At 54.2% G+C, this 57,118-nt stretch carries 50 protein-coding genes and 5 pseudogenes (1 of these 55 cut by a window edge); 20 read left to right on the plus strand and 35 right to left on the minus strand.

The features are described 5' to 3' along the window. Nucleotides 1–167: 167 nt before the first annotated feature. Nucleotides 168–799, plus strand: a pseudogene (locus tag Q1B46_RS12740) (tyrosine-type recombinase/integrase). A 123-nt stretch (nucleotides 800–922) separates the two neighbouring features. On the opposite strand, the gene Q1B46_RS12745 reads toward Q1B46_RS12740, so the two are convergent. Together Q1B46_RS12745 and nhaC are read right to left on the minus strand one after the other, a co-directional pair. After that, the gene (locus tag Q1B46_RS12745; protein WP_299948514.1) at nucleotides 923–1,939 is read right to left on the minus strand and encodes a GlxA family transcriptional regulator; all 1,017 of its coding nucleotides are present in this window, start codon (nucleotides 1,937–1,939) and stop codon (nucleotides 923–925) included. A gap of 72 nt (nucleotides 1,940–2,011) precedes the next feature. Then, a pseudogene (gene nhaC, locus Q1B46_RS12750) lies at nucleotides 2,012–3,446 on the minus strand (Na+/H+ antiporter NhaC). Between the two features lie 390 nt (nucleotides 3,447–3,836). Here nhaC and Q1B46_RS12755 point away from each other — a divergent pair. Then, nucleotides 3,837–4,856, plus strand: a pseudogene (locus Q1B46_RS12755) (IS110 family transposase). Between the two features lie 372 nt (nucleotides 4,857–5,228). On the opposite strand, the gene Q1B46_RS12760 reads toward Q1B46_RS12755, so the two are convergent. Both Q1B46_RS12760 and Q1B46_RS12765 read right to left on the minus strand, forming a co-directional pair. Continuing rightward, a complete protein-coding gene (locus Q1B46_RS12760) occupies nucleotides 5,229–5,897 on the minus strand; it encodes a hypothetical protein (RefSeq protein ID WP_299948516.1) in 669 nt (222 codons plus the stop codon). Nucleotides 5,898–5,900: 3 nt separating this feature from the next. Further along, complete coding sequence (locus Q1B46_RS12765; protein WP_299666626.1) at nucleotides 5,901–7,301, minus strand: selenium-binding protein SBP56-related protein; 1,401 nt, start codon at nucleotides 7,299–7,301, stop codon at nucleotides 5,901–5,903. A gap of 541 nt (nucleotides 7,302–7,842) precedes the next feature. On the opposite strand from Q1B46_RS12765, the gene Q1B46_RS12770 reads away from it, so the two are divergent. The 7 genes from Q1B46_RS12770 (at nucleotide 7,843) to Q1B46_RS12800 (ending at nucleotide 15,593) form a co-directional block, all read left to right on the plus strand. Further along, nucleotides 7,843–8,751 (plus strand): LysR family transcriptional regulator, encoded by a 909-nt coding sequence (locus tag Q1B46_RS12770; protein ID WP_299948913.1) that lies wholly within the window; start codon nucleotides 7,843–7,845, stop codon nucleotides 8,749–8,751. Nucleotides 8,752–8,865: 114 nt separating this feature from the next. Further along, a complete protein-coding gene (locus tag Q1B46_RS12775; protein ID WP_299948519.1) occupies nucleotides 8,866–9,942 on the plus strand; it encodes a P1 family peptidase in 1,077 nt (358 codons plus the stop codon). 16 nt (nucleotides 9,943–9,958) lie between these two features. After that, nucleotides 9,959–10,954 (plus strand): amino acid ABC transporter substrate-binding protein, encoded by a 996-nt coding sequence (locus Q1B46_RS12780; RefSeq protein ID WP_299948521.1) that lies wholly within the window; start codon nucleotides 9,959–9,961, stop codon nucleotides 10,952–10,954. Between the two features lie 59 nt (nucleotides 10,955–11,013). Next, the gene (locus Q1B46_RS12785; protein ID WP_299948523.1) at nucleotides 11,014–12,201 is read left to right on the plus strand and encodes an ABC transporter permease subunit; all 1,188 of its coding nucleotides are present in this window, start codon (nucleotides 11,014–11,016) and stop codon (nucleotides 12,199–12,201) included. Between the two features lie 3 nt (nucleotides 12,202–12,204). After that, nucleotides 12,205–13,314 (plus strand): amino acid ABC transporter permease, encoded by a 1,110-nt coding sequence (locus tag Q1B46_RS12790; protein WP_299948525.1) that lies wholly within the window; start codon nucleotides 12,205–12,207, stop codon nucleotides 13,312–13,314. Between the two features lie 7 nt (nucleotides 13,315–13,321). Further along, the gene (locus Q1B46_RS12795; RefSeq protein WP_299948527.1) at nucleotides 13,322–14,809 is read left to right on the plus strand and encodes an amino acid racemase; all 1,488 of its coding nucleotides are present in this window, start codon (nucleotides 13,322–13,324) and stop codon (nucleotides 14,807–14,809) included. Then, entirely contained in the window at nucleotides 14,802–15,593 is a 792-nt protein-coding gene (locus tag Q1B46_RS12800; RefSeq protein ID WP_299948529.1) for an amino acid ABC transporter ATP-binding protein, read from the plus strand. The genes Q1B46_RS12795 and Q1B46_RS12800 overlap by 8 nt, the downstream gene beginning before the upstream one ends. Nucleotides 15,594–15,797: 204 nt before the next feature. Here the strand turns inward: Q1B46_RS12800 and Q1B46_RS12805 are convergent. The 6 genes and pseudogenes from Q1B46_RS12805 to Q1B46_RS12830 all read right to left on the minus strand — a co-directional run. Next, nucleotides 15,798–16,211: pseudogene (locus Q1B46_RS12805) on the minus strand (IS6 family transposase); the annotation flags it as partial. 138 nt (nucleotides 16,212–16,349) lie between these two features. Next, nucleotides 16,350–16,631, minus strand: a complete 282-nt coding sequence (locus Q1B46_RS12810) for a hypothetical protein (protein ID WP_299948531.1) — start codon at nucleotides 16,629–16,631, stop codon at nucleotides 16,350–16,352. A 118-nt stretch (nucleotides 16,632–16,749) separates the two neighbouring features. Beyond that, nucleotides 16,750–16,962, minus strand: coding sequence for a hypothetical protein (locus Q1B46_RS12815; protein WP_299948533.1), 213 nt, complete (start codon nucleotides 16,960–16,962; stop codon nucleotides 16,750–16,752). Nucleotides 16,963–17,011: 49 nt separating this feature from the next. Next, nucleotides 17,012–18,133 carry an alanine/ornithine racemase family PLP-dependent enzyme gene (locus Q1B46_RS12820; protein WP_299948535.1) on the minus strand — a complete coding sequence of 374 codons (1,122 nt, stop codon included), beginning with the start codon at nucleotides 18,131–18,133 and terminating at the stop codon, nucleotides 17,012–17,014. Next, a complete protein-coding gene (locus Q1B46_RS12825; RefSeq protein WP_299948537.1) occupies nucleotides 18,130–19,329 on the minus strand; it encodes a DUF1611 domain-containing protein in 1,200 nt (399 codons plus the stop codon). Before Q1B46_RS12825 ends, Q1B46_RS12820 begins: the two co-directional genes overlap by 4 nt. Before the next feature lie 912 nt (nucleotides 19,330–20,241). Continuing rightward, a complete protein-coding gene (locus tag Q1B46_RS12830) occupies nucleotides 20,242–20,595 on the minus strand; it encodes a hypothetical protein (protein ID WP_299948539.1) in 354 nt (117 codons plus the stop codon). 721 nt (nucleotides 20,596–21,316) lie between these two features. Here Q1B46_RS12830 and Q1B46_RS12835 point away from each other — a divergent pair. Next, nucleotides 21,317–21,589, plus strand: a pseudogene (locus tag Q1B46_RS12835) (tyrosine-type recombinase/integrase); the annotation flags it as partial. Nucleotides 21,590–21,747: 158 nt separating this feature from the next. Here the strand turns inward: Q1B46_RS12835 and Q1B46_RS12840 are convergent. Continuing rightward, a complete protein-coding gene (locus Q1B46_RS12840) occupies nucleotides 21,748–22,542 on the minus strand; it encodes a carbon-nitrogen hydrolase family protein (protein WP_299948541.1) in 795 nt (264 codons plus the stop codon). A gap of 2 nt (nucleotides 22,543–22,544) precedes the next feature. Beyond that, the gene (locus Q1B46_RS12845) at nucleotides 22,545–23,702 is read right to left on the minus strand and encodes a Xaa-Pro peptidase family protein (RefSeq protein ID WP_299948543.1); all 1,158 of its coding nucleotides are present in this window, start codon (nucleotides 23,700–23,702) and stop codon (nucleotides 22,545–22,547) included. Nucleotides 23,703–23,842: 140 nt separating this feature from the next. Between Q1B46_RS12845 and Q1B46_RS12850 the strand changes: the two genes are divergently transcribed. Further along, a complete protein-coding gene (locus Q1B46_RS12850; RefSeq protein WP_299948545.1) occupies nucleotides 23,843–24,529 on the plus strand; it encodes a GntR family transcriptional regulator in 687 nt (228 codons plus the stop codon). Nucleotides 24,530–24,735: 206 nt separating this feature from the next. Here Q1B46_RS12850 and Q1B46_RS12855 read toward each other — a convergent pair whose 3' ends face one another. Continuing rightward, nucleotides 24,736–25,497: an IclR family transcriptional regulator gene (locus Q1B46_RS12855; protein ID WP_299948546.1), complete on the minus strand. Its 762-nt coding sequence runs from the start codon at nucleotides 25,495–25,497 to the stop codon at nucleotides 24,736–24,738. Between the two features lie 108 nt (nucleotides 25,498–25,605). Between Q1B46_RS12855 and Q1B46_RS12860 the strand changes: the two genes are divergently transcribed. Genes Q1B46_RS12860 through Q1B46_RS12870 form a run of 3 tightly spaced genes read left to right on the plus strand, consistent with a single transcriptional unit; the run spans nucleotide 25,606 to nucleotide 27,326 of the window. Beyond that, a complete protein-coding gene (locus Q1B46_RS12860) occupies nucleotides 25,606–26,136 on the plus strand; it encodes a 2,4'-dihydroxyacetophenone dioxygenase family protein (RefSeq protein WP_299948549.1) in 531 nt (176 codons plus the stop codon). A 6-nt stretch (nucleotides 26,137–26,142) separates the two neighbouring features. Further along, on the plus strand, nucleotides 26,143–26,877 hold the full coding sequence (locus tag Q1B46_RS12865; RefSeq protein ID WP_299948551.1) for an SDR family NAD(P)-dependent oxidoreductase: 735 nt from the start codon (nucleotides 26,143–26,145) through the stop codon (nucleotides 26,875–26,877). A 38-nt stretch (nucleotides 26,878–26,915) separates the two neighbouring features. Continuing rightward, complete coding sequence (locus Q1B46_RS12870; RefSeq protein ID WP_299948553.1) at nucleotides 26,916–27,326, plus strand: hypothetical protein; 411 nt, start codon at nucleotides 26,916–26,918, stop codon at nucleotides 27,324–27,326. A 591-nt stretch (nucleotides 27,327–27,917) separates the two neighbouring features. Here the strand turns inward: Q1B46_RS12870 and Q1B46_RS12875 are convergent. The 12 genes from Q1B46_RS12875 to Q1B46_RS12930 form a co-directional block, all read right to left on the minus strand. Further along, nucleotides 27,918–29,699: a thiamine pyrophosphate-binding protein gene (locus tag Q1B46_RS12875; RefSeq protein ID WP_299948555.1), complete on the minus strand. Its 1,782-nt coding sequence runs from the start codon at nucleotides 29,697–29,699 to the stop codon at nucleotides 27,918–27,920. Next, the gene (locus Q1B46_RS12880) at nucleotides 29,699–31,108 is read right to left on the minus strand and encodes an aldehyde dehydrogenase family protein (RefSeq protein ID WP_299948557.1); all 1,410 of its coding nucleotides are present in this window, start codon (nucleotides 31,106–31,108) and stop codon (nucleotides 29,699–29,701) included. Before Q1B46_RS12880 ends, Q1B46_RS12875 begins: the two co-directional genes overlap by 1 nt. Beyond that, complete coding sequence (locus Q1B46_RS12885; protein WP_299948559.1) at nucleotides 31,089–32,003, minus strand: sugar phosphate isomerase/epimerase; 915 nt, start codon at nucleotides 32,001–32,003, stop codon at nucleotides 31,089–31,091. The genes Q1B46_RS12880 and Q1B46_RS12885 overlap by 20 nt, the downstream gene beginning before the upstream one ends. Nucleotides 32,004–32,154: 151 nt before the next feature. Further along, nucleotides 32,155–33,345: a Gfo/Idh/MocA family oxidoreductase gene (locus tag Q1B46_RS12890; RefSeq protein ID WP_299948561.1), complete on the minus strand. Its 1,191-nt coding sequence runs from the start codon at nucleotides 33,343–33,345 to the stop codon at nucleotides 32,155–32,157. Continuing rightward, complete coding sequence (locus tag Q1B46_RS12895) at nucleotides 33,338–34,012, minus strand: hypothetical protein (protein ID WP_299948563.1); 675 nt, start codon at nucleotides 34,010–34,012, stop codon at nucleotides 33,338–33,340. Before Q1B46_RS12895 ends, Q1B46_RS12890 begins: the two co-directional genes overlap by 8 nt. Then, nucleotides 34,002–35,189 carry a Gfo/Idh/MocA family oxidoreductase gene (locus tag Q1B46_RS12900; protein ID WP_299948565.1) on the minus strand — a complete coding sequence of 396 codons (1,188 nt, stop codon included), beginning with the start codon at nucleotides 35,187–35,189 and terminating at the stop codon, nucleotides 34,002–34,004. The genes Q1B46_RS12895 and Q1B46_RS12900 overlap by 11 nt, the downstream gene beginning before the upstream one ends. Next, the gene (locus Q1B46_RS12905) at nucleotides 35,179–36,006 is read right to left on the minus strand and encodes a citryl-CoA lyase (protein WP_299948567.1); all 828 of its coding nucleotides are present in this window, start codon (nucleotides 36,004–36,006) and stop codon (nucleotides 35,179–35,181) included. The genes Q1B46_RS12900 and Q1B46_RS12905 overlap by 11 nt, the downstream gene beginning before the upstream one ends. Then, nucleotides 36,003–37,895, minus strand: a complete 1,893-nt coding sequence (locus Q1B46_RS12910; protein ID WP_299948569.1) for a sugar phosphate isomerase/epimerase and 4-hydroxyphenylpyruvate domain-containing protein — start codon at nucleotides 37,893–37,895, stop codon at nucleotides 36,003–36,005. Before Q1B46_RS12910 ends, Q1B46_RS12905 begins: the two co-directional genes overlap by 4 nt. After that, the gene (locus Q1B46_RS12915) at nucleotides 37,895–39,190 is read right to left on the minus strand and encodes a TRAP transporter large permease (protein ID WP_170328647.1); all 1,296 of its coding nucleotides are present in this window, start codon (nucleotides 39,188–39,190) and stop codon (nucleotides 37,895–37,897) included. The genes Q1B46_RS12910 and Q1B46_RS12915 overlap by 1 nt, the downstream gene beginning before the upstream one ends. After that, nucleotides 39,187–39,762 carry a TRAP transporter small permease subunit gene (locus Q1B46_RS12920; protein WP_299948574.1) on the minus strand — a complete coding sequence of 192 codons (576 nt, stop codon included), beginning with the start codon at nucleotides 39,760–39,762 and terminating at the stop codon, nucleotides 39,187–39,189. The genes Q1B46_RS12915 and Q1B46_RS12920 overlap by 4 nt, the downstream gene beginning before the upstream one ends. A gap of 30 nt (nucleotides 39,763–39,792) precedes the next feature. Then, nucleotides 39,793–40,803 (minus strand): TRAP transporter substrate-binding protein DctP, encoded by a 1,011-nt coding sequence (gene dctP, locus Q1B46_RS12925; protein ID WP_299948576.1) that lies wholly within the window; start codon nucleotides 40,801–40,803, stop codon nucleotides 39,793–39,795. A gap of 100 nt (nucleotides 40,804–40,903) precedes the next feature. Then, on the minus strand, nucleotides 40,904–41,986 hold the full coding sequence (locus Q1B46_RS12930; protein WP_299948578.1) for a Gfo/Idh/MocA family oxidoreductase: 1,083 nt from the start codon (nucleotides 41,984–41,986) through the stop codon (nucleotides 40,904–40,906). A gap of 209 nt (nucleotides 41,987–42,195) precedes the next feature. Here Q1B46_RS12930 and Q1B46_RS12935 point away from each other — a divergent pair, with 209 nt between their 5' ends. Next, nucleotides 42,196–42,849 carry a GntR family transcriptional regulator gene (locus Q1B46_RS12935; protein WP_299666491.1) on the plus strand — a complete coding sequence of 218 codons (654 nt, stop codon included), beginning with the start codon at nucleotides 42,196–42,198 and terminating at the stop codon, nucleotides 42,847–42,849. A 912-nt stretch (nucleotides 42,850–43,761) separates the two neighbouring features. Here Q1B46_RS12935 and Q1B46_RS12940 read toward each other — a convergent pair. From Q1B46_RS12940 to Q1B46_RS12970, 7 genes are read right to left on the minus strand one after another with little or no spacing between them, the layout of a single operon-like run. Then, nucleotides 43,762–44,628 carry a dioxygenase gene (locus Q1B46_RS12940; RefSeq protein WP_299948580.1) on the minus strand — a complete coding sequence of 289 codons (867 nt, stop codon included), beginning with the start codon at nucleotides 44,626–44,628 and terminating at the stop codon, nucleotides 43,762–43,764. 10 nt (nucleotides 44,629–44,638) lie between these two features. Further along, entirely contained in the window at nucleotides 44,639–45,943 is a 1,305-nt protein-coding gene (locus Q1B46_RS12945; protein WP_299948583.1) for a TRAP transporter large permease subunit, read from the minus strand. Further along, nucleotides 45,940–46,491, minus strand: coding sequence for a TRAP transporter small permease (locus tag Q1B46_RS12950; RefSeq protein WP_299948585.1), 552 nt, complete (start codon nucleotides 46,489–46,491; stop codon nucleotides 45,940–45,942). The genes Q1B46_RS12945 and Q1B46_RS12950 overlap by 4 nt, the downstream gene beginning before the upstream one ends. Before the next feature lie 30 nt (nucleotides 46,492–46,521). Then, the gene (locus Q1B46_RS12955; RefSeq protein ID WP_299948587.1) at nucleotides 46,522–47,595 is read right to left on the minus strand and encodes a C4-dicarboxylate TRAP transporter substrate-binding protein; all 1,074 of its coding nucleotides are present in this window, start codon (nucleotides 47,593–47,595) and stop codon (nucleotides 46,522–46,524) included. Between the two features lie 33 nt (nucleotides 47,596–47,628). Next, a complete protein-coding gene (locus Q1B46_RS12960) occupies nucleotides 47,629–48,084 on the minus strand; it encodes an OsmC family protein (RefSeq protein WP_299948915.1) in 456 nt (151 codons plus the stop codon). Nucleotides 48,085–48,102: 18 nt separating this feature from the next. Beyond that, the gene (locus Q1B46_RS12965; RefSeq protein WP_299948589.1) at nucleotides 48,103–48,768 is read right to left on the minus strand and encodes a malonic semialdehyde reductase; all 666 of its coding nucleotides are present in this window, start codon (nucleotides 48,766–48,768) and stop codon (nucleotides 48,103–48,105) included. Next, nucleotides 48,765–49,649, minus strand: a complete 885-nt coding sequence (locus tag Q1B46_RS12970; protein ID WP_299948591.1) for a fumarylacetoacetate hydrolase family protein — start codon at nucleotides 49,647–49,649, stop codon at nucleotides 48,765–48,767. The genes Q1B46_RS12965 and Q1B46_RS12970 overlap by 4 nt, the downstream gene beginning before the upstream one ends. An 83-nt stretch (nucleotides 49,650–49,732) precedes the next feature. On the opposite strand from Q1B46_RS12970, the gene Q1B46_RS12975 reads away from it, so the two are divergent. The 5 genes from Q1B46_RS12975 to yghX all read left to right on the plus strand — a co-directional run bounded on the left by Q1B46_RS12975 (nucleotide 49,733) and on the right by yghX (nucleotide 54,627). Beyond that, complete coding sequence (locus tag Q1B46_RS12975; RefSeq protein WP_299948593.1) at nucleotides 49,733–50,119, plus strand: YciI family protein; 387 nt, start codon at nucleotides 49,733–49,735, stop codon at nucleotides 50,117–50,119. 41 nt (nucleotides 50,120–50,160) lie between these two features. Then, entirely contained in the window at nucleotides 50,161–50,826 is a 666-nt protein-coding gene (locus Q1B46_RS12980) for a GntR family transcriptional regulator (RefSeq protein ID WP_299948595.1), read from the plus strand. Nucleotide 50,827: 1 nt separating this feature from the next. After that, a complete protein-coding gene (locus Q1B46_RS12985) occupies nucleotides 50,828–52,126 on the plus strand; it encodes a malonyl-CoA decarboxylase family protein (RefSeq protein WP_299948596.1) in 1,299 nt (432 codons plus the stop codon). Then, nucleotides 52,123–53,649, plus strand: coding sequence for a malonyl-CoA synthase (locus tag Q1B46_RS12990; RefSeq protein WP_299948599.1), 1,527 nt, complete (start codon nucleotides 52,123–52,125; stop codon nucleotides 53,647–53,649). Before Q1B46_RS12985 ends, Q1B46_RS12990 begins: the two co-directional genes overlap by 4 nt. Nucleotides 53,650–53,739: 90 nt before the next feature. Beyond that, the gene (yghX, locus tag Q1B46_RS12995) at nucleotides 53,740–54,627 is read left to right on the plus strand and encodes a YghX family hydrolase (protein WP_299948601.1); all 888 of its coding nucleotides are present in this window, start codon (nucleotides 53,740–53,742) and stop codon (nucleotides 54,625–54,627) included. Between the two features lie 310 nt (nucleotides 54,628–54,937). Here the strand turns inward: yghX and uxuA are convergent, their stop codons facing one another. The 3 genes in view from uxuA to Q1B46_RS13010 are tightly spaced (at most 28 nt apart) and all read right to left on the minus strand, a layout consistent with a single transcriptional unit that may run on beyond the window. After that, on the minus strand, nucleotides 54,938–56,134 hold the full coding sequence (uxuA, locus tag Q1B46_RS13000) for a mannonate dehydratase (protein ID WP_299948603.1): 1,197 nt from the start codon (nucleotides 56,132–56,134) through the stop codon (nucleotides 54,938–54,940). Nucleotides 56,135–56,162: 28 nt separating this feature from the next. Next, nucleotides 56,163–57,086: a sugar kinase gene (locus Q1B46_RS13005; RefSeq protein ID WP_299948605.1), complete on the minus strand. Its 924-nt coding sequence runs from the start codon at nucleotides 57,084–57,086 to the stop codon at nucleotides 56,163–56,165. Nucleotides 57,087–57,091: 5 nt separating this feature from the next. Further along, nucleotides 57,092–57,118, minus strand: the 3' end of a protein-coding gene (locus Q1B46_RS13010) for a cupin domain-containing protein (RefSeq protein WP_299948607.1). 285 nt of this gene lie beyond the right edge of the window; only the last 27 of its 312 coding nucleotides appear in the window; its start codon lies off the right edge, out of view; it ends in the stop codon at nucleotides 57,092–57,094.

The following is a 57,118-nucleotide window of genomic DNA, read 5'->3' on the forward strand; positions in this document are numbered from 1 at the left end:
CGCTCGCGCTCTGTTCAGCTCATCACTTTCTGCGTCAGCAACACGTTGTTTTTCAACAGAATCGGCTCACAGCTGACCTCGGAGGCCACGCAGCATTTGTATGGTTTCGTGGCGCGTCAACGTCGGGTTGTCGTTGTGGATGAGCATGGCGGATCGGAGGATCGGTCATGGAAACACCGAACTTACCTGCCATTCGTGCGCTGCGGCCCGCTTGGAACAAAGGACGTATCGAGGGTCAAAAACGCCGGCTGAGACCAAAACATGTCTGGGCAATCCGAGTTCGCCTCGAGCTTGCAAACAACTATCGCGATCTTGCGCTCTTCAATATGGCAATCGACAGTAAGCTCCGCGGTTGCGATCTTGTGAAGATAATGATGGTCAATGTCATGTCGTCGGGTCAGATCAAGGATCACGCTTCAGTACTGCAAAGTAATACGAAGAAACCTGTGCGCTTCGAGATACCCAAGGGCACCCGTGCCCCTATTGAGAAATGGATGAGGACGAACTCATAGTCGGCTCAGAATACCTCTGGCCCGGCCGATTCCACGAACGATTGCACATCTCGACGCGTCAATATGCCCGGATTGTTCGAGACTGGTTCACATCGATCGGCCTTGAAGCAAGCGCATACGGAACCCACTCAATGAGGCGCACGAAAGTCACCCAAATCTACAAGAAAACCAGCAACCTCAGAGCGGTCCAGCTCTTGCCTGGCCATACCAAGATGGACAGTACAGTCCGGTATCCCGGCGTCGAACTCGAAGATGCCTTGGCCATCGCCGAAGCCAATGAGATATAGTGCCATTGGATCGCCTTCACGGGCGGCCCATATGGGCCATTTGCCATGCTGAGATTGGCTGGCTGCAGAAAAAGTTTTGGGATACGTTTGGTATGTCTCACCTCCCGACTGTTCTGACGCAAATTATTCGCGTCTTTCAGACCACCCCCTTCTGAATGAAGTTGGCGCCTCGCCGTAGCGTTTCTTAAATCGCACCGTAAGTTGTGTAGCGCTGCTAAAACCCGTGGCTGCAGCGATTTCCGCAACCGCCATCTCGGTTTCGCTGAGCAATGCGTAAGCCCTCGAAACGCGCAGCTGGATATAAAACTGTACAGGCGAAGTTTCGACATACTTTTGGAAGAGACGCTCCAGCTGGCGGCGTGATATCTGTACGGCTTCTGCTATTTCGGAGATATCCAACGGCTCTTCCAGGTTTTCTCGCATGATCTGCATGGCGTTGATCAGGTACTGGTTGCGACTACCCAACGCCACCGAGAAGGCCGATTTCTGGAGCGTTTTACTATTGTTGGACCGAAAATGGATGCACATGTCCGAAACGATGACCGCCAGATCATTTCCGAAATCAGATTCGATCATGTCTAACATCATGTCAGTTGCGGCATTTCCACCGCCAGATGTCATAAGCTCATTGTCGATCTCATACAGGTTTTCCGATGGCTTCAGATCATCAAAATGTTCGATGAAAGCAGGGTGGTTTTCCCAATGCAATGTGAACCTTTTTCCTGAAAGAACCCCAGCCTTAGCAAGAGCAAAAGCTCCTGTGCAAATACCACCCAGATTACAACCAAAAGTTCTTTGGCGGCTGATCCACGACAGGACTTTAGGGTTTGTGCTTTCCGCCGGTTCAATACCCGAGCAAACAAACAACCGCGACGATCGCGGTAGGTTGTGCAGCGCAAAATCCGGCGTAATTTGAACCCCATTCGAACAAGAGACCGGATTTCCGTCTTCGGTGATCAGAAACCACTTATACAGCTCTTTATTTGTGACCTGATTGGCGATCCTCAGAGGTTCCACTGCAGCGCTAAAGGCCAGCATCGTCAGCTTTGGCAGCAGCAGGAAATAAATCTCGTTGGCCACCCCATCATAGTCTATGCGATAGCTGGCCGCGCCCTTTGGGACAAAGTTTCTCGGGTTCATAGTCTCTCCTCCCAGTATCGACCAGGGCAGATGAAGGGCACCAACACCTGTTGCGGTGTTGGTTCGGTACGGTCAGGCGCTCATCTGCGCAACAGGCTCACTGCTTTCCTCCCACGAGCGGATCTCATCTTGGCGCGCCTTTGGTGAAAAGAGCCCCATCATGGCATATATGATACCGATGACCAGTGACAGCCAGCAAGCAAATGCGAGGGGGATGCACAGCAGGTTTTCGAAATCCTGTCCGCGATCCCCATGCAAAGTACAGTGATTACGTACGCACCACCCGCATTCCACGGGATCAGAGGGGACATCAGCGTTCCGCCCTCCCCGGCGGTCCGGGATAGGTTCAGTGAGGAAAAGCCCATCGCGCGATAGACCAGTGCACACATCCGTCCTGGCAGTGCAATTGACAGATAGGGGTCACCTGCAACGGTATCGTTGGTGACAGACGTCATGATAGCCGAAATCCGTATGTCGGCGAACGACTTCACCTTCAAGATGACAACTTTGATGATAGCTTGAAGGCAACCCACGCGTTCAAGCGCTCTGCCAAAACCAAGCGCCCATAACCCAAGTGAGATTATCCAACTCATCGACTGGATGCCGCAACGGTTCAGCAGAGGATCAATCTCTGGAACATCGGTGTTAATCGAGTAGCCACTGTTAGCGAAGGCGAATGTTTCATGCAGCCCAGCCCCCCGACAGAAGATAGCCATGATGCCGCCCGCCATAGCCCCCGCGAATAAAGTCGGGATCGGAGGTTGTTTCATGACTGCCAGTACGATGATTAGAACAGCCAGAAACAGCATAATCGGCGAGATCCAGAACGCGTCGTCCAGCACTGTCGTAAATGCGTGAATGCAGTCAAACGAGACCTGAGAGGTGTCGATCAGAGTGAAACCAACGACAAAGTAGATCACCAGGGCAATCAGGATCGAATGCACTGTGGCCGGGAGCATGTTTTGACAATGATCGAAAAGATTAGTCCCTGTCACGGCAGGAGCCAGTTTGGTTGTGTCGGACAAAGGCGACATCTTGTTTCCAAAGAATGCGCCAGAGACCCCCGCCCCCGCCGTCCAATAGATTGGAATACCAAACCCGGCAACGATCCCCATCAGCGCCAGGCCGACGGTGCCGGTCGTGCCCCACGAGATGCCCAGTGAAACAGAGACAATGGAGCAAAGGACCATTCCCGCAGCAAGGAAAAGCTCGGGCGACAATATCTTGAGACAGTAATAGATCAGTGTTGCCACAGTTCCGCTTGCGATCCACACACCGATGATCATTCCCACTGTGATCAGAATCGAAACTGAAGGCAGTGAGATATTGATAACTTGGAACACGCTCTATTCTATGCTGGACCATTGGTGACCCAACATGGGCTAACGATCCCAGTGATTGCGATCCCAAAGTCCAGTAGGATGTGTGGAGTCAAGTCACCGAAATAGAATAGTTGCAACCGAAGCACACACAGGGTCAGCACTATTGGCACGAGGGCCAGCACCAAGCCGGGCTGAGTATGTTGTCTTCATTCCCAGACATATGGCTCTCCTCCTTTTGATTGGTTCAGAACCTTGATGATCTGTGGAAGAAACCAAGTTTGGCGGTGTGAGACTGTCGGTCAGTGCGCACATCCTGTTAGAATTTGCGACATTAGCGCACCGGAATTCGACGTCCAGGATTGAGTTGAAGGCCGACCAACGCAGTCACACGAAACAATTTACTCGCGTTTAATAGATCTCACCTCCTTTATTGGGACGTCTTGCAAATTTTGATCAAATTGGCGTGGTTCTGTCGATTGCGGCCCTAAGGAGATGGGGTGGATGGTTCCTGCTCACCCGGCGTCGCAATGCGCCATACTGCAGTTGTCTATCACTGCTAGGAAAGGAGCCACCCAATGCAGGTTACAACAGTCGGCCTAGATCTGGCCAAGAACATCCCTCAGGTGCGCGGGATCAAAGCGGACAGGACCGTTGCGTTCAACAAGTCACTCAGGCGTGCACAGCTTTTGAAGTTTTTCGAGAACCTTGAGCCATGTCTCATTGGAAGGGAGGCCTGCGGATCGAGCCACCATTGGGCGCGGCAATTCCAGAAGTTGGGCCAAGAAGTCCAGCTGATGCCTGCAATGTATGTGAAAGCCTACGTCAAACGCGGATAGACTGACGCCATCGATGCAGAAGCGATCTGTGAAGCTGTCACGCGTCCGACGATGCGCTTTGTCGCGATCAAGACCGAGCAGCAGCAGGGCGTCCTGTTCCTCCAACGTGCGCGGGATCTGGTCGTGCGGCAAAGGACCCAGCTCAGCAACATGTTGCGCGGCCTGCTGAGGGAGTTTGGTATCGTGATTGCTCAAGGGATCGGCAGTGCCGTGAAATTTGCAAAGGCGGTGCTGGACGGAGATCGCCCGAGCATTCCTGAAGTCGCAATCGAAGTTTTGACAAACCTGTGCAAACAGATGGTTGCTCTGCACTTGCGCATTCTTTGGTACGATAAACGCATTCTGCTTGAAGGTCGCAGAGACCCAAAGATTATGTTGCTGAGGACCATACCCGGGGTCGGTCCAGTCACAGCTTCGGCAATTGTAGCAACCCCTGGCGACGGGCATCAGTTCCGCAATGGACGAGAGTTTGCCGCCTGGCTGGGGTTGACGCCGATCAACCGATCAAGCGGCGGCAAAGAACCCCTCGGGCGCATCTCCAAGATGGGAGATCGATACCTCAGGCGCCTTCTAGTGACTGGCATGACCGCCCGGTTCAACCAGATGAAGATCAATCCAGACCGCGTTGATCCGTGGGAGATGTCGTTGCGAGAACGAAAGTCCCCGCGCGTGGTCACCGTCGCGATGGCCAACAAAACTGCCCGTATCATCTGGGCGGTTATGACCCGCAACGAAAGGTATCGGCCTCACGCAGCATAAAAGCCAAAAGGAACATCAGAGACGCAAGACCATTGATATGATGGAGCAATGTCAGCCCGTTAGCTGAGACACCCCGTCGAATGTCTGGGACACTATGTTGTCCGCTAAAGAAGTTTGGGACTTAGGTAGCGGAAACCATCAGGGCCAGCGGTCGTATGCGCCGCGCAAACAGGCCGGACGCAAGACCGCATCTGACAATCGCTCACATCAAGCTCAAAAAATGCCTTGCTATGCAGGAGACATCCACACAAAATATTCGCTGCGCCAGCGAAGCTGGAAGACGGACGGAAATCCAAAGAGCGGACAAAGCAACTGTTCGCAGGTGTGTGAGCTGAACGATTGCTCTGCGGCCTACTCGGCCCTGCATTCCAGTTAGCCAACCAAACTAACGAACAGCAACGAAATCGATCCCACAAGAATCAAACTCAGTGCCCAAAGTATGTCCAGGTTGAACCAACTCCTTGAGAGGAACTTAAGGCCCAGCCATTGGTAAACACCGAACGCAAGCAAACCACCTGAGATTGTCATGGCCAAGGTGTGAGCCAAGGCGACACCAACAGCAATTTTGGCGTTGCCGGTCATCAGATTGGCGGCCGCCGCATGGCCTGCGTCAGTGGTGATCGTACGACAGATCCCAAGATAGATTGGAACCAACATCAGGCCCGCACCATGTGCCATCGCCGCAAGGAACGACCAAAGCGCAAGCCGCGATGGAGGTACGCGCGCAAGAAATCGTGGATGGCGGCGGTTGAACAAAAGATAGACGCCAAGCCCGATCACAAGAAATGCCGCGCCAATCTGAATTTCACGCTGCCATTCGGCCAGAAAAAGCAGCGCGGTAAAGGGAAAAAGAATGGCGCCCACCGCAACCAGGTGCCCGGCTGCCAGCGCGATCAACGCTTTGAACAGGCTGTTGCTACTTTTGTCCATCAGCGCCGCAGACACTGCCAGGGGCCAACCCATACCCGGATTGACCCCGTGATAAATGCCCGAGGCGACAACAGCCCACCAAAGGGCTGTTGCCGTGTCTATTCCTTCCATGCGTCAGACCGACGGGTAACAGAAGCTGTCGGTTGAGCAGTCTCCGCCTTCCAAGCGGATCTGGTGGCTTCGATAGCCTTTGGGAAACTCGACATAGAAATCCTGGTCCAGCTCCAGACCGCCGTTTTCCCCGACATTGGCCATGACCATTTGTCCGCCCTCATCATCAGGGTAGAATTGATCATCCCACGTCGAATACAACGAGTTGGTCCAGTAAACCCGATTGCCGTCCCGGCTGATCTCGACCATCTGGGGGCCGTAGGCGAAACTCTTGCCGTTCGGATGTTTTGCTCCGCGCGCGATCCCGCCAAGCTCGACCTTGCCGGTCAGCTTGGGGTTCATCGGGTCGGACACATCGTACTGATGCATTTCACCCTGACCCCAGCAGGCGACGTAGAGGTACTTGTCGTCCAAACTCAGGTCGATATCGGTCACCAATGGAGGTACGGCCTCAAATCCCTGCAGCAGAGGCGGAAGGTTCTCGGCCTTCTCTGGTCGCGGATCAATCGTGATGGTTTTCTTCGCCTCGAAGGTTCCGTCATCTTTCCGCCACCACGTGAAAATCGCACCTTGTAGGTTTGTGGTGTCCACGACGACGCCGCAGAAGCCATAATCCTTTGCCGGATCATGAGCGGGTCGGATTTCTAAAGCCATCTGGTGGTTTTCGCCCAGATCGATGGTTTGGACGTTGCGGCGCTCGCGCAGGTTCCAGAAATGGATCTTGTGACCATATTTGTTGGACAACAAGTCCTCAGCCACAATCCCGTTTTCGAACTGCGGTGGCAGCCCCCATTCCGAGCTTACCATGTAATCGCGTGGGAGATTCCACCAGAAGTCGTAGTGTTTATCTTGTTCACCTCGGTCCATTTCATAGCGGCCTAAAATCTCAAAGGTTTCACAATCCATGATGAATATACCCGGAGGACCATCCGTGCCGTCCGCACCGCCGCCTCCGAGCGTCGAAACATAAATCCCTTCGGGACCGCAGTGGATTGTGTGTGGGCGGGAATAACCCGTTTTTGCCAGAACCTCTTCCGGTTCGATGATCTTGTGAATTTTTGCCTTAAGAGGTTCCTTTACGTCAATCACGTAGATGCGCGAGGACCGGATCCCCGGTATGATGAGGTACCGCCGTTCCAAAAACGCGTGTCCGGTCAAGGGTGAGAGCGCAGAAGAACACGCGTTCCAGCCAAAATGATGAAACTCGTCCCCCGTGTTGGGCATCATAAGCTTGTGGACGATCTGGCTGTACGTCTCGGATTTCGGATCAACATCTATGACGGCCAGGCCATCAGGCTCGGAACCGTCAGGGCTCAGCATCAACGTAAAGGCCAGCGTTTCCGCAGGCGCTTCCATAGCGAGTTTCGGAGTTGCGTGAAAAGTTGGGTCAGGTCTCAAGTTCATAACTGGCTCCTCCCAGGCCACAGGCACCAAGTCTAAATCCAAGTTTGACTGGTATCGCCAAAGTTGAGAATGGCACATATTCAAGATTCGTAAAATCGGCTCAAACTCAGGGACTTGAATTTGCCCCTTTTGAATCGCTTGTTCTAATGACTGAATTGGGCGCGAACTCGACTTTCGGCGTTGCGGAAAACTGTCCGCAATTCCGACAATCTCAGCGTCACCTTTCGGCGTCAGGCTTCAGTTTTTCGTGGGTGCGGAGAATGAGCAAACTCTGCCCCATTCTGTTGAAAAACAGTGTGTTACGGACACAGAAAGTGATCTAATGAATGCAGTGCGTGTACCTTTTTGATCTTCGAGTGCGATCTGCGCCAGTTTTTTTGGCGCCAAGCTCTTTTCAGTTTGTTGAAGGAAATGGCGGATTTTCGGGGGTTTTGGGCGTCTACACATGTCGCAAACTTTGCAGCAAAACCGTTGGCCGACGACTGTCTATCGGTGCCCATCAATGTATGGTGCAAAGAAATGAGATAAATTGGTGGCGCTGATGGAACTGTCTTGGCTTGAGGACTTTATGGTACTGGCAAATAACGGTAACTTTTCGGTATCGGCAGCTCAAAGAAACATGACCCAGTCAGCATTCAGCAAACGCATCAAGTCGTTGGAAAACTGGTTAGGTACTGAATTGATCGACCGGCGTACTTTCCCTGCTGTCCTGACACCAGCAGGCACGGAATTCCGCGAAATAGCTCAAACCACACTGAATGCGATGATCTCCGAGCGGGGTCGGTTGCGTACTTCTTACAGTTCCAGAGAAGTCGAACTGCGGATTCTAGGAGCGACGACACTACTGATGCTGTTTGCTCCTCGGTGGCTCGCAGAACTTAAAGACACCTGCGGTGACTTCAGCTTTAGTCTAAAAACACAAAACTTTTACACGATGGTTCAAGCACTTGGGGACAGGGAAGTGGATCTAGTTCTTCAATATTCTCATCCATCGCTGCCCTCCCTGTACGACAAGAGCAAGTTCCATTCTCGGGTCCTCGCAGCAGAGATGTTCGTGCCGGTCACTCTTGCATATTCAAATGGGCCGCCCTCGATCCTCGCTTCTGGAAAACCTGACGATGTCCGGCTTCTTAGATATTCCCGTGACGGGTTTCTGGCACGAGTCGAAGACATGATTTTCCGTCGGAATAACTTTGATGCAGGACAATGCCGGACGATTGCTGAAAGCCCCACAGTCGAGGTTTTAAAAAACTGTGTGCTTATGGGGCAAGGTATTGCTTGGCTGCCGTATTCTTCAGTGCAGTCTGAATTGGAAACCGGTAATTTGGTGCTTGCCGGGTCAGAGGCTTGGTTCGAACAGCTTGAAGTCAGGGTTTATGGGTTGAAAGAAGTAGAAAGCCGGCTGGTGCAACGTATTTGGGGGAACTTAGATTCATCTTTAGTTGGCTGATCTTGTTTAGTCATTCTATATTGGAATAGCGAAATCCAAATCAGAATTGGACGCGGCGATTACCCTCTGCGTAGCCTTGCTTACCACATGCGCAAAGTGAGAGGGTAGGAACTGATGCCATCGGCAATTCGAATTCGTGACTTGGGAGTTGCACCAGGTTTCCTGCCGCCAGGAGTTAACAATGCCATCACGGATGTTCCCGGCGTATCAGTTGGTCATATTACCCTTAAGGATGGCGGTATCTGCACAGGCGCGACCGCTATTCTTCATTGCCCACCCGATGATCTGTGGCTGAAAGCCAGATTTGGCGGCTCACATGTTCTGAACGGCTACGGACAGGTTATTGGCCGGGACTGGTTGCAAGAGAGTGGCCTTGTAAACGGGCCAATCCTGCTAACTTCCTACTTTGGGGTTGGCGCTCTGGTGCAAGGGTTAAATGCCATCTGCCCGGACACTGCGGCTCATGGTTATACCCATCACGTGGTTGGTGAAACCTGGGATGGATGGCTCAGTGACCCGATGTCGGGGGCTATCCTTCCTGAACATGCCGCGCAAGTGATTCAAGCCGCTAAGCGGGGTCCCGTTGAGGAGGGATGCGTCGGCGGGGGCACCGGAATGTGCACCTACGATTTCAAGTCCGGCATTGGCACCTCGTCGCGCCAAATAGAGGTGGCAGGGCAAGCCTACACGCTTGGAGTTCTGGCGCAGTCCAATTTCGGGGATAGGCGAAACCTTGTAGTGGACGGTATCCATCTGGGCCGCGAAATATCGCACAAAATGGTGCCAATACCTGAGCGGAAAAGAGTGTTGCCCGGTGAAGATGGGTCCATCGTCATTATTATCGCCACGGATGCACCACTGCTACCACAGCAATGCAACGCTCTCAGTCGGCGGGCAGTATTGGGGTTAGGACGGACCGGTGCCATGGCTAATAGCGGCAGCGGTGATTTTGCCATCGCGTTTTCCACGGGAAACATAATTGACGTTTTGTCGGAAGAACCGTCTGTGGGGATTTCTTCAATTCCAGCGCGCAAGATGGACCCATTGTTCCATGCCGCCGTCGAAGCCACAGAAGAAGCAATTCTCAACTCTCTTTGCACAGCCGAAACCACGACAGGCTTTGAGGGGAGAACGGTCTACGCCTTGCCTCACGATCATATTCTTAACGCCGTAGCAAAGCGGCAAAACTAAATCCAAGGAGGAAAACATGAAATACTTGTTTGCAGCAATTGCTGTCATAGCCGCAGGCGCGGCGGGTGCCGGCACCCTTGAGAACGTTCAGGCCAATGGTACTTTGAAATGCGCCATAAACAGTGGCTTTCCGGGGTTTTCGGCAACTGATGACGCTGGCACCTGGAAAGGTTTTGACGTCGACTACTGCGGTGCCGTGGCCGCAGCAGTGCTGGGTGATGCTTCGAAGGTTGAATACACTCCGGTCAGCGCCAAGAATCGGTTCACAATCCTTCAATCAGGCGAGGTAGACATCGTCTCGCGGAACACTACCTGGTCGGTGATGCGCGATACGACGCAGGCAGTCGATTACATCGGTACGATGTATTACGATGGTCAAGGTTTCATCGTCCGTTCCAGTCTAGGCGTGAAAAGTGTTAACGACCTGAGCGGTGCTTCTATTTGCTTGGCCACTGCGTCCTCCACCGAGCAAACTCTCGCAGATTACTTCCGTGCCAACGGCCTAGATTTCAAATCGGTGTCTTTCGGCTCAAACTCTGACGCAAGAAAAGGCTACGTTGACGGTGCTTGCGATGTGTTCACCGGTGACCAGAGCGCAGTCGCTGCTGCTATGACCACATTTGACACACCTGCGGATCACATGGTTTTGCCGGAAATCATTTCGAAAGAGCCGCTGGCACCATATGTTCGACAGGGCGACGATCAATGGGGTGATGTTGCCCGTTGGGTGCGCAATGCGCTCATAGCAGCGGAAGAGTTCGGCATCACCCAGGAAAACGTGGACGAGATCGCATCGACATCAACCAATCCTGAAGTCCGCCGTCTGCTCGGTGTGGAAGGCGATATTGGCTCCGCATTGGGCCTTGAGGCGGATTGGGCACATAAGGCGATCAAATCTGTCGGAAATTATGGCGAGATGTGGGAACGCAATGTGCAACCGCTTGGCCTAAGCCGTGGCTTGAACAATCTCTATACCAATGGTGGTCTGCAATACGCGCCGCCGTTCCGTTGATTTGAGAAACAGAATGGGCGGCACTCTTCCTGGTCGCCCATTCCGACTAGGAGAATAAAATGAACAGTATTTCCATACTTTGGCGCGACTCGAGAGTCCGGGCCATCTCCTCACAAGTCCTAGTCGTTGTGATTGTTCTACTTCTCCTGTTTTATCTGGCAGGAAACGCAATCGTAAACCTGGAGCGTCTTGGCATTCAGTATGGCTTCGGCTTTCTTGGAAATCTCGCCGGGTATGATATTTCTTTCTCGCTATTGCCGTTCGATTTCGCAACATCGACGCATTTGGATGCGCTCAAGATAGGCATCCTGAACACCTTGCTGGTGTCCGCCATGTCGATTGTTCTGGCGACTGTTCTGGGGTTCATGTTCGGTTTGATGCGAATGTCCGGCAATGTGCTGGTTTCCTCGGTAGCAAGCGCCTTTGTGGAGGTCGAACGAAATGTTCCTCTCCTTCTGCACATCTTGTTTTGGTTCTTTGGTGTCTGGATCGCGTTGCCGAGTGTTCGTGAGGGCGCTGAGATCACTGCTCTTAATCCGTTTGGGATGGATGTACTCTATATCCACAACAGGGGTGTGAACCTGCCGTTCGCGGACTTTGGCGGGCAAGGCTGGCTTCTTTTGGTCGCGTTGTGGATTTCCACCGCCGCGATTGCTGGGCTGTGGGTATTTGCTAAAGTAAAAAAAGCGCGAACTGGGCAGGATTTTCCTATTTTCATGGCATCAGTTGCCGCTGCTGTAGTGATCTTCGCTCTTATTTGGATCGTAGGTGGTATTAAGACTACTTGGGATATCCCTGAAGCTGGGCGCTTCAACTTTTCAGGTGGCATCGAGGTAATCGGGTCGCTATTTGCCCTTTGGATCGCGCTTTCGCTTTATGCTGCAGCCTTTATTGCCGAAAATGTCCGTGCGGGGATCATGGCAGTAAGCAAGGGGCAGATTGAAGCTGCGCAGGCGTTAGGGCTCAAACCGCGCCGTATCACCAGCAAGATAGTAGTGCCCCAAGCGATGCGAGTGATTATTCCTCCCGTCACCAACCACTATCTCAACGTGGTCAAGAATTCATCACTTGCGATTGCAGTGGGTTATCCGGAACTCGTCAATGTCTTCGTAGGCTCTACCCTGAATCTGACCGGACAATCCGTGGAAGTAATTCTACTGACAATGGCTGTTTACCTGACTATTTCGCTGACCATTTCACTCCTGATGAACATCTACAACCGCCGTATGGCCCTGATGGAGCGCTGAACCATGAGTGATATGAAATTTGCTTGGGTCCGCACTAAAGACGCACCAGCGCTGCCGCCGCCAGAGAATCAGGAAATACACTGGCTGCGCCGCTGGTTCTTCAGCACTTGGTACGACTCGATTGCCAGCCTTGCGATCATTGCCATTGCCGCGGTCTTGCTCCCGCGCTTTCTGGATTGGGCCCTTTTCTCAGCTGTTTTTGATGCTGGCAGCGCAGCTGAATGCCGAGAAAAAGGAGACGGGGCTTGCTGGGCAATGATCGTGCGGCGTTTCGGACAGATAATTTATGGATTTTATGATCCGGATGAGCGCTGGCGGATCAACCTTGGCACGGCGCTTTATATAGTTGGGCTCGGCTTTATTCTGTTTGGCAAAAAGAAACAGCGTAGTATTGCCGTTCGGGCAATGATCTTCGGATATCCTCTGATCGCTTTTGACCTTTTCTTTGGGGGGATAACCTTGGGAGAGGTGCCAAGCAGCGACATGGGCGGCCTGTTCCTTACGGTCTTCCTGGCCACAATTGGGATCGTTCTTTCGCTTCCGTTGGGCATACTATTCGCGCTGGGTAGAGTATCAAAACTACCGATATTACGTTTCGTCTGTATCTGCTTCATCGAAGGTGTCCGGGCAGTCCCACTGATCACCATCCTGTTTATGGCCCAATTTATGCTTCCATTTGTCCTGCCTCCCGGGCTGGATATCGATAACGTTTTGCGCGTGACCATCGGGCTGGTACTGTTTTCTGCTGCTTATATGGCTGAGGTGATCCGTGGAGGACTACAAGCAATACCCGCTGGCCAATATGAGGCCGCCGATGCCATGGGGTTGGGCTATTTCCAAAAGATCCGTTTGGTGATCATGCCGCAGGTTCTAAAAACCGTTCTGCCAGGGATCGTCAATCTCTTTATCGGAGCGTTTAAGGACACAACGCTGGTGTCGATCATCGGTCTTTTTGACTTTCTGCTTATTGTCGTCAATTCGACCCAAGACGCCAATTGGCTCGGGCTGGAGATTGAGGCTTATGTCTTTGTTGCCTTTGTCTTCTTTATGTTCTGCTTTTCGATGTCACGGTATTCGCTGCGGTTGGAAAAGAAACTGAAGACTGGTCACTGAGCAAAAAATGTCAGTTAGCCAATCCGTAAAAGCCTCCCAGCCAAAATTGGGCCTGATTGGCGGACTAGGAGTCATCGCCGGCGCGGATATCCTGCAAAGGATCATCCGCGCAACACCAGACACTTCCGACGGGCAACACATCGACATCAGTTTCGTACAACATCCTTTTCAAGAAGCTGTTAAGCCTTTTGACCCGCAATACGCCGCTACCAGCCGAAAGCTCTACGTCTATGAAATGGCACGTCAAATGGAACTGGACGCGCGTGATCTCGCTTTAGTGCCTTGTTTCCTTTCACAGACCTTTCTGGACGAAATCATTCCCGAAGTGGGATTGCGAATTATTGGTATTGGAGAGGCCATTGGCGACTACCTTTCAAGACAAGTTCCCATGAATGTCGGTGTGTTGACCTCTCCGTTCGTGCGCGGGTCAGGATACCTCGACCGGTTGCTCGCACCGGACCACCAAATTTTGTACCCTGAACAAGCACACGAAAAAGCGCTGGTGCAGGCGATATACGGGCCTGAAGGATTGAAGTCCGGGCACTCTTCTCCGGAAGCACAAGTTGCGATTATCAATGCCTGTACGCATCTGATGTCCAGAGGCGCAGATGTTATCCTATCCGGTTTTACGGATATTCCGGCTCAAATGAGCTCCCTGTTTGAAGAACACAGTTTCCGCGTCTTAAATTGCAATCAGATCTTTGCTGAATATGCTGCTGGGGTTTCCCGTGGTGGTGGAACCATGCCTTTCAAGGTTGGAGTGGTTGGCGGCGTTGGCCCCGCAGCAACTGTCGATTTTGTTTCCCGGATTGTGCAAAATACACATGCACAATGCGACCAGGACCACATCAAGGTGGTGGTAGAGCAGAATCCGCAAATCCCCGACCGTACAGAAAATCTTTCAGGGGATGGAAAAGATCCTACTGTGGCACTGTATGCTACTTGCAAGAAACTTGAGCGGGCAGGAGCAAACATTATTGCGATCCCGTGCAACACTGCGCATGCCTATTTGGACAGGATCCAGCGGCATGTGGATATTCTGATCGTCAGCATGCTGTCAGAAACCATTGCAACTATTCAAGATACTTATCCTGTCGCCTCAAAAATCGGATTACTTGCCACAAATGGAACTGTGCAAAGCCGCCTATATCACAAATCTGCCGAAGCGGTTGGACTTAAGCTGATAACACCGGAACCCGACTACCAGGCACAGGTCATGGACGCCATCTACGGCGACGAGGGGGTGAAAGCCGGGCATACCGAAGGCCACTGTCGGGAACAATTGTTTGCTGCTTGCCAACATCTCTCAGAACGTGGTGCCGATGTGCTCATCCTGGGTTGCACCGAGCTTCCTCTGATTGCCCCGGGAACGAATTCAGGACTTCCGCCCATGCTGGATCCCACAGATATTCTGGCACGCAAATGCGTGACCTTGGCTTTGACCCAGCGGGCAAACTCGTTTTCCAATACAGAAAGGAGTTCAACACATGTCTGAACTTGCAATTGAACGCGAAATCGACCGCTCTAAGATGCAGGTGAGCGACGAGGTCGCCATCGAAATCTCAAACATGAACAAGTGGTACGGTGCCTTCCACGTGCTGCGCGATATCAATCTGACCGTCAATCAGGGCGAACGGATCGTTATTGCGGGGCCGTCAGGGTCGGGCAAGTCCACCCTGATCCGCTGCCTGAACGCGCTGGAGGAGCACCAGCAGGGCACAATCATGGTAGACGGGACCGAGCTGTCGAATGATCTCAAGAACATCGACAAAATCCGGTCCGAAGTTGGGATGGTATTCCAGCACTTCAACCTGTTCCCACACCTGACCATCTTGGAAAACTGCACGCTGGCCCCGATCTGGGTGCGCAAGACGCCCCGGAAAGAGGCCGAAGAAACGGCGATGCACTTCCTTGAGAAGGTGAAAATCCCTGAGCAGGCGCTGAAATATCCCGGCCAGCTGTCCGGTGGTCAGCAGCAGCGTGTGGCGATTGCCCGCTCGCTGTGCATGCGCCCACGGATCATGTTGTTTGACGAACCGACCTCGGCGCTTGACCCTGAGATGATCAAAGAGGTGCTCGACACCATGATCGAGCTGGCTGAGGAAGGCATGACCATGCTCTGCGTGACGCACGAGATGGGCTTTGCCCGTCAGGTCGCCAACCGCGTGATCTTTATGGATGCGGGTCAGATCGTTGAACAAAACGAACCGGAAGAGTTCTTCAACAATCCGCAAAGCGAACGGACCAAACTGTTCCTGAGCCAGATTCTGGGCCACTGAACGAGTTCTGTTGCGAAGTGTTAAGGCTCTGTTGCGAAGTTTTTTTCTGTCCTGAGAGATCACGGGATGTCCATCCCATCAGAACCCTTTCCACGTACAACATGTACTGGTGATTAGAAAGCTCAAATCTAATTGGGAGGCGAACCAGAGAAGATGCGAAATCGAAGAAATCTACCACTATCTGGAAACAAATGCAGGGCCGGTGTCCGCGACGCCCCGCTTGGGAATGAAACCAAGACGCTTCATCAGGCGGCGCAACAGCCGTTTTGCGGCCCGTTTGTCCCGTTTCGGTTGCAGTAATTCGTCCAGCACCACGCCATGTTGATCGACTGCGCGCCAAAGCCAATACTTGCGACCGGAGATTCTGACGACAACCTCATCGAGGTGCCGGACGTCGCCTTGACGTCCCTGTCGTCGTTGCAAGTTTCGAACAATCAGCGGTCCGAACTTGGTCACCCGACGCCTGATAGTCTCGCAAGAGGCATCGATCCCGCGCTGCAGCGACATCTCTTCAACTTCACGCAGGCTCAAATTGAAGCGAACATAAAGCCTCACCGCGTGGATAATGATCTGAGAGGGAAATCGGTGGCGCTTGTAGATGATGGACGATGAGTTCATCGATGTCACCTACGTCCAAATCATATCATGGGCAACCGAGCGACAGTTAACGTGACAACACCAATAAAAGAGCTTTCGGTCGAGGTCGTGCCGCATTCGAGGTGCAACTAGAGTGTAAAGCGAAAGCCAGTTAAATATCTAAAACTCATCAAATTCCGGGACGTTGCCAAGCCGAATGAGGAAACTTGGCGACCCGACTTCGCCACTGTTCGGATCCTCACTGACCATGTAGGCGTCGGCGCCCGCGCAATCGTCGGATTGCGCTTCTCTTTCTGCTCTGTTCTGTGCCTCCACTGCCGTGGAGTACTCAAATTGCTTGCCTATTTTCAGGCTTCCTTGCCCTCCGCGTCCTGGCTTCTGTTCGACATATGTCTGGCAGATATAGTGAACTTTTTCTGAGCTCTCATGTGAGATTGTCATGGCAATATCCTTGAAACGAGTACGGCGCTACTGATGCATGAGATATACAGTGCTCGCTAGCCACTTTGTTTGTGTTTCGCTCAATCAAGTCGCGCGGAGAGAAAGGCCAAAGATCCTGTCACCGCTTTTTGACGGGCTTCGGCGGACGGGCTTCAAATGGTGTCTTCGCATCCCTTTCGAGCCGAGTTTTGCGAAGCCGGGCGTTCTTGATCTGTCTTTGCTCTGCTTCTTCGGTGACCATTTCCCTAACGACCCGCGTTGTTTTTTCCATCGGCGTTTCCGCCTTGGGTACGTGTGCATTGAAGACAGTAGCTTTTTTCGGCTTTGCCAATGGTTGTTCTCCTATCCGTTTCCAACGGCGCATTTATCAGTTGAGTATTTCAAATTGATGCCAGGTGATTGCCTGGTCCTTGAGAGACATGCGCGTGTCGTGAAGGACTGCGATGTAGCAGCTTTGTCTGAACGTCAGGAGCGGACATAGCTTTCATCAACGCACTATAGTTCATTTGGAACCTCATTTCCGATCCTACGCTCTGTGTCGAATGGGATGTCCCGATGACAAGATGATCGCTTGTTGCACCGATGAGCCTGTTTCTAGGATGCATAGAAAGCCCAAAAACGTCCGTATCTTGTTGACCAATGGCGAGAACTAATTGTGTGCTCTGTCCATTTTTTGGGACAAGGTGAAGTCGTTTGAATACCGGGTCGCAGATACTCTGAGGGTGAGTTGCAGGTTTGGACCCTGTTTCAATGACCTCAGCGACAAGCGTAAAGGCATCAGTATACATCCCGCCTATCTGATCTCCGGATACCGGATCAACGCCCAGAAGGATTGCTTCGCCCAGCCTTAAATCGTTGATGCGACCAACTGGGTGTCCACCGAGGGCCCAAGGAAGGTTGGCCGAGTTACCGCCAGATACCGTCTGAAGGATGGGCCCACACTGTCCCTCTGTGTCATTCGCCAAGACAGACATGGCGTCCATGTCTGTGGCATTCGGGGCAATTCCACTCAGACATGCGAAGTTCGCTCCGATGCCCTTCAGCGCGACACCTGGCATATCCACCACTTGCTGTGCAATTGAGCCGAGGTATTTTGGCATGATCCCTTCGCGCAGATCGCCCATCTCAACCATCAGGATAATGCCGTGAATGCAGTCCTTCCGGATCGCGGCGGCGGCCAGAGCGGTAATCACGAGGATCTCTGTGTTGTAGCTTGCCTCACAGTATTGGACGACCTGATCGACCTGGCTCAGCGTTGGTGTACGGATCATGGTGATCGGGCATGTCATGCCCGCATTGCGTAATTTCCGCACGTTGCTAAGCCGCGCTTCTGCAAGTCCCACAGCGCCACCGTCCAGCATGGCCCGAGCGATTGCTGGATGCCCGCACACTGCTTTGGTCACACCGGTGACGCTGATGCCGCGAGTCTTGAGGCGCCCGATCACAGTCTTTGCATTTTGGCGTATCTTGCTCAGATGCACCTCAATGCGGGGTGTACTCATATCGCAGCCACAGGCGTGGATTGATGTAACCCAGGATAGGCGGCGACAACCATTGCAAGCAAATGCGATACTGGCCGGCTGAGTACATCCGTTACAGGCAGCCCGAGTTTTTGTGACTGTGCGGCGATAGTGTCGGTAATCTCGACCTCAGACATCCCCTCGTGATTGAGCGTGACACCGATGACTTTTGTGTCAGCAAAAGCTTCGATAAGGGCAATCTCACTTGCAGGCTTGGGCATTGGCATATTGGGAAAATCACAGCGATGTGCGCGCTTTGGAGCGTGCTGAAGGATCACGGCGTCTGGTTGGCTGCCCCGCAGGATAAAGGCGGATGTACAGAATGCCGGATGACTCAACGCTCCTTGGCCTTCGATCAATATGACATCGGGTTGTTCAGCCTCGGAAGCGTCAACAATCGCACCTTCAAGTTCACCACAACAAAACTGCGGCGGCACGGCATCCATTGCCACCCCATATTTTGCGCCCTGCATCAAACCCGTCTGGCCCGTACCAACAAGAACAGTCTTGATGCCCCTTGCGTTCAAGACGCGGGCCAATACGGTTGCTGTTGTCCGTTTTCCAATGGCGCAATCAGTTCCAAGAACCGCTATGCGCAGTGCCTTCACTCCTGCAATACTTCCGTCGAACAGGCGCATATTCTTGCTGGGTTTAGGTTTTCGAATATCTCGAATGGTGACTTTGCGTTCGACCGCAAAAGACGCAATTTCCGGATCATCGCTCAGATATTCATGCAATCCACTGACGATATTCATACCTAGTGAAATCGCGTCGAGAACAACGTCGCGATCTGTCGATGAGAGTCTCCCAATAGATGGTGCCATCCCATAAATGAGGGTATCTGGGATGACGGTTTCATGGGCGACAGCAGCGTCCAAGCTTCTGAAGACCGGAATATGGTTAACCGTGCCGTCAAGAACCAGCCCGCTGTCTTCACCGCCATAGTTGCTATCGATGACAGATAAAATCCTGTAGGCTTCTGAATGACGAACGAGGCCATTTGCAGTTTTGCCATCAATTTTGGCGAAGTTTCCTTGGCAATAGACAATTGCAGTTGGCGGCAAGACGATCTGAGTGGCAGAGATTGATCTTATGGGTTCGTCGCGGGCCAATGGCGGCGCTTGTGCACCGCTGACTGGACGACGGATCGTGTTTGCCGCGCTAAAGTCGGTTTTCATGATGTTTCCTTTTTGTGGTCGACGCCGAAGGCAACGCTGTCGTCACTATCGGGTAATGAAGCCAATTATGTCGTGCCGCCCGCTCAGTTATCGAGAATGCACAGACCTTTGGACAATTTGAAATTCTTGTTGCATTCCCAACGGTTTCCGGACCTGCTAAGATGGGTATTTGCAGGGAGGTCTATTATTTCGCAGATCGCACCTGATGCAGCGTATCCCCGCTCGCACTTCCATCCCGTACCGTAAGTTGCATCGTCAAAGTAGGCATGTTCAGGGATTACAACGGCCACGCACGAGCCATCCTGATCAAAGAATCCACGTTCGCATGTCCATGGCTGGCCGTATCCCGATGAGTTCAGATAAGCGTTGGCTGGGATTACAACGGCGATGCAAAGGTCGTCCTTTGCTTGAAACCCACGTTTGCATTCCCACCCGGGTCCATGGGTCGTAACTGCCAGGTAAGCGTTTGCGGGTACGACAATTTCTTGGCATGTGTCGTCTATTTTTTGAAAACCGCGCGAGCACTGCCAGCGCTCACCTGATGGATCAAGAAATCCGCCATCAGGTACAATCACCGCGACGCAGGCCGTCGCATCTTGCATGCTAAAACCATGAAGACATTCCCAACCAGAACCATAGGTGCGGTTGGTCGGGTACGCATTTGCTGGCACGATGACAACGGCGCAGACGTCGCCATTCAGCCTGTACCCGGCGTTACATTTCCAACCTTCGCCGTAGCTCCTTGCAGTGGCATTTTCAGGCACAGATTGCGATGTGGATTGAGCATGCGTAGGCGTTGAAGACAGAAATAGAGCACAGATTGGGAGCACAATCAGAGCCGCAATCATCCAAATGCCAGGTGGCAGATGCGATCCCCAGGTCACCCGACAGAGTTGCGGCATTGCCTCTGAGTTATGATCCATCCAACTCAAGCCCCGCGATACAGGCATCTGCAAGGTCGCGGCTTGGCGTTTCCGACCCCGGCAGCGTAGCCCAACCCGTATCCATCATAGCCTTACGGCGACTGAAGCCAGAGGCCTCTTGGAGGGTTAAGATTATTTCGTCGCGCCTGGGGTCAGCGGCTGACCTGTTCAGGCAAACCGGCACCATCGCGAGCGTCACTTCTTCGCTTGCATGATCCTTAGCCAATTCTTGAGCGCTGCCGCTGGTTGTCCAACCGCCCCAGGTAAAGCCAAGGATTGAGACCGCAATTGCACCACACAAAGCACCGTAGATGCCTGGTTTCGTCCATTCTGGAAATGTCATTTTAGATCCTCTGGCGGAGAAAGCGCCGCCACGCTGTTTTGTGTCTTTTTGCGCATTCTTATTCTCGCGCTAGGGCCATTCCCAAGCCGCGATGACCGATAGGCGCAGTTCGGGCCTTCCGGAAGCTCGTTTGATCAACGGTTGCGTTGTGGTTCTTTGGCAAACCATCGGTGCGCCTGATCACCAAAACGGATCACCAAACGTCACAAGCGATGTGGTTGTGCGCGAAAACATCGGCAACCTTCCCAAACATCAGATCCAAGTAGAGGACGTGACAGCTGAATTTTCATGATGGAAGAACTTAGTTCACTCTAGCTGGCGATACACCTAGGCCGCAGAAAACCAGAACTTTAGTGGGCTTAACATAACCACTTGGCGACGGTATTACAATGTTCGTGGGCCTAACGCTTTTTCCAAGGCCCGATACAGATGAAAGAATTGGTTACAACCCAGCCTTCGCCTTGTGTATCGGCAAATCCGTAACCACTTAGGCAACCTTCTTAGTATGCCACTCTGAAGCCGACATTCGCTGCATCACTGAAAACATGTCGTGAGGACTCGTAACCGATAGCGGATGTGGCGCGGCATCCTGTGGTACGGCGTTTCAGTCAACGTCGGGTTGTCGTTGTGGGAGGGCATGGCGGATCGGAGGATCAGCTATGGAAACACCAAACCTACTTACCATCCGCGCGCTGCGGCCTGCATGGCACAAAGGCCGGATCTTTGGCCAGGTCGGCTCCATGAACGCCTACACATCTCGACTCGCCAGTATGCGAGGATTGTCCGCGACTGGGTAACTTCGATTGGCCTTGAGGCGAGCGCTTACAGTACGCATTCAATGCGGCGGACGAAGGTGGCGCAGATTTACAAGAAAACCGGTAACCTACGCGCCGACCAACTGCTGTAAGGTCATACGAAGATGGACAGCACAGTCAGGTATCTTGGTGTTGAGCTTGAAGACGCCCTGGCCATTGCAGAAACCATTGAAATCTAGGTGTTCTGGGCCGTCTTCACAGACGGCCCATAGGAAACGTTCATCGTGGCTATGGGTGGCGCATCGCAGTTTTCGCCAAAGCAGACTTTGAATGACACGCATAGCATATTGAGGAACCTAGCGGCTGCAGCGTAGGAATACCCGCAGTTTGAAACAAGTTAAAGATTATCGAGTTTGAATACCTCCCGGTCCCTGAGGTACGGGAGCCGAGATTGAGCGGCCGACACTCTGTCTAACTCCAATGTTCCATATAGAATCTCGGTCTCTGCTCCGGCCCGTGTAAGTTCTTGTCCATCCGGGGTTGCGATGAAACTTTGCCCCAGAAACGACAAGCCGTTTTCGGCCCCTGCACTATTGGCATAGGCGAGGTAAACACCGTTCTCATAGGCGCGCGTAGGTATCATCCGCTGCGCGACCCAATCCCACTGCTCCCCGAGCGCCGTGGGGACCAGGATCAACTCTGCTCCGATCGACGACACATGCCGCGCTGTCTCGGGAAATTCGGCGTCATAGCAGATCAGCGTCGCGATCCGTACTTCGCGGTAGGTGAAGAGCGTATATCCGTCGCCCGGTGTGAAATACTTGCGCTCGAAACCCGGCGGGATGGACAGTTTGCGATGAATGCCCAATCGCGTGCCATCCGGCCCAAAGCACTGCGCGGTGTTAAAGATTGCGTTCCCGTCGACCTCGGGAAAGCCATAATGAATAGCGAGGCCATGGACACTGGCCAATCCCAAGATTGCCTGTGCGATGGGGCCATCTGCGGGTTCGGCCCGTTCCGCGATCTGATCACCGATGTTGTAACCAGTGGCAAAAAGCTCCGGCAGCACCAAGAGGTCAGCACGATGCGTTGCAACTGTGGGGAGCGTTTCGGCCAGCCAGTCCAGCCGGTCCCGCGTCGTTGGCAATTCGGCCGAAGATTGCCCCACGGCAAGGCGGAACGTGCGGCCCATCGCTAGTTTTCCGTGACCAGCAAGGTGCGGGGATAGTCGGTGATGTAGTCAATTCCCGTTTCCGTCACCACAACCGAGTCGCCAATACGCCCTGCCGTGACGCCGTCAATAGATATGCCACCGTCCACCGCAAAGGTCATACCCGGTTGCAGGATCGTGGTGTCCCCGGTTTTCAGCTCTGGTGCCTCCAGATAGGCTACACCAATAGAGCGTCCAGTGCGATAGCCGGTTTCGTATCCGCGTGCCCCGTAGACCTCATTGGCAGCTGCCGCCACCTCCTGTGCCTCAATGCCCGGGCGGATGGCGGCGATAGCTGCTTGTTGGGCATCAATGGCGGCCTGCTGAACGCGGGCGGCCTCATCTGTCACTTCACCGATGTGGAACATCCGGTCGAATCCCAGCTTGTATTGCTTGAACTGTGCCATGTTGCAAAAGCAAAAATAGACCGGATCGCTGCGCTGATACTCTCTCACCGAGGCGCGACGATGAACCATGGAGGTGTCTTTCCCGCTTTGCAGAATTTGTAGGTTGTGAATCATCGGCGAGACAAACCGCTCCCACCCCTTGTCGGTCAAAAAAGTTGCGGCTCGGCGGGAACCCGCATCAATCACCGCCAGTGCGCTTTCATATTCCTTTGCACCTTCGCGCAGGCTGCCAAATGCGGCGGTCATCATTGCGTTGGCAATCTGGCCAGCCTCTTTCATCACCTGAATTTCCAACGGGGATTTGATCACCCGCATGGCACCCAGAACCGGCGAAATATCCTTGACGGGCACATCCGGATAGGTTTCGTCCAGATGGTTGCGCACGATGGCGGGAATGCTGCCGCGTTCGACCCAGATCTCATCGGGCTTGTCACCCAAGGCACCGGCCAGGGCGCGGCCCCAGTTGCGTTGGCCCATGTCCTCCCAGGTGCGCACATCCTCGACCCAAGTCATGGTTGCCACCATTTCACTTTCCATCAGCGGCGTGATTACGACGGGGGCCTCTTCGGCGCCCACCACCAGCATGGTCGGGCGACCGAATTCGACGCCAAGATAACCCCAAAACCCGGCAAGATAAGCGATTGAGCTTTCATCGGTAAAAACGGCGCGCTCAATGCCCATGTCCCGCATGCGGGCCTGAAGTGAAAGGGTGCGGGTTCTGGCTTCGACCAGCATGGAGGATTTCCTGCGATTGTGAGTCGGTGTGCTTGGCAAATGCATTAGCTGTATACAGGATAGGAGTCAATTAGGCCATAATTGCGAATATTGTAGGTATATCATCAATGGTGTATGCATGTAGTGATAAGGAGACAGTCATGAGCCGCATTGCGCAAATCGACGAGACAAGCCCAAGAAACATAGTCGAGTCCATTCAGACTGAGCTATTGAAACGTATCTGTTTTCTGGACTATCAGCCCGGACATCAGCTGAAAGAGTCTGAACTGGCGGCCGAATTTGGGGTTAGTCGCACACCGGTTCGCGATGCGATCAGCCGGATCAGCCATCTGGAGCTGGTGGAAACACGTAATGGCGTGGGCACCGTGGTTGTCGCGCTGACGGCGGCCCAGGTAAGGCATGTCTATGACATGCGCCTGGAATTGGCTTCGTTGATCGGCACCATGTCACCTCGCGCAATCACGCCCGCCGACAACGAAGCTGGAAAAGGCCTGTTGGAGGAAGCCCGAGCATTATGCGTGTTCTTCGATACCAAACGATATGTTGAAATCAACCACCGTCTGCACGAACTGATCGCCAACCTTATCGGAAACAGCACATTGAAATCGTTCTGGTGGCAAACCTACCATCAGGCCGCCAGCACCTGGTACAGGGTTGGCAACGACGTGGGCCCTGAAGTGGCGTTGGCCTTAGTTATGGAGCTTGAGGATATCAACACAGCACTGAAACTTGGCGATGTGGCTGCGATTGGGTTTATCCAGCGCACCCATATCGGCTATGGCTACCAGCGGATCAAAGAGCATTTACTATCATCCGAAGTGGAGTGACAAAGACCTGCGATTTAAGTCGCGCGCAGCCCTTTGCGGACACTCACAAGTGGCCTGCGGCGCTGCAACGCAGCCCGTCAGATCTGCCATCCACTGCGACTACACAATTCCGGTTTCTCAAATTCACACTGTGCGCAACAAGGCCATTGTTTGTCGCAGCTCTGCTAGTGGCCGCTTTGGTGAAACCTTGGAAACAAGATGTAGGTTCAGCGTTGAAACTCACCATCAGACAACTCTCGAACGCAGTCCAGTAAGGCGGTCGAGTATCGAGACGTTTCGTCTTTCAACCGAAACAACGGCACGGATACACTGACTGCGGCGATTGGCTGGGCGTTTTCATCCAGGATGGGCGCGCCAAAACATGCGATGCCGGCTTCGTTCTCCTGACCATCAAAAACGAACCCCTGCCTGCGGCATTGATTGATCTGCGCGCGCAACTTGATTGGATCAGTAGTTGTGAAAGGGGTGATCGGCTCCAGAGGCGCATTTTCCAGGAAGACGGTAAGCTTTTCTTCGGGCAAGGCCGAAAGGTAAGCTTTGCCGACCCCGCTGGAGTGAAGCGGGACAAACGTGCCTATGGTCGAATTCATGCGCACCGTCTCAAGGCTTTCGATCTTGTCGATATAAACAAGCCCCTCGCCACTTGGCACGGCGAGATGTACCGTTTCACCCGTCTGTTCCCTGACGCGAACCAAGGCATCCCGCGCCCTGTCACGAATGTCAGACTTGGCCAACGCAGAACGGGCTAGATTGATCAGGCGCGGGCCGGGTTTGTAGCTTTTGTCCTTTAGTTGCACGATCAGCCCCTCGGACTCCAAGCCATTTAGTAGGCGGTACAGCGTTGGGCGTGTGAAGGCGCATTCATCCAGAAGTTTGGCCAAAGTTGGCGGGTTTCTGCGATCGCAAATATGCTGCAGCAGTCCGATGCTGCGCGCAAAGCTTTGGGTTCCCTGGACCTGTTTTGCCATTCCTACCTCTCTGATTGACGGGGCGTCTCGACGGTGTATATTCCATATGTTGAACAATTTGTCCATATTGTGGAATTGATAAGCTGATCGCGATGGGTAGGAGCCGAAATGCCACTGACCGAAACTGACGAAAATCCGCGCGTGCCATACAAGCATCCGATGCCGCAGGATGCCTTGCCCGAGATTGTGATCCCAGACGCTCTGGCCGAAGATGATCCGCGCATGTGGGTACAACAGGCTGAGCACGTGTTTTTCCGCCCGCTCTGCCTGAATGTCTCGCAAGGCTACTGGATGAATCTGCTGAAAGTCACCAAATCCGGTGTTTTGTCACGTCACCGGCATGCCTGCCCGGTGCATGGCTTTGTTATGAAGGGTCGCTGGCATTATCTTGAGCATGATTGGATCGCCGAAGAAGGCAGCTATGTATTCGAACCGCCCGGAGAGACCCACACCCTTGTTGTGCCCGATGATGTCGAGGAAATGATCACCTATTTTCAGGTTAACGGGGTGATGTACTACTGCGATCCCGACGGAAATCACCTGGGCTATGAGGATGTGTTCACCAAGATCGATATGTGCCGTGCGCATTTCGAAAAGGTTGGCCTTGGCGCTGACTACGTGAAGCAATTTATCCGGTAAAACATCATGAGCAATGTGACCTACGACTTTGCAGGCCGTACCGCCGTTATCACAGGCGGGGCAGCCGGGATCGGAGCCGAAATCGCACGCCATTACGTAGCCGCCGGTGCCAACGTGGCAATCTGGGATCTATCCGAACCCACTGACGCCCCTGAGGGTGCAATCGCTTGCAAAGTGGATATCAGCCAACCAGACCAGATCGCCGTAGCCGTCGCAGAGACCAGAAAAGCATTCGGTGGCATCGGTTTTCTGTCGCACAATGCGGGTTTTGCAGGTCCGACCATGAGTGTCGTAGAAATCGACCCCGCAATCTGGGCACGCGTCGTCGAGGTCAATCTGACCGGAACTTATTACTTGGCTCATGCCATTGTTCCCGTGATGCAAGAGGCTGGCTTTGGTCGGATCGTCAACATGGCCTCGCTTGCAGGCAAAGAAGGCACACCCAATGCCTCGGCCTATTCTGCGTCCAAGGCAGGTGTCATTGGTTTCACCAAGTCGCTTGCAAAGGAACTGGCGCAGACTGATATTCGCGTCAATTGCATCGCTCCTGCTGCCATCAAGACCGCGATCCTGGATCAGATGACGCCAGATTTCGTGCAAATCATGATCGACAAATCCCCGATGAAACGCCTCGGGTGGGTTGAAGAGGCCGCGCGCATGGTGATGTGGCTAAGTTCTGAAGACTGCACATTCAACACTGGCGCGGTCTTTGATCTCTCAGGTGGAAGAGCAACCTACTGAAGGCGCACATTCGCAATCTTACGCCTGGCTCCGTGGAAGTGGCTGCAAATGTGTTGGCGGCACAGCATAGCCCCCAGGGCTTGCATGTCGGTCCTGAGTTTGCACAAGCCTACGTGCGCGCGACTGAAAACCTGAAACCTGTTTTTGGAACCAGCGGGTATATCGAGATCTTCCCGGGCTCTGGCACATTGGCCAATGAAATGGCGATGCTGGACGAGGGCCAGACGGCATTGATCCTGGATGCAGGTTATTTCAGCAATATCCTGAAAAAATCTGTTGAAGGCTGTGGGGCAACCGCCGTGTTGATGCCTGTCCCCGAAGGTCAGCCCGCGGACCCAGAAGCCGTACGTGCAACGCTGTCACAGCAGAAACATGACCTCCTCTGTTTTAACGTTCGATCGCAACTTCGCTGTTTTCTCCTCGTTCACTTGAATTGCGCTCTTTGCTAGCCACAAAGTCGGCCGGCATTGGTAGACGCTGATACCGGTATGGTTAGTAGATGTACTTTTTCAAACCTTCGAAGCGAGTTGCCGCACTGCGGCGTCTCGAATGATACGCTAACAACGAAAAGGGTTACGGGTATAGCTTTTGCAAAACCCGTTTACTGACGTCGCGGCCTTTCTTAGATTGCGTAACATTCGACCCTACGGGCATTGAGCGGTCTTGCGGCGGCGCAGCGTTAAGGCTCCAGTTGGCAGAGTCTGATGTTCCGCTTTGGGCAGCGTGAGGTCGTCATTTCGCACCAGCAGAGCAAGTCCGGATTCCCCGTCTCCCCAAGAGATCACCGCAGGTGCGGCGGGAATAATGAGATGCAGCGTAGATCGGCATCCCGCCCGAAACTCCGAATACAACGGCCAACTTTTAGCTGCCCATCCTAATGCGTTTAAGGCTGCTGTAATATATACTCTTATTGGCTCCTGCTGAGTGTGCGTAGAACTCGGGAACGAGTATCTTTAGCCCGCTGCAATGCAACAGTTCTGCCGATCGGTAACAGATCTTTTAGCGGCGGACTACTGGCGCGGGTTCCGGCGCTAAGTGATTTAAGTCGCGACGTGGGAAACCTCTTTGTCGGGGGAGTAGATGTCCAGAATGTTCCAGTGCCCGGTCGTTGGAGTTGGGTTGTTGATCATTGGGACATCGAGAACAGTTGGTTTGCCGCTGGCGATTGCCGCTTCCAATGCAGGCAATAGTTCATCAGCAGAGCTCAGCCTGTGCCCTTCAGCACCGTATGCACGCGCAATATCTGCGTAGCCCGGTCCGTTGGCGGGCGCCTCAGCTGATCCAGGGAACGTGGTTCCATAGGTTAGACCGTAGTGCGCCTTTTGAAGGCCTGCGATAGTGCCAAACGCATTGTTGTTCATCACCAGCCAGATGATGCCCAGATCAAGTTCGACTGCTGTTGCCAGCATCGACGGATTCTGACCAAAACCTCCATCACCAACCAGACTAAGAACCACACGATCAGGTGCTGCCAGTTTCGCGCCGATGGCACCCGGAGGGCCAAAACCCATCGTAGCAAACCCGCCCGGGGTCAGGATCGAGCCGGGCGTCAGGATATCGAACTGTTGCCCTACCCCGTTTTTGTTCCATCCAACATCCGTCGTGATGATGGCATCCTCGGGCAGCGCCTTTCGGGTATCTGCCAGAATACGCTCGGGCATCATCGGAAACGCGGATGAGGTCGCCATTTCCACATTGCGGGCTTTGAAATCCGTCCGGAAATCGGCGATCTTCTGTTCCAGCGCGGGGCGGTTAAACCCGTCCGGATACATCTCTCTGGCAACGCGGGTCAGAACACGCAGCGCGGCCTTGGCGTCCGCAACGACACCGATCTCGGTGGGATAGTTCCGGCCGATCTCTTGCGGTTCGATGTCAATATGAATGACCTTGGACCCCGGAATGTTGAACGTGTAGCCGGGATACCAGCTAGAGCAATCGGCCTCTTTGAACCGCGTGCCCACGGCAAAGATGTAGTCCGCATTCAGGCAGGATTGGTTAACCAGTTCGGTGCCCCAAAAGCCAGTCATTCCCAATACAAGCGGATGGTCGTCCCGTAGGGCGCCTTTACCCATCAAGGAATGCGCGACGGGCAGGCCCATATGCTCAACGAATTCGCGCAACTCCTCGCTGGCTTGTGCCAGCAGGATACCGCCACCGACATAAGCGACCGGGTTTTCAGCCTGTGCCAGTGCCTCAATGATTTCACACGCTGTTTCATCGTCAATCGACGGTTTCTTGAGCGCGCGGGTGTTGTCGCGGATACGGTCGAAGCTGTCCGACGGGATCACATCGGAAAAAACGTCCATGGGGACATTGACCAGTACCGGCCCGGGCTGGCCACTTTCGGCCAGATGGAACGCCTTCTCCAAGATCTCAGCCATGAGGTCCGCGCGATCCACCCGCCAAGCGCGTTTGACAAAGGGGCGATAGATCTCCCACTGGGCGGCGTCTGCGTGCAGGTTCACCTCCTGATGCGGATGTTTGCCATAGTAATGTGTGGGAATGTCACCCGCGATCACGACCATGGGGATACAGTCCAGCGCCGCGTTGGCGACCCCGGTGGCGCAGTTTGTCAAACCTGGGGAGAGGTGTGACAATACCACCGAGGCCTTGCCCATCACGCGGGCATAGGCGTCCGCCGCATGGCTGGCGATCTGTTCATGTCTTACAGTGACGAAATCAATCGGGCTTTCGGCCAACGCGGCCAAAACCGCGATGTTCGTGTGTCCGCACAGGCCAAATACGTGCTTGACCTCACGACGTTCGAGGAAATCTACGATGTGTTCGGCAACGGTTTTGCCTTCCAGTTTCACTCCGTCCATCACGCGACCTCCTGTCCGTAGAACTCACCGAACAGGTCAGGCTCCGAAGGGCGATCCTCGGGGATTGGACGGCTCACCCAGGTGTAGTTCATCATATGTTTCATGGTGACGTTTTCATTGGTGATGTTTCCGCCCCAGATACCGCATCCCAGGCTGCTAGTCATAGGCATGCCATTGGTCCAAGAACCAGCGTTGGCCTTCGATTGTGGCTGTCGCACCATCATGCGGCTGACCGGGGCCAAGCGCGCGAGCCGATCGATGTGATCGTCGTTATGGCTATAAATCCCGCAGGAATGACCCTTACCTCCGGTGTTGTAGATCTGGGTGACCGTTTCCAGCGCTTCATCGAAAGTGTCGAAGTGATAAAGCGCCATCAGCGTGGTCAGTTTTTCCTTCGAAAACTTGTGCTGCGGCCCGATTTGCCCCTGATTTTCAACCATCAGGAATTTGCGATCTTCGGGGATCGAGAAACCCGCGACCTTAGCCGTTTGCTGCGGCGGGCAGGCGATGGTTGGGAACGTACGGTTGCCCTTTTCGTCCCACATGGCGGTTTCGAGCATGACCTTCTCTTCGCCCGAACATAGGTACCCGCCTTCGGCCTCAAGCGCCTTGACCATATCGTCGTAGACCGAACGCTGGATAATGATGTTACCGTCTGCGGAACAACCTGAACCAAAGTCTGACGTTTTAGAAATACGCGTATTCTGCGCCGCAATGTCCAGATCGGCGGTTTCATCGATGATGATGGACGAATTGCCAGCACCGACGCCATACGCCGGACGGCCCGAGCTATAGGCAGCTTTGACCATCGGCTTGCCGCCAGTCGCCAGCGTCAGGTCGCAGATCTCCATCAGATGTTGCGTCAATGGGATCGACGGTTTGCGAATGGATTGAAACAAGTCCTCGGGGGCACCGGCCGCACGACAGGCTGCACGCATGACCTCAACCATTTCAAAAGTAGTTTGGGCGGTTCGCGGGTGCGGACTGAAGATGACCGCATTCCGGGCGTTGGCTGCGGAAACGCCGGTCACCGGTGGTGTCATCGCTGGGTTAGTCATGGGGATCAGAGACGCGATCACACCGGCAGGTTTAGCGTACTTCACGAGCCCCTTTTCCTCATCAACCTCAACAATGCCGGTCGATGGCGTGCGCAGGACATCGCGCAGCACCATGTGAATCTTGAACCGCTTTGCTGGACGTCCCGCACGATCTCCGATACCGCTTTCGTCCACGCCTTGCTGGGCCAGACGTGTGAAGGTTGTCTCGTTCCCAGCGTACCACGCAATGGCCTGAGACAGGCGGTCCAGGCGGTCCTGATCCCAATCCTCGATTTCGGCCATTGCAGCGCGGGCGCGTGACAGCATATCGGCCGCCAGTTGGCGGTCGTTTTCAGTGAGCTCTTTGCCCATGATAATCCTCTTGGTGTTTTGGAATTGCTGCATCGGGCATACGGCGCTGTGACCGCGCCTCGCCGAATGTTCGCTTGGCGTGGCTGAGACAGCGACGCGCGTGTTCTTCATACCCCAACTCGGCAACGCGGCTTTGGTTGGGCAGTTCAATAGAATAATCGACGGGTGGCATGCGTTCGATGATGCCGGTGAAATCGATCCAGCCTTCGCCAGGATAGAGCCGCGCATCGCGGGCAAGTTGGATCATGCCCTCGCGCGTATCAGCGATGCCGGGCAGGCAATCAGAGATGTGCAGGAAGTGAAACAGGTCCGAAGGGACGTGCAAAAGCTCCCCGAGATCCACTCGGCTGAGGTGCAGATAGAGCGTGTCGACCAGAATACCACCATTTTGCTGATCGGAGGCGCGGACAATATCCAGCGCCTCATCCAGAGTGCGCAAGCGAGAGAAGCTCGGGAACTCCAGGTCCACCGTCAGCCCATAGGGCGCTGCCAGTTCGCAAGTCTCAGAATAGACGTCGATCAGAAAGTCACGATCATCGCGGGTGTTGGTCCACGCGCTCATGATCATGCGTTTGGCGCCCAGTTCCCCACCGATCTCCAGCGAAGGCTCAAAACTGCGCGGATCGACATCCTCGGTGATGCGCGCAAGCTCGACATCGAGAACTTTCAAGCCGGTGGTAGAGAGAGCAGTTTTGGTGGCCTGCACCTGTGCCTTGTCGATTGGGGATTGAGTGAATTCACCCTGCACATGCATTGGGATGAACCGAGGGCTGACGGCATCGTATCCGGCCCGTGCGGCGATATAGACCAACTCGGGCGGCGTACAGCCGATCAGCGTCAGATGCGCCAAGGAATAGAGAGAGGGGCTTGTGCCAACCTCTTCGGGTTTCACCATGAACGACAGCTCCACGTGTCTGCGAATCTCATTTTATCACACGTAGTAAAAAATATCTGATATTTTTAAAAATATCAACTTTTAATACTGAGCAGAAAATGAAAACGCCCGGGCAACGGCCCGGGCGTTTTACAATCGTGTTGGCAGAGCCTTAGTTAGTGACCCAATCGCCTCCGGACTGGTGAGAGCGCACAGAAGCGTCAATGAATCGGACACCGTCTGCACCTTGACCCACACCGGGATAAGTAAGCCAATCGGCCGGAACGGTGACGCCATCCCGGCGCGCGGCAACCGCCATGGCAAATTCAGTATACAGGTTGGCCCAGGCTTCGATAATTCCTTCGGGGAAGCCTCGCGCGGTACGGATCAGACGTTCTGCGCCGGGGCCGATGCCATGCCCGTGACCTCGGCTGATGATACGATCCGGCTCACCAAACCGATTGAACTTCAGCTGTTCCGAGTTCTCCAAGTCCCACTCGAGACCTCCTTCGCTGCCGAAGATCCGCAACCGCAACCCACCCCGGTTTCCGGGGGCAAGGCGCGTCGCCACCAAGGTCCCGGGAACCTCGTTTTGATAGCGGGTGAACATGAAAACCGTGTCTTCCAAAGGCTTTGGCGCGCCGCAGACATGGAACTCGGCCCTCAGGTCGGTCATCGGCAGACCCGAGACAAAGCTGGCGAGATGCGCGGCATGGGTGCCGATATCACCGACACAACTGGTTGGGCCTGAGATCCTGGGGTCCAACCTCCATTTGACATGGGGCGCATCAGCCACATCTTCGGGCGTCATCCAATCTTGCATGAATTCAACATGAATTTGGTTGATCTTGCCGATGCCTCCTTCGGCGACAATATGTTTGGCCTGCCGGATCACTGGAAAACACGACATCGCATAGCCGACGGCAAAGACCTGTCCCGTACGCGCGGTGATTTCCTCAAGTCCCTCGGCTTTGGCGACTTCATTGGTCAGGGGTTTGTCACACAGCACATCGATGCCTGCTTCCAGAAACGCTTTGGCCGCGTCGAAATGAACGTGGTTCGGGGTGGTGATCATCACAGCATCCACGCCATCCGGGCGCGCCGCCTCGGCCCCCGCCATTTCGTCGAAGGACGCATAACACCTGTCTGATGGCAGGAACCACTCGACCCCGCGCGCCATGCTGCGCGCGGCATCTGAACTGAGCGCGCCTGCGGCGACCTCCCACCGGTCGGTCATCCGGGCCGCCGTTGCCTGCGTGACTGAAATACGTCCACCGCCCACAACGCCCAGCCGCAAACGGCGGGACAGGCGGGGGAAAGGTCCATCAAAGTGCAGATTTTCGGGTAAAAGTCTCTCAGCCATTCTGAACCTCCATGTCCGGAACCCGCGCGTCCTCGGGCAGTATTTCCACCGCCATAAAGATGCTGGGGGTAATCGTCTCGTATTGATGCCAGGGATAGTTGCCTTCAGCGTCATACATCGGCTTATGTGTCGCGCCCGGAGCCATGAATTCTTCGAGATAAAGGGTTTTAAAGTCCCGTTCGCGGAATTGCTGCATTTTGCCAAAGCCTACGATTTGCGTATGCACTTCGCGAAACCCCGGTACCGGGCAGAACGGATGATCCTTGTGCAATCCGACGTTCAGTGGAACCGAGCCGGAATGGTACATGGTCAGTCCAACGTTACCCACGAAGACCTTTGGCGACATGTAATGGCTGACACCGCGCAGACGCTCCTCTTGGCGGACATCAAAAGCAGATGGCCACGTATCTTTCACCCATGAGAACAGCTCGTTGTCATCGGCATGGGCGTCGAAACCGTGGACAATGACTGCACGTTCCACGCCGCTAAGCGTGCTGTCTTGCACGATAACAGACGAAAGTGGCGACACGGTCTGATCCTCGACAGAGAGAATTCGCCCCCCAAGGTTAAGGACGATGGCGCGACCCTCGACAGATGTTCTGTGTTCATTGGTGATGTGCTGGACGCGAAAGAATGGCTGAGCAAAGTCGAGTGTCTCAATCGGCATGCGCCAACTCCTTCCTCTCATTCATTAGGAAATCGACTGGCAAAGGCTCGGGTGCATCGCAACGGCTTGCTATCGTCTGATAGGCACCAAATTTCGGCGCCCGTTCGATCGCGTCCATGACCTCAAAAACATGGTAGGCAAGCGCTCCACTTGCGCGGGGTTGGCGTCCTTCTTGCGCCGCCAGGGCCAGATCCAAAAGGCCAAGCCCGCGGCTGTCTTCATTGAACCCGTGTTTGTTTTCGACCACCTGCCAGTCTTCGCGACCGGCTGGACGAGGCTGATGAGACCAGCGCGAGGTGTCCCGCGTTTTCAACCAGACATCCCCTTGAAATATATTGGCACCATGAACCGGGTCAGGATCAGGAATGCTGATGGTGCCGTTTTCACCGTAGATCTCGAACCGGGGCGTTTCGCTGTCCCAGACGTCGAAACTCATGGTCATCGACCCGATGGCGCCGGATGAGAATTGCAGCATGCTTAGGGAGTGCGTGTCGACCTCGACATCCATCCATTCGCCGTTGCGCGGGCCGTTTTCGATCATCCTTTTGTCGAACGTGCGCCGAGCCATTCCGGCGACCCGGTCAATTTGCCCAAGGCAAAAAATCATGGCGGTCAGGTAATAGGGGCCAAGGTCCAGCAAGGGCCCGCCACCGGCCTGGTAGTAGAAATCCGGGTTGGGATGGTGGCGCTCCGTCCCGTGGGTCCCGACATGGGCAAAAACCCCTGTTGGTTTCCCGATAGCGCCTTCATCGATCAAGCGCCGAACGGTCTGCCAACGACCGCCCAGAAACGTGTCGGGTGCGCAACCGATCAGTAGCCCCTTTTCAGTAGCCGTATGCAGGATCGCTTTTCCATCCGATCGGTTCATGACCAGCGGCTTTTCGGAATATACGTGCTTACCCGCCTTTAACGCACGCAGGCTGATTTCGGCATGGGCCGCCGGAATTGTCAGATTCAAAACGCAGTCGATCGTCGGATCATCAAACACTTCATCTGGCGTGCAGGCCTTGGCGATGTCGTATTGATCCGCCTTAGCACGGCTTTCCGAAGGATCGAGGCTTGCACAAGCCACGACCTCGACGCTCAAAAATTTGGATAGTGTTTTTAGATAAATATCGCTGATACGACCACAGCCAATAAGGCCGACCCGGAAGGATTTCGATGTCTCACGTGTCATCATTCCTGTCTTCGTAGAGGGGTAAGTAATTCGGGGGCATCGGCCCTTTGTTACGGCCACCCTGGTTCATCTGCTCCCAAGCGTGGGCCAGAATACCGACCGAGCGGGACAGGCAGAACAGCCCGCGCGACAAGGGCGCAGGAAAGCCAAGTTCGCAGAAGATCACAGCTGTTGCGCCGTCAATATTCATGGCAATTGGCCGACCGCCGCGTTGGCGACCGAGTTCGGCTTGAACCTCTTCTCCGATATCGGCATAGCGGCCGGAAACGGTGCCATCATTCGCGGCTTCTCGAACCAGTTGCATCAATCGGGGTGCGCGCGGGTCGACGGGTTTGTGAAACCTGTGGCCAAAGCCCGAGACGATCTTGCCGTAGGTCTCGCGCCAGCTGTCCAGACCGTCCCGAACAGCGTCGTTCAGCGAAGCTCCCGCATCCGTGCGAACCGCGATATCATAGTACAGCTCTGCGCATTGCTCCCCTGCCCCGCCATGCACATCGCCCAGCATGTTTACAGCAGTCGCCATCGCGTTGTTGAGGCCAACCCCGCAGGTCGCAGCCATACGCGCCGCCGCGATTGAGGGAGCCTGTGGGCCGTGATCCACGCCTGCAACCAAAGCGGCTTCGAACAGGCGCGCTTGCGCGTCGCTGGGCAGATCGCCCCGCACCATCAACCAGATCATCTGCGGGAAAGATACGTTCCCGATCAGGTCCTCTATGGCGTTGCCGCGAAAAGCGATCTGTCCGGGTTTCATGTCGATGATGGAGGTACGCCACCATTGGCGAATGGCGCGCTCATCGCTTGTCATCTGCGCAGTCATTGAGTTTGCACCTCTTTCACCGGCTGCGATTTGCTTTGCGCAGCGAGACGAATGGGCGCGTTCCGCGCGCCATAACCGGCATAGCCCATGCGGCGTTCAACAATTTCGAAGAAGAAGCCGTTAAAGATCGGGCGGCTGTAGATCTGAAAATACTCGGCACCCGCTGCCCGGTCGTAGAGAATGTTACCCCGGCGCAGTTGGGCGACTAAATCGTCATCCAACCCGAAAGCCGCCTGCAGATCGGCATAGTAGTTTTCCGGGATCGTCAGGCTGGGAAAGCCGGACTTGCGCAGCTGATCCGACGTTTCGAAAATGTCGTCCGACCGGAAAGCAATGTGCTGAACTCCGGCCCCAAAACCGTCTTCAAGGAACGAAGCCGCCAGTGTTCGACGCCCAACTGCCCCATTCAGGTTTAAGCGCACTTCGCCTTCGGGACTTTCGATAGCCTGGCTTTGCACGACACCGGACGGGTCGGCGACGTTCACGATCGGGGATTTTGCCATCTCAAAAGTCGAAATGTAGTAGAGCAGCCAGCTTTGCATCTCATCGTGACGCATCGTCTGTGCCAGATGGTCTATACGACGCAGACCGGCGGGCTGGGTCGCTTTGGTCTTGGCGACTGGCTCGAACTCGATGTCCCAGACCCGATGCAGATCGGATTTCTCATCGATGAAATGAACGACGTTGCCACCGACGCCCCGAATGGCCGGGATGTCCAGTTCCCCTGTTCCCACTGGCTGAGAGAAATTCGGCGCGCCCAACGCAGTCGCGCGCTGAACCGTTTGATCCGCATCCCTGACACGCAACCCCATGTCACAAACCGAGGGGCCGTGGCCCAGGAACGCCGAATGGGCAAAACCTTCCTTTTCGGTATTCACAACGATGTTTATCGCGCCCTGCCGCCACAACTCGACGGACTTGCTCACATGCTTTCGTTCCATTCGAAAACACATTGCTGACAGCATATCTGCCAGTTGCGCGCCGCTTACTTCATCAGCTGTAAATTCGACGAACTCAAAGCCTGACGCATAGACGCGTTCCGGCAGGTCCGGGATGCCGAAATCGGTTCCCGGCTCGGTCCGGGAAACCTCATCTAACAGGTTCACCAGCGACCTGTAGCTGTCTCGGGCCAGTGTTCGGCCACCGGGTTGAGGAGCTGCTTCGTTGACGCGCGCAATGGACCAAGGCCCCTTGTACCCGGCGCGGGACAACACCCGTACGAAGCCAGCAAGGTTCAGCGACCCAAGCCCTGGTAGAAGCCCAAAGTGACGTTTGAGCCGACGTATGTCCATCTCAAGCCGGGGTGCATCGGACAGTTGCACATGGAATAGCCGCTCTCCGGGAATGTCCCGAAGGCGGGCGGGTTTGGACCCGTCGGCAAGCGCGAAGAATGAGTTCAACGCCAACCCCAGATGAGGGCTGTCGATGGCTTCAACGACGCGTAACGCCTGCTCATCCGAGTGAATAAGATCCGACCAGGGCAAACCCACATAGGCCAGACGCAGCCCCATCTCTTTCGCGATTTTGGCCGCCTCGCCCAGGTCTGCGATTACCTGTTCTTCGGTAGCAGTGGCATCGACCTCGAAGGCAGACCCGATTAGCAGCAGATCCGTACCCAACTCGCTCATCAGGTCGAGTTTGCGCTTCAGCCGATCAAAGGCGCGCTCCCGTCCGGCGTCGGCCTGGCCTTCAAGGTTTTGGAAGGATTGTAGCAGGCAAATCTTCAGGCCGAGGTCCGATGCAATTTCGCGGACTTGCGATGGCGGTTCGTCAAAAGCGGTCAAATCCGGTTCGTGTAATTCGACACCCCTGAATCCCGCGTCAGCGATAGCACTCAGTTTTGCGGCCAGATCACCGGGGATCGACGTTGTCGAAACCGAGAGGCACATTATCCCTGATATCCAAACATACGCGGCAACCACAGGACCAGATCCGGCATCAGCATCATTATGACCAGGGCGAAGATGAGAACCGCGAGGAAGGCCCAGATTTCGGAGATGATTTCGCGCAGCGGAATGTCCGTCACGGCGTTGATCACAAAGAGTAGAATGCCATAAGGCGGAGTGATCAGGCCGATCATCGAGTTCACGACGACCAGCACTCCGAAATGCACCAGATCAATCCCAAGCGCTTCGCAGGTGGGAATGAACAGTGGCACAATCACCAGGATGATCGTCGTCGCGTCCAAGACACATCCCAGCGCGAGGATCAGCAGATTGACGAGGATCAGGAAGACAATTGGGCTGACATCTGAGCCTTCTAGCAGAGCCGAGATCGACTGCGGAATCTGTTCTTGGATTACGATGAAGTTCAGAATAAACGCGCCACCGATAACCACCCCAACGGCGGCAGACGAACGGGCACTATCGACGAACACCTGATAAAGACCACGGAAGGTCAGTGCCCGGTAGAACAACGCCGCCAATAGCAACGCGTAGAAAGCAGCAACTGCGGCGGCCTCTGTCGGAGTGGTGACACCGCCATAGATGCCGTACAGCAGGATTGCGGGCATCAGCAGTGCTGGAAACGCGTTGGCGGTTTTTGCCGGCAACTCGCGCAGCGGAACAGGTTCTTCCAATGCAAAGTTCCGCTTTCCAGCCAGATAGTAGTTCATCGCCATGAGGACCACACCCATGATCAGACCCGGCAGAATACCTGCCAGGAACAGGGACCCGATGGAGGCTTTTGAGACAAGCGCATATAGGACCATCGGGATCGAGGGCGGAATGATCGGACCGATTGTGGCCGAGGCGGCGGTGATCGCTGCTGCATAGCCACGGCTATAGCGACCGTCCTTAGTCATCATCTCAATAATGATCTTGCCGATCCCCGCCGCATCCGCGACGGCCGAGCCGGACATGCCGGAAAAGATCAACGATGCCACAACATTGACGTGCCCAAGACCACCCTTGAAACGCCCGACCGCTGCGACGCAGAAGTTCAGCAGGCGGTCCGTGATCGACCCCGCGTTCATGATATTGGCTGCGACGATGAACAAAGGCACGGCAAGCAGGATCGTGCTTTTATAGAAGCCTTGCAGGATCTTTTCACCCGCGAGAGCGACGTCCAATCCGGCGGTGCCCAAATACACCAAAGAGGCCAAGAGGATAGAATAGCCGATAGGCGTGCCGATACCTGCCAGAAGAAAAAGTGCGAGCAGGCAGGAAAGAAGTTCAAAACTCATTTGCTTGCGTCCTCGTCGTCTTCACCGTCGACTCGGGGATGATCGTCAACCACGTTATATCCCACGACCATTTCAAGTTCGGTTTTTGGTGGGCCGTTGCGCATGATGTCAAAGAACAGCCATGCATACCGCGCGGCGACAACCAGCATGAACACGGCATAGATCGAAAACACGGTGCGCAGTGGTATCTTCTCACCCGAGAAGGGATTGCGCACGGTCGCGGTTTTGCGGATTTTCATCCAGTCGATGTAGTCCCACGTCGGCAGGAAGCTGTAGAGCATTCCAACCACGATCGCCGCAGCCGCCAACATCGCAAAGACCTGACGTACGCGTCGGGGCACAGACAAATAGATGATGTCGAATTTCACGTGATCCCGCTCACGCACGATGAAAGCGCAGCTGAAGAAGATCACCCAGACCCAGAGGATGCCGATCAGTTCAAGCGTCCAACCAGCGGGCGTGAAGAAGTACCGCAGGAGAATTTGCAGCAGGAAGATCAGGAAGATTGCCGCCAGCATCCCGCCGGCAATCGCTTCGGTCAGTCGGGAGAACCCCTTGATAAAGGCTTTCATTACGGTTCTCCCTCCCTAGTTTTACAGAACTCAGTTGCCCAGAGCGTTGATCTGTTCCAGCACACCGTCCGGCCAGGAACCGGCGAACTCGCTCTCAAGATACATGGATTGCACTTGATCGCGGAAAGCCGCGAGATCGGGCTCGTAGACTTCCATGCCTTGCTCCTTGAGGAAGCTGACGAGGTCCTCTTCTTTCTGCAGCTGTTTCTGGCGACCCGATTCCGCCGCTGCATCAGCTGCGGCTTGAACCTTTTTTTGCTGCTCTGGCGTCAGCCCGTCCCAAACCTCTTTGCCAATGGCGATATAGTTAAGGTCCACCAGATGCGACGTTAGAACGATCTGATTTGTCACTTCATAAAACTTGGCATCCACCACGGTCGGCAGCGGGTTGTCCTGACCGTCAACAGCACCGGTCGACAGAGCTGTATAAACCTCTGAGAAGGCCATTGGTGTCGGGGCCGCGCCCAGAGCCTTGCCAAGGAACTGCCACGCATCAGTGCCCGGCATCCGTAGGTTCACACCTTCCAGGTCCGCGGGCGTCGAAACCGTCAGTTCATCCTTGGGCTGGCGAAGGTTCACCTGGCGGCGGCCCAAATACATGACTGACAGCAGTTTGACGCCCAGTTCTTCTTCAGCCTTTTGCTTGAAGGCATCCATCAAGGGATCGTTGAATACGGCAACCTGATGCGCTGCGTCCTGGTGGACATAACCGGCTGTAAAGATCGAAAACTCGGGGAAGAACTGGGCCAGTTCCTGCGCCGAAGTAATCGACATTTCCAGGTTACCTCGGCTGATGGCGTCCAGCTCAGTGCCTTGGGCGAAGATGGTGCCGTTATAGCTGGGCTCATAACTTGCGAAATCGGCAACCATCGGAGCGAAAACCTCGGCCAAAGCGACCGAACGCTGATCTGTCTCCGATCCTGACGTTGCGAGGCGTAGTTGCACTTTGTCTTCCGCCAGCGCACCACTTGTTGCGCTAAACAGGACACCGGTTGCGACCAGGGCTGACACAGCAGCCCGGCGGGTAAGTTTGGTAATCACTTTGCTCCTCCCTGAGACATCATGATGCTTCTTTTTGACGATTCCAAGTTTTGACCTATTTTGGACATTTTGCAAGATGTTTTACAAAATATCTGATATTTTATACCATCGTTACATTTGCCACAGGTGTCTTTTGAAAGGATTCGATCCTGATCACCTCGCCAGTTCTGCAGGAATTCTGTATGGCTTCAATAACTTGAAGTGTTCGAAAGCCTTCCCATCCGGACACAATCGGATCTGCTTCGTGCCGAGCAACTTCAACAAAGTGCCTGAGTTGATTGACCAACGGGTCAGATGCACCTTTCTTCAGCGCCGTTGACGAAATTGACGTCCACCAATCCCTTTGCCCGCCCTGGTAGCTCCATAGTCGGAGATCCGGGACAGACAACGACCCATGTGAGCCCCCAATCATGTAGCTGCTTTCGGTGGTGGACGGGTAAATTGGATATTCCTGAGATGTCATCTCCCAGCTCCACGGAGCAACGATGCTGTCAGAAACACTTATGGTGCCAATCGCTCCGCCTTCGAATGTCAACAGCGCTCCGGCAACATCTTCGTTGTCATAACCGCGCTGTGAAACAGCAGATTGTGCCTGGACGGTTATGACCTCTCCGGCCAGATGCCTTAAAAGATCAACGTCATGAACCAGATTGACCGAGATGGGACCTGCCCCCGGTTTCTTTCGCCAGGGAGCGGCATCAAAATACTCGTCGGGCTTATAAAACCAACAGTTCGCATGGACTGCTCGGACATCACCGATCTTCCCGCTTGCAATCGCTTCTTTGGCTGACTTGATCAGTGGATTGTGTCGACGATGATGCCCAACCATGAGCGGCACATTTGCCTTCTCGGCCTGCTGAACAAGCTCCAGGGCTGCAATGGCTTCCACGGCAATTGGCTTTTCGACAAGAACGGGGCAACCGTGTCGAACACACGTAAGGCCTTGTTCTACATGAAGTGTCGTCGGAGTCGCAAGCACAGCGCCATCCGGCGATTGGTTTGCAAACATCTCCTCGAGGGTCTCGTAACACTCAACCCCATGCTCATCGGCATATGCGCGGCCTTCGTCGCTGGGATCGACGACCGCCACAAGATCGACATGACGCAACGCTCGAATTGCGTCTGCGTGGCGGCGTCCAACAAGGCCAATGCCGACTATGGCAACGCGAAAGTTCTTAGACACTCTACTTCCTTCCGGAGGGTCCGGAAAAATACCGAAACCTGTGTTTGCGACCGAGCTGTATTGCTCAACTTGGCCACGACCGTATTGTTGTTTTTACGATTCCGCAATAATGTATGATATTTTTATTTCTACCATACATCACATTGGATTGCTGATAACTCTGAAAAATGGTACTTGGGGGAGGAATCTAAAAATATCGGGTGAAAAGCATGGCGAAACAGCCGTCTACAATAGGTGCAAGCACCTATCAGCGCATCAAACGAGATATCATCTTCGGAGAGTTGCAGCCCGGCTCCAAACTGAAGCTGGACGCATTGAAAGAGCGCTACTCGGCAAGTCTTTCGACACTTCGTGAAACCCTCAACAGGCTTGCCAGCGACGGGTTTGTAGAAGCGCCGGAACAACGGGGCTTCCTGGTCACTCCGGTCTCCCGCGAAGATCTGACTGAAATAGCCGAATTACGCGTCCTGTTGGAGTGCCACGCGCTGGAATTGTCGATTGCGAGCGGCGACACGGATTGGGAAGGGAACCTGGTTGCTGCGCATCATAAGCTGCACTTGATTGAGCAGCAGCTTCTCAAGGGCGACGATTCCGAGAAAGAGACTTGGAAACGGTATGATTGGGAGTTCCATCAAGCGATGATCGCGGCCTGCAACTCCAAGAACCTCCTGTCTCTGCATTCAATTATCTACGACAAATACCTGCGGTATCAGATGCTCGTGCTGACCTATCGCGGCGAAGACGCCGTTAAGGAGCACAAGGGCATGTTCGACGCTGCGTTGACCAGAGACGCCAATACGGCCAAAAAGCTTTTGGAAGATCACATCCGAAACGGCCTCGCTCATACCTTGGAGGCGATGTAGGTCATTCCCCCTTGCCGCAATTGCGACGGCCTTCAACGTAGGACAACTCGGTGAAGACCAATTTCTTTAGATCGAATTCAACAGGCAAGGTACTTCTGCGACGATTGACCTTTCTGCCTACCTCTCGAAGGTCGCGGCACCCTTGTTTTACAGAGGATTAATGTAGGGGGGTGTCCAAGACGAACCTCCACCACCATAATTTCCTTTAAAATCAGGCGATTGCGGTTATCACCCAAAATCCTCCCAGCGGGCTTCCCGCCGGGACTGCAATGGGACTGCAGCCTGGCTGTAGGGAATCTAACCCGGCCCTAACCGATTGTCCTGTCTATAAAATCGAATCCTCGATCGGACTGTATACAGAACAGACATTGACCGCCGCTGGCGTCAGCCCATGCGTCGCCTATCTGGCGCTTGGCTTCTTCCGAGTCGAAGAGATGCGCACCCTTGTATTCGATAACCAAGAGTCGCCCTGCGTCGAGCATCGCTACAAAATCCGAATAGAACTTTTTTGTGCGGTAACTGGAGCCAGAAAGAAGTTTTATTGTTCTCTACATTCCGCATCCAGTATTCCACGGCATCCAACTGGTCCAGAAAGACAACGCACTCGACCTCCTTGTCTTCGGCTTTCAAGTCGCCAATCAACGAGGTGTAGGGGAATATAGCCCTGTATCATAGGGCGTAGGCCACCCGATAAAATCATCGAGTACGACATGCTTCGCTATTTCAGGTGTAACCGGATTGAGATCATGTTTGGTCGTCTGAAAGATTGGTAGTGCGTGACCACCTGCTATGACCGATGACTAGAAGTCATCCGATTTGCAATCGACCTCGCAGCTACCGTCATGTTCTGACTAGGTGTCTTCAGCCTAAAATAAAGGTTTGCTTCAGTATCTCAATCATCCCCAATAGCATTCAGACACTGGCAAGCTTCACATCGAACTTTACGTGCAAGAAAGGTTCAGTGATCTTGCCAGAAAGCTCCATGCCTTCAGGAAATTCTGAAGCCGGCCTTTCAACATAAGTCATCACCAGATCATCCCGAACACCAAACACTGTGTCCTGATCCAGATAAGGATCATCATCTGGAAAGATCTCTGTAACCAGAGAACGATAGCCCGGTGCCTTGACGATATAGTGCAGGTGCGACGGTCTCCACGGGTGGCGACCGCAAGCGCGTAGTATATCCCCGACCGGCCCATCAGACGGTACGGTGTATTCCACCGGCTTGACGGTCGTGAATGCATACTTACCGTCCTCGCCGGTAGTCATCAGGCCATGAAAAGAATAGGTGTCCTGTTCTTCATCCTGGCTTGCATACATCCCATTTGGCGCCGTTTGCCAGATGTCGAGTTCAGCGCCGGCAATCGGATTACCCTCGACATCCCGGATAACGCCTTCGGCAAGCAGAACCGGCCCACCGTAGTGACGCTTCATATCACCACCGATTGGCAACGCTGGTGCGCCAGAGACGTGAAAAGGACCAAGAACAGAAGAGCTTGTGGCGTCTGGAGTTGAATGGAGCATGTCCACCAGCGATGACAGGCCCAATACGTCCGAGGCCAAGACAAACTCATGCCTGTCTTCGGTTTCCACAGCGGCGCATCCCTCCAAGAATGCAATTCCCGTGCGCCATTCGTCATGCGTCAGGTTGGTTTCACGGGCGAAATCGTGGAGGTGCCTAACCATAGACCCCATGACTTCACGCATCCTCGGATCGGTGTCTTTGGACAGGTATCCCATGAACACGTCGGTGATATTGTCTTTGGTGACAGAGCGCATCTTGGCCTCCTTAAATCAGGGCAAGGCTGAGGATCGGGAACTCGATCAGAATAAACAGAACGATCAACATCACAAAGGCGAAGGGCAGCGCGCCCATAAACACGTCCTTCAGCGAGATGCGATCATCGTTGATCGTGGATTTGATAACAAAGCAGGATATCCCCAGCGGCGGGGTTAAAAGCCCGATCTCAGCTCCAACCACAGTGATGATCCCAAACCAGATCAGTGACATATCCAGCGCTTCGGCCATAGGCAGGAACAACGGGACAACAATCAGAATGATGGATGCTGTATCCAGCAGTGTTCCCAAAAACAGCATCAAAAGGACGTAAAGCAGCATGATCGACCAGAAGGACGCGGAATTCCCCGCAAGCAGGTCCTGCAACTGATTGGGTAGCCCGGCCAGTCCCAGCATGCGGCTGTAGATCGAAGCCGCAGTGATCAGAAACAGGATCGCCGCTGTGATATGACCGGTTTCCAGCAACGCGTCCCAAAACGCCTTTGGGGACATAGACCTGCGCAGGACAGCGATGATCAAAGCCACGAAAGCACCGGCTGCTCCTGCCTCGACCGCCGTCAGCCAGCCGGTGTAGATCCCACCGAGCACTATGGTGATGATGAACAATGTCGGCAAGGTTTTGGACGCAATCTCGCGCCCGGACATCCATTCGGTATCTGCCACGATGCGGCCACCGACGAACGCCGGTGTGAATCGGCCCATGGCCCAGATCGCGCCAACATAGGCGATCGCCAACATGATCCCGGGAATGACCCCGGCAAGGAACATGTCCCCTACGGATTGTTCTGCGACAAAGGAATAGATGATCAGCATGGCTGAGGGCGGGATGATCATGCCCAAAACCGAGGATCCTGCCACCACGCCCACAGCAAAGCGTGGATTGTACTCCTGCGCCATCATCTGAGGCACCGAGACTTTGGTGAACACGGATGCCGACGCGATTGATGACCCTGTCACCGCGGCAAAAACGGCATTGGCCCCGACTGTCGCCATCCCAATGCCGCCTTTGACCTTACGAAACCGCATGGTCATGACTTCGTAAATATCCCTGCCCAACCCAGCCTTTGAAACGATGAGCCCCATGAAGGTAAACAGTGGGATTGTCGCGAAGCTATATTCCATCGCGCTGTCGCCGACCGCCACTTTCAGCAGGTTAAGCGCTAGCGTGAAGTTGTCCCGCATCAACCAGATCGACACGAACGAGACGACGCCCAGCGCGATGGGAATGTAGACACCCGCGTAAATCAGGAAAACAATGGCAACGACCGAGATCAGGCCAATCTCAATCGGCGTCATTCTGCGGCCTCGTCATGTTCTGGGGTGCGGACAAGTTGCGGGCGGTCCTGCGCCGTGACGACCTTTAGCAGGAAGATCACGCAGGCAAGCGCAGTCCCGCACGCGATGACCAATTTTACCGGCCACCATGGCAATGTAAAAAGACCAGGCACTCCGAAGTAGTCCTGCGTCTGCCACATGTGTAGGAATTCAGGGAATGTCACATAGGCGATCAATGCCATGAAGATCGCCGAGATGGCGTTGATGATGCGCCTCAGGTTGGCTGTTAGGCCCGGGCGACGATGGTGTAGCAGGTTCAGGAACCCGTCCGAGCGTGTCAGCCTGTCAACTCTGACCACATCTGCCAGCTGTAAAAAGACGATCATCACGACCGAGAATTGCACCATCTCATAAGTGCCACGCAGCGGGGCTGAAAACAGGCCACGTGCAATGACGTCGACATTCAGCACAACCACCAACGCTAGGACGACAAGCGTACCCAAGGCGTTGGCAGCGATTGCGAGTGAATTGGCGACCCGCGACAGGCCAGAAACTGCGGTCTTCAGCATGAAAGGCCCCTTTCGTGGATCGCCAGACGGTTATTCGGCCGTCCAGTCGCGCACTCCGGTAAAACCAGCGTCTTGAAGCTTGCCAAGATAGGCGGCCAGCATCTCTGTGCCCTGTTCGCCGTTGTCATTCAGCGTCGCGGCCCACTCCTGCGCGACATTCGGCATGGCATTTGCCCAGGCAGCGCGGTCTTCGTCCGAAACTTCAACGATCGTTCCGCCCGCTTCAACATAAGCATCCCGCGAAGCAGCAGCCCTGTCCATTGCAATACCAGCGACATGGTCACGGTAGTCGATGGCAACCGCCGTCAACACGTCTTTGACCTCGTCCGGGAGATTTGCCCAATAGTCGGCGTTGACCGTGATGGTCTTTGAGTTCACAGCACCCAGATCAGCCTTGAGCATATAGGGCGCAACTTCAGCGATTTTGAAGGTCTTCGCGGCTTCAGGCCACAGCATTCCGCAATCCACAAGCCCGGTTTGAAGCATGTTGTAGAAATCGGTCAGACCACCGCGTACACCTGCCGCATCCTTGATGCCTTCGAGATACCGCAGGTTAAGCCCTGCACCAGCAATCTTGCGACCCTCAAGATCTGATACCGAGGCAACCGGTTCCGTGCAGAAAATCTGATATGTGTCGAGAACAACACCTGTGGCCAGATAAACCTGGTTCTGTGCAGCAAACTCGTTTTGCATTGCTGGGTATTCGCGTGCGATTTCATCTACGGCTTTGGCCACGGCACGGGAATCCGATGCCACAAAGGGTGTCGATCCTGAAATACCTTGGCTAGGCAGTTTCGAGGAATGGAAGATGGTTGTGACGATGCCTATGTCACCAAGGCCCAACTGGATACCTTCCAGAACGCCTTTCGGCTTTACGATTGAACCGCCATAGTTCTCTTGCCAGTTCATCTTGTAGTCGCCGGATTCAGCAAGTCGCTTGTCCACTTCCGGAATGAAGAAGTTGGTGAACTCCTTCACCCACAATGCCCGGTCCGGGTAGCCATCGATGACAACGGCAGAAATAGTTTCTTCTGCCGCGGCGGGCAGCGCCATGACGCTTGCCAGAGCAGCACCCATAAGGCTGCGTTTGGTCCAGATTTTCATTTCTCTCCTCCCAGAAAGTCGGGTCTTTTATTTTTATTGGTTTGTTTTGACCCAGTTGACGGTCAGGTCCGTGCCTGCCGCTTCAAATAGTTTCGCGATGGCGCAATACTTGGCTGTTTCTTCGCCCACCCGTGTCAGCTCCTCCTGACTGGCGGGTGTGTCACATTTCACGGTGAGTTCGATTTCAGGAAATGGAACATCGATCTCCTCCTCCATCAGAACGCCGCGCCGATCCAACCTGCATTTCGCGTCGATTGTCACAGTGCCAAGATCAATTCCTAACCGGTGCGCGTTCTTATGCCCGATGACATTGGTACAGGCGATCAGGGCAGCCATTGCGGTCTCGGTCGGGGACGGGCCAAGGTTTGTTCCGCCGCGTTCGATCGGTTCGTCGACAACCACATTAAGATCGCGAATTGGGATCTCGGTACGCGCATGTGTCGGGCACTGAGCTGTCGTGCGATAAGTCACAACAGGTTTCACTTTCATAGCCACAGCGTCACCTCCTCATGCATAAGAGCAAACCTTTTCGAATGGAAAACGCGGAAGCTTTTGGAACAAACCTGTTTCATCGGCGTAGCCCAGATTGCACAGAAAGTTCGACTTGAGCGTTGTTCCCTCAAAGAATTCTTCATCGACGATCTTGTTCGAAAAACCTGACATCGCGCCAACGTCCAACCCGACGGCGCGGGCGGCTATCATGAAGTAAGCGCCCTGAAGCGTTCCATTGCGAAACGCAGTGTCCGCCACGTAGTCGGGTTTGTTTTCGAACAATGGCCGACGGTCTTCGTGCGGAAAAAGAAAGGGCAGCTCCTTCCAGAAATCCATGTCATATGCAATGATCGCCGTGACGGGCGCATCCATCATCTTCGGTACGTTCTTCGGCTTTAACGACTTGGCAAGCCGCTCTTTTCCCTCGGCGCTTTTCACGAAGATAAAGCGCGCGGGAAGTGTGTTCATACTCGTCGCGCCGTTGATCGTAATGTCGTAGATTTCTTCAAGTAAATCGTCAGAAACTGGCTTGTCGGTCCACGCGTAGTGCGATCTGGATTCGCGCAGGATCAAGGCAATCGCGTCATCCGACAAACGCGGAATGCGTTCGCGCAGATCGCGATGATCTTGCTGCGCCTTGGCGCGAAGTGCCTCCAGCTCTGCCCCGGTCGGTGCGCTCATGCCACAGCCACCCTTGATTTGGCGTCCTTTTCGTCGATGACCGGGCTGGCGCAAATGCCGATGCCTTCAATCTCGATCTCGACGGTTTCGCCCGGCGTCAACCAACGCGGATTGGGCTTTTTGGCGTGGCCGACACCCGGCGGCGTGCCCAACGCAATCAGGTCTCCGGGCTCCAGCGTGGTGTATTCCGAAATCGTCGCAATGACCTGACGAACGCCCCAAATCATGTTGGCCGTGTTCGAGCTTTGTAGGATTTCATCGCCCACACGGCTTTCGATCTTCAGACCGGACGCCCCTTCGGGCAGTTCGTCCGGCGTTACGGTGAAAGGACCGATCGCGCCCGTATCATCGAAGTTTTTACCGGGCGTCCACTGGACCGTCTTGCGCTGATAGTCCCGCAGAGACCCGTCATTGAACACGGTGTAGCCAAAGACATAATCCAGCGCGTCCTCTTCCGAGATATGGCGGCCACGTTTTCCGACAATCAGCATAAGTTCGGCTTCGTAGTCCAGTTTCTCAGAACATGCTGGCCGCACCATGGGCTGCCCCGCCGCCATGATCGAGTTCTTCCCGCGCATGAACAGCGTCGGATATTCGGGGATGTCGTAGCCGCCTTCTTTGATGTGGTCCGTATAGTTCAACCCCATGCAAATGATCGTGCCGGGCGCTGCGACGGGCAACGCTGGCGTGACCGAGGACACAGGTACACTGCCTGCAGTTGCGATTTTGTCAGTGAGTGAGTCGGCCAGTTCTGGCTTGGCTATCAAACCCATCAGATCGGAACCGACAGCGGGGTCCAAAGCCGTTAAATTCACTGCATTTTCGCCGTTTACGGCAAATACCGCAGTTCCTTCCGAGGTTTCTCCCACCAGGTATTTCATTTTCACCATCCATGTCAGTTCGCTTGATTTTTGCCGACTATTTTGGCATATGTCAAATAATATCGATATTTTTGGAGACACTGATGGTTGCTTGGGCAGACTACAAATCAGAAGCAAAGAGCCGTGGAGCACTTGCTTTGGAGCTTTATGTTGCACTCAGCACACCGGCCAAAGCGCCCGAAGATGTAAAGGCATCACTTCCAGATCACTTGGCGTATCAGGCGGATCTTGAACGTGCTGGGCTGTTGGCTTTTGCCGGACCGATGTCGGATGAAACTGGAGAGCATATGCAAGGGGTTGGCCTGATCATCTATCGCGCTGACAGTCTTGAGGCCGCCCGAAAGCAGGCCGAGGACGATCCCATGCATAAAAGTGGGGCGCGCAGTTTTGTACTTCGACGCTGGATGATAAACGAGGGCTCGCTGAACCTTTCAGTTGGTCTATCGACTGGAACGAGTGCCCTCAGTTAAAAGCACCCAAGATATGCGCCGCCAAAAAGGAACAGTCGGATATGGACGCCATGCTTGATACCGAGGGCAAAGAATCATCAGCCACTCATGGTGCGTATCGAAGGCTGCGCGAAATGATCCTGACCGGCGAATTGCCGCCCGGACAAAAGCTAAAGATCGAGCAGCTTCGTGGGCTACTGGACACCGGCGCAAGCCCGGTTCGCGAGGCGCTTAGCCTTTTGACCTCAGACATGCTGGTCGAGCGGATTGACCAACGCGGGTTCAGGGCTGCGCCAGTGAGCAAGAGTAACTTCGAGGAAATCCTTCTGCTGCGGTGCAACCTCGAAGAAACGGCGTTGCGCGCCTCCATCGCAAACGCGGATGCGGCTTGGGAGGACAGGCTTGTTTTGCGTCACCACCATATGAAAAAAGCCAGTCAAAATGGGGCACACGACTTTGAAGACGCGCATAAAGCGTTTCATATGGCATTGTTGGACAATGCGAAATTGCCATTGCTGCTGCGATATTGTTCGCAGCTCTACGACCTGAACATTCGCTACCGCTATTTGGCGGCGGGTGGGTCGAGTTACAAGAAACGCGATATCTCCGCAGAGCATCAGCAGATACTGGACGCGGCACTTGATCGCGACGCGGATAGTGCAACTGGTCATTTGATCGATCACTACCGTCGAACGGGTGAGTACCTGAGCAGTCAGATGGATTCCTGAAATGCAGCGGAATTGGTTTCTGGGTGATTTATTAAACCAATTGTTGGACCGCCCTGGCAAAAGGCGGGGCAAAGATGACAAACGAACCATCGCAGAACTTTGTGAGGCGCTTTTGTCCGCTGAAGGTGAAGTATCGGGCTTCATGCTCGCCTCAACGATTCTTGATCGCTACCAGACCTTGGACGATCCGGCAAAAATCGACTTTTTCATCTATTTGAACAACCAGCTTGAGTTAGACGCAGATCAGCTTGCTGAAACGGCACGCCTCTACGCTGATGCTCGAAGCATCGAACTATATCAAAAGCTTAGTGAAGTCACGGAACCAAGGCGGCAAGAATTGTTACGCCGGTTGAACCAACCGTCTGGCGCGACACAAGAACTTGTGGCTATGCGCGTTGACCTGCTGCGGTTTCTCGAATCCAACCCCGAACTCAAACGGACCGACATTGATTTCGTCCATTTGCTGCGAAGCTGGTTCAATCGAGGTTTTCTTGTCCTCAAACAGATCAGCTGGGATACGCCTGCCCGTGTTCTGGACAAGGTCGTTGCTCATGAGGCGGTCCACCAGATCAACGATCTGGACGATCTACGGCGTAGGCTCTACCCGCCAGATCGTCGTTGCTTTGCGTTTTTTCATCCTTCGATGCCAGATGAACCTCTGATATTCGTCGAAGTTGCTCTGACAGCTGATATTCCGGACGCAATTGATACGCTTTTGTCCGAAGGTCGAGAACCGATCGAAGCCGAACAGGCAAAAGTCGCAGCGTTCTATTCCATTTCAAACTGCCAGAGGGGTTTAACGGGTATCAGCTTTGGCAATCTGCTGATCAAACAGGTAGTTACAGAGCTTTCGCGAGAGCTTCTGGGGCTTGATACATTTGTGACATTGTCACCGATACCGGGGCTGACCCGTTGGTTGGCTGGCGAAACAGAACATCCTGAGCACGGCCATGCCGCCGAGGCCGTGCTTGCGGGAACAGCCACGCCGCAGGACTTGCGTGCTATGGCGGCCCGGTACCTGATGTTCGCCAAGCGCGAAGATGGGATGCCGCTGGATCCGGTGGCACGGTTTCACCTTGGGAATGGCGCAGAGCTTCACGAACTTCATGCTGAGGCCGATCTGTCGCCGAATGGACAGTCCCAATCCGGCGGCGCGATGGCCAACTACCTTTACGATTTAAACAAGACAGAACGTCATCACGAAGAATTTGCAACACATGCCACGATCGAAGCCGCGCGTTCTGTTCGCGCAGCTTCGACCACAGTGCTTGCGGTCAATTCAAGGGAAAGTAAATCGTGACCAACTTGCTCTATGACAGCCTGTTTGCCTGCCACCAAGGTAACGAAGCACCATTCCTGCAACTCGATGATGGCCAAGTGGTTTCCTATGATGCGTTTCTGAAGCGCGCCGCGCAGATCGCGCATGTTTTGCAAGACAGCGGAGTTTCCCCAGGTGATCGCATCGTCGTGCAGGCCCCAAAGCTGACTGATACGATTGCACTCTACGCTGCTTCGGTTCGGGTAGGCGCTGTCTACGTACCGCTGAATACCGCCTATACGTTGGCAGAGCTGGACTATTTTGTCTCTGACGCCCAACCCGCAATGATCGTCTGCGACAGCAACGACGAAGCGGATATCACAATATTGGCGGCCCGGTCCTGTGCAAAGCTGCTGACTCTTGGTGGCGACACTCCAAGCCTGAGCCACGAGGCAGACGCACAACCCTGCGTATTCGAAACCGTGGATCGCGTGCCAGACGACCTTGCGGCTTTGCTATATACATCAGGCACCACTGGCCGTTCGAAAGGCGCGATGCTGAGCCATCAAAACCTTCTATCCAATGCACAAACTCTCGTAGAATTGTGGGGCATCACAAGCACCGATCACTTGATTCATGCACTGCCGGTCTTTCACACGCATGGGCTGTTCGTAGCGATGAATACGTCATTGCTCGCCGGTGCCAAAGTTCGGCTTATGGAAAAATTCGACATTGGCGCGATCTTGGAAGAATTGCCTCACTCGACCCTTTTGATGGGTGTCCCCACTTTCTACACCAGATTGCTGGCGGATGAAGGTTTCACCAAAAAGGTCACAGGGAGCATGCGTCTGTTCATTTCCGGTTCAGCCCCATTGCTGGCCGAGACCCATCTTGCGTTCGAAGCACGTACGGGCCACCGCATTCTCGAACGCTATGGCATGACCGAGACGAACATGAACACCTCGAACCCCTATGATGGTGAACGTCGCGCGGGAACTGTCGGTATAGCGTTACCCGGCACCGAGGTAATCGTCGCAAACCCCGAAACTGGAGAACCGCTGCCGCAGGGCGAAGTTGGAATGATCGAGGTGCGTGGGCCCAATGTTTTTAAGGGTTATTGGCAGATGCCGGAGAAAACCACCGAAGAGCTCCGAGAGAATGGGTTCTTCATCACCGGAGATCTGGGCCAATTCAGCGAGGATGGCTACCTGTCGATCGTAGGCCGCTCAAAAGACCTGATCATCACCGGTGGCTATAACGTCTACCCCAAAGAAATTGAAGACGTCCTGAACGACATTGATGGTGTCCTTGAGTCGGCAGTCTTCGGAATTCCCGACACCGATTTTGGCGAAGCGATCATCGCCGCTCTGGTTGCCGAACCCGCCGCACAACTTGACATAGAACAGATTGCTGGGATCATCAGAGACAAGCTGTCGCGCTTCAAACATCCGCGACGCTATGAACTCGTCCCGGAACTGCCGCGTAACACAATGGGAAAGATTCAAAAGAATGTACTGCGCGAACAACAACACGCGCACAAGGAACCACTACAGGCAGTGCCCTAGCAGACCTGCTCAGAAACTCTAACAGGCCAAAATCTATTTGGTCTGACAATACCCCACCCTTCGAACTGCCAACTCATAAGGAGACTTACAATGACTCGCATGACGGCAAAAGATTTCGACCAGGAACTCCTGGACCTGTACGACTTTTACGCGCACGGCAAGATCACCAAGCGCCAGTTTCTGGACCGCGCCGGTAAGTTCGCGGTTGGTGGTTTATCCGCAGCCGCATTGCTGAACATGCTCAGCCCGAACTACGCGATGGCGCAGCAGGTTTCATTCAACGATTCTGATATCCACGCGGATTACATCACCTATCCTTCGCCGAACGGAACCGGTGATGTCCGTGGCTACCTTGTCCGGCCGACCGGCGTGGAAGAGCCGCTGCCCGCGGTGCTGGTCATCCACGAAAACCGCGGCTTGAATCCCTACATTGAAGATGTGGCGCGCCGATTGGCGAAAGCCGGGTTTATGGCACTGGCCCCCGACGGCCTGACGTCGGTGGGCGGATACCCGGGCAACGACGCCGATGGGCGCGACCTGCAAAAGACTGTGGACCGAGTCGAGTTGATGAATGATTTCTTCAATGGATTTGAATACCTGTTGAACCGAGAAGACTGCACCGGCAAGGTCGGCGCTGTGGGTTTCTGCTATGGCGGCGGTGTAGTTAGCGCAATTGCCGTGGCCTATCCCGAACTGGCCGCTGGAGTGCCGTTCTACGGGCGCCAGCCAACGGCCGAGGATGTGGTCAAAATTCAGGCACCGCTGCTGATTCAGATGGGGGAGCTTGATGAACGCATCAACTCGGGCTGGCCAGATTTTGAGGCCGCCCTGCAGGCCAACGACAAGGTATACGAGGCCTACATCTACGAAAATGCCAACCACGGTTTCCACAATGACAGCACGCCACGCTATGACGAGGAGATGGCAAACTTAGCCTGGGACCGCACAATTGATTGGTTCAACACCTATCTGAAATAGTTTCGGCGAGCTGCGAAACCAACCTTGCGTTGGTTTCGCTTCAAACGCCTACTGTTCTCCGAGAACAATTCCCGAGAAGCCTGAGCTTTATGAGTTTCGTGATCAGAGGGGCTGTCGGGCGACGAGTAGTTTTGCCGTTCGACGACAGCTCAGAATTTGATTTTGATCCATTCGGTTTTTCATTAGCGCACAGGTCTTGTCATTTGCGACTCAAAGGCTTCCATCAAGTCAGGGAAACGGTCTTTTCTGTCCGCGAGGGAAGACGCCCGCAAATAAACAGCGAATAACGGCGTTGAACACAGATATGCATCTAATTGCAGCCACGCATGACACCACGCAGCTCAGCGAGACCGCGCATCCTGCCTATTAACGGGTAACCAGGCTGTGACGGACGTGTGAGGTCGCTCAGCAAGGCATGGCCGTGGTCCGGTCGCATGGGAATCTCGTAATCTGATCGTCCCTGATTTCGGCGCCGTTGTTCCTCGGCCAACAAGGCGCGGATTGTTGCAACCATATCGGTGTCTCCTGCCAGATGTTCGGACTCGGAAAAACTGTGGCGGTTGTTGTCACTTGGACCGTCACGCACAGTATTGCGAAGATGAACAAAATGGATGCGATGACCAAGCTGAGTAACGAAAGATACGGGGTCGAAGTCTTTATCAACACCCAATGAACCGGTGCATAGCGTTGCCCCATTTGCTGGGCTGTCGACAGCATTCAGCGCAGTGGCATAATCACGTTGCGATGACATGACCCTTGGTAGCCCAAGCAAAGAAAAAGGTGGATCATCAGGATGGCAGCATAACCGGATGCCGAGGTCTTCAGCTGTTGGAACGACTTCGGACAGGAAGTCAACCAGATTGGATCGGAGCATTTCAGGCGTCACGTCAACATATGCGTCGAGGTTTCGATTCACGTCCTCTAGAGACCAATTGTCGTTCGCCCCCGGCAAACCAGCGACGATATTGTTAGACAGTTTCTGGCGATCTCCATCACCCAGATCTGCAAACCGGGCCTGTGCGGTTTCTACGGTCTCGGCTGAATAGTCTTGCTCTGCGCCCTTCCTACAAAGGATGAAACAATCGAACACAACAAAATCAATAAGGTCAAACCGCATCGCGTGCCCGCCATTCGGCAGCTGATGGCTAAGGTCTGTCCGCGTCCAATCCAATACGGGCATGAAATTGTAGCAGACCGTGTGAATACCGCATTCTGCCAAATTTCGCAGACTCGTCTTGTAGGCCTCAATGTGTTGTCTCATCGGGCCAGTTTGAGATTTGATTGCTTCGGACACCGGCACACTTTCAACTACGTCCCAAGTCAGCCCCGATGGAACGCCTCCGGGTTGTTCTATCTGTTGCTGCCGCTCTTTGATGTGCTCGATCGACCAAGCCTCTCCTGTTGGAATATGGTGCAAGGCTGAGACGATGCCGGATGCGCCGGTTTGCCTGATTTCACCAATCGAAATCGCGTCGGAAGGGCCAAACCACCGCCAGGTCTGTTTCATGGTCTTGTTACTCCACGATCATAGGGGATCACCATCCCACCTCATCTCTCCGGAGATTTATTTCGATAGGAATGAGCGCGCCTTTGTGACGGACGACGCGGCCTGCAAGGCGACATCCTTGCCGTATTCCGGAAATTAAATCATCGTTCCTAATAACGCTTGCCAACACACCAGCATTGAAACTGTCCCCTGCCGCGGTGGTATCGACGACACTCGTCACTGTATCAACGTCCACCGCCCCGCGTTGGCCATCATTCTGAAACAACACTGGCTGAGCGCTGTTTTTTACGACAATCTGATCCGCACCAATCTCAGCATATCGGTTCAGCGTTGCGATTGAATCGCGATCCCCGAACCACTCGGCCTCGTCGTCGTAAGATGGCAGGACGATATCGGATTGTGCCGCCGCCTCCATGATTGTGTCTGTCATTTCCTTTGGCGAAGACCAAAGCCGCGGTCTCAGGTTTGTGTCGAAGGCTACAGTTATTCCGTACGCACGCGCATGACGCAATGCATTAAGCAACTTTTCGCGTGATTGTGGATCGAGAATGGCGAGAGTTATTCCAGAAAAGTAGATCAAGTCTGCGTCTCCAACTGCCCGCCCAAGAGCAATCTCGTCGACCGCCAGTTGTCTGGCTGCGGAGTCGTCGCGCCAATATGAAAAACTACGTTCACCATTGTTGAGATGGATAAGGTATAGCCCAACCGTTTTACCTGCGATGACTTGGACGTGCGTATCGCAAATCCGACTGTCTTTCATGAACGTTCGCATGTCCTGCGAAATCGCATCGTCTCCGACAGCGGTCAAATAACCGACATCGATATCTGATGCGACCTGTGCAAGATACCATGCTGTGTTGAAGGTATCGCCCGCAAAACCAAGCTTGAACTCCCTAACCCCATCTACTGGGGCAAGTTCTGCCATGCACTCCCCGATTGCCAAGAAACGCATGTCAGTCACAGAAAATCGTCGCGACGGGGTGT

The sequence above is a fragment of the uncultured Ruegeria sp. genome (genome assembly GCF_947500045.1).
Taxonomy (GTDB): Bacteria; Pseudomonadota; Alphaproteobacteria; order Rhodobacterales; family Rhodobacteraceae; genus Ruegeria.

What these genes read in the sequence shown, in the direction of transcription:
- Q1B46_RS12760 (WP_299948516.1), bottom strand. Translation starts at nt 5,897, where the DNA reads ATGGAAGGAATAGACACGGCAACAGCCCTTTGGTGGGCTGTTGTCGCC.
- Q1B46_RS12820 (WP_299948535.1), bottom strand. Translation starts at nt 18,133, where the DNA reads ATGAGTACACCCCGCATTGAGGTGCATCTGAGCAAGATACGCCAAAAT.
- Q1B46_RS12850 (WP_299948545.1), top strand. Translation starts at nt 23,843, where the DNA reads ATGAGCCGCATTGCGCAAATCGACGAGACAAGCCCAAGAAACATAGTC.
- uxuA (WP_299948603.1), bottom strand. Translation starts at nt 56,134, where the DNA reads ATGAAACAGACCTGGCGGTGGTTTGGCCCTTCCGACGCGATTTCGATT.
- Q1B46_RS12875 (WP_299948555.1), bottom strand. Translation starts at nt 29,699, where the DNA reads ATGGACGGAGTGAAACTGGAAGGCAAAACCGTTGCCGAACACATCGTA.
- Q1B46_RS12975 (WP_299948593.1), top strand. Translation starts at nt 49,733, where the DNA reads ATGGTTGCTTGGGCAGACTACAAATCAGAAGCAAAGAGCCGTGGAGCA.
- Q1B46_RS12785 (WP_299948523.1), top strand. Translation starts at nt 11,014, where the DNA reads ATGAACAGTATTTCCATACTTTGGCGCGACTCGAGAGTCCGGGCCATC.
- Q1B46_RS12950 (WP_299948585.1), bottom strand. Translation starts at nt 46,491, where the DNA reads ATGCTGAAGACCGCAGTTTCTGGCCTGTCGCGGGTCGCCAATTCACTC.
- Q1B46_RS12825 (WP_299948537.1), bottom strand. Translation starts at nt 19,329, where the DNA reads ATGAAAACCGACTTTAGCGCGGCAAACACGATCCGTCGTCCAGTCAGC.
- Q1B46_RS12790 (WP_299948525.1), top strand. Translation starts at nt 12,205, where the DNA reads ATGAGTGATATGAAATTTGCTTGGGTCCGCACTAAAGACGCACCAGCG.
- Q1B46_RS12800 (WP_299948529.1), top strand. Translation starts at nt 14,802, where the DNA reads ATGTCTGAACTTGCAATTGAACGCGAAATCGACCGCTCTAAGATGCAG.
- Q1B46_RS12795 (WP_299948527.1), top strand. Translation starts at nt 13,322, where the DNA reads ATGTCAGTTAGCCAATCCGTAAAAGCCTCCCAGCCAAAATTGGGCCTG.
- Q1B46_RS12910 (WP_299948569.1), bottom strand. Translation starts at nt 37,895, where the DNA reads ATGTGCCTCTCGGTTTCGACAACGTCGATCCCCGGTGATCTGGCCGCA.
- Q1B46_RS12830 (WP_299948539.1), bottom strand. Translation starts at nt 20,595, where the DNA reads ATGACATTTCCAGAATGGACGAAACCAGGCATCTACGGTGCTTTGTGT.
- Q1B46_RS12905 (WP_299948567.1), bottom strand. Translation starts at nt 36,006, where the DNA reads ATGACTGCGCAGATGACAAGCGATGAGCGCGCCATTCGCCAATGGTGG.
- Q1B46_RS12860 (WP_299948549.1), top strand. Translation starts at nt 25,606, where the DNA reads ATGCCACTGACCGAAACTGACGAAAATCCGCGCGTGCCATACAAGCAT.
- Q1B46_RS12745 (WP_299948514.1), bottom strand. Translation starts at nt 1,939, where the DNA reads ATGAACCCGAGAAACTTTGTCCCAAAGGGCGCGGCCAGCTATCGCATA.
- Q1B46_RS12770 (WP_299948913.1), top strand. Translation starts at nt 7,843, where the DNA reads ATGGAACTGTCTTGGCTTGAGGACTTTATGGTACTGGCAAATAACGGT.
- Q1B46_RS12885 (WP_299948559.1), bottom strand. Translation starts at nt 32,003, where the DNA reads ATGGTGAAACCCGAAGAGGTTGGCACAAGCCCCTCTCTCTATTCCTTG.
- Q1B46_RS12980 (WP_299948595.1), top strand. Translation starts at nt 50,161, where the DNA reads ATGGACGCCATGCTTGATACCGAGGGCAAAGAATCATCAGCCACTCAT.
- Q1B46_RS12775 (WP_299948519.1), top strand. Translation starts at nt 8,866, where the DNA reads ATGCCATCGGCAATTCGAATTCGTGACTTGGGAGTTGCACCAGGTTTC.
- Q1B46_RS12945 (WP_299948583.1), bottom strand. Translation starts at nt 45,943, where the DNA reads ATGACGCCGATTGAGATTGGCCTGATCTCGGTCGTTGCCATTGTTTTC.
- Q1B46_RS12960 (WP_299948915.1), bottom strand. Translation starts at nt 48,084, where the DNA reads ATGAAAGTGAAACCTGTTGTGACTTATCGCACGACAGCTCAGTGCCCG.
- Q1B46_RS12970 (WP_299948591.1), bottom strand. Translation starts at nt 49,649, where the DNA reads ATGAAATACCTGGTGGGAGAAACCTCGGAAGGAACTGCGGTATTTGCC.
- Q1B46_RS12865 (WP_299948551.1), top strand. Translation starts at nt 26,143, where the DNA reads ATGAGCAATGTGACCTACGACTTTGCAGGCCGTACCGCCGTTATCACA.
- Q1B46_RS12810 (WP_299948531.1), bottom strand. Translation starts at nt 16,631, where the DNA reads ATGACAATCTCACATGAGAGCTCAGAAAAAGTTCACTATATCTGCCAG.
- Q1B46_RS12880 (WP_299948557.1), bottom strand. Translation starts at nt 31,108, where the DNA reads ATGGGCAAAGAGCTCACTGAAAACGACCGCCAACTGGCGGCCGATATG.
- Q1B46_RS12915 (WP_170328647.1), bottom strand. Translation starts at nt 39,190, where the DNA reads ATGAGTTTTGAACTTCTTTCCTGCCTGCTCGCACTTTTTCTTCTGGCA.
- Q1B46_RS12920 (WP_299948574.1), bottom strand. Translation starts at nt 39,762, where the DNA reads ATGAAAGCCTTTATCAAGGGGTTCTCCCGACTGACCGAAGCGATTGCC.
- Q1B46_RS12855 (WP_299948546.1), bottom strand. Translation starts at nt 25,497, where the DNA reads ATGGCAAAACAGGTCCAGGGAACCCAAAGCTTTGCGCGCAGCATCGGA.
- Q1B46_RS12985 (WP_299948596.1), top strand. Translation starts at nt 50,828, where the DNA reads ATGCAGCGGAATTGGTTTCTGGGTGATTTATTAAACCAATTGTTGGAC.
- yghX (WP_299948601.1), top strand. Translation starts at nt 53,740, where the DNA reads ATGACTCGCATGACGGCAAAAGATTTCGACCAGGAACTCCTGGACCTG.
- Q1B46_RS13005 (WP_299948605.1), bottom strand. Translation starts at nt 57,086, where the DNA reads ATGCGTTTCTTGGCAATCGGGGAGTGCATGGCAGAACTTGCCCCAGTA.
- Q1B46_RS12900 (WP_299948565.1), bottom strand. Translation starts at nt 35,189, where the DNA reads ATGACACGTGAGACATCGAAATCCTTCCGGGTCGGCCTTATTGGCTGT.
- Q1B46_RS12940 (WP_299948580.1), bottom strand. Translation starts at nt 44,628, where the DNA reads ATGCGCTCTGTCACCAAAGACAATATCACCGACGTGTTCATGGGATAC.
- Q1B46_RS12780 (WP_299948521.1), top strand. Translation starts at nt 9,959, where the DNA reads ATGAAATACTTGTTTGCAGCAATTGCTGTCATAGCCGCAGGCGCGGCG.
- Q1B46_RS12965 (WP_299948589.1), bottom strand. Translation starts at nt 48,768, where the DNA reads ATGAGCGCACCGACCGGGGCAGAGCTGGAGGCACTTCGCGCCAAGGCG.
- Q1B46_RS12845 (WP_299948543.1), bottom strand. Translation starts at nt 23,702, where the DNA reads ATGCTGGTCGAAGCCAGAACCCGCACCCTTTCACTTCAGGCCCGCATG.
- Q1B46_RS12895 (WP_299948563.1), bottom strand. Translation starts at nt 34,012, where the DNA reads ATGCCGATTGAGACACTCGACTTTGCTCAGCCATTCTTTCGCGTCCAG.
- Q1B46_RS12955 (WP_299948587.1), bottom strand. Translation starts at nt 47,595, where the DNA reads ATGAAAATCTGGACCAAACGCAGCCTTATGGGTGCTGCTCTGGCAAGC.
- Q1B46_RS12935 (WP_299666491.1), top strand. Translation starts at nt 42,196, where the DNA reads ATGGCGAAACAGCCGTCTACAATAGGTGCAAGCACCTATCAGCGCATC.
- Q1B46_RS12765 (WP_299666626.1), bottom strand. Translation starts at nt 7,301, where the DNA reads ATGAACTTGAGACCTGACCCAACTTTTCACGCAACTCCGAAACTCGCT.
- Q1B46_RS12840 (WP_299948541.1), bottom strand. Translation starts at nt 22,542, where the DNA reads ATGGGCCGCACGTTCCGCCTTGCCGTGGGGCAATCTTCGGCCGAATTG.
- Q1B46_RS12890 (WP_299948561.1), bottom strand. Translation starts at nt 33,345, where the DNA reads ATGGCTGAGAGACTTTTACCCGAAAATCTGCACTTTGATGGACCTTTC.